This is a genomic window from Pseudomonas sp. CHM02 (assembly GCF_000612585.1).
In the GTDB taxonomy this organism is placed as follows: domain Bacteria; phylum Pseudomonadota; class Gammaproteobacteria; order Pseudomonadales; family Pseudomonadaceae; genus Aquipseudomonas.
Genome location: NZ_JFCA01000025.1, coordinates 1 through 57,292, shown reverse-complemented (window position 1 = coordinate 57,292; position 57,292 = coordinate 1). Strand labels below are relative to the sequence as shown.

The following is a 57,292-nucleotide window of genomic DNA, read 5'->3' as shown; positions in this document are numbered from 1 at the left end:
ATGGCCGGCGAAAGCTTGCTCTGCGCCCATGCCACACACGACGGGCTGGCCGGAAACGGCCGGCTCAACTGCAGTGCCACCAGTTCACCGCGTTCGATCCACGGCAGTACCTGATGCGCCGGCGCCATGCCGACGCACAGGCCGTCGCGCAAGCAATCGATGGCCGAGGCCCAGTTCGGCACCACCAGGCGCCTTTGGTTATCCAGGGTCCAGGTGTCGCGCTTGGGCAGGTTGCGCGAGGTGTCGGTCATGCACAGCGAGGCAAAGGGGCGCAGTTGATCGTCACTCAGTAACCCTTCGACGCTCGCCAGCGGGTGTCGCGCGCTGACCACGCACAGCCAGTTCAACAAGCCCATGTCGCGAAAGGTAAAACGGCTGGCCACCGGCACCGCGCTGGTGGCGCCGATCACAATGTCGGTGCGTTCATCTGCCAGGGCATCCCACACCCCGTTGTACACCTCGTACTCCAGCAGCAGTTCGACCTCGGGAAACTGCCGATAGAAATCCAATACCAACTGTCGGCAGCGCTGGGGTTTGACGATGGAGTCCACTGCGACCTTCAACTGGCCACTCCAGCCATTGGCAACCTGTTGGCACAGGCGCCGCGTGCCGAGCATTTTTTTCATCACGCCACGGGCTTCGTCGATAAACAGGCGACCGGCGGGGGTGAGCTCGACGTCGCGGTGGCGTCGCACGAACAGCGGCACCGCCAGCCACTCTTCAAGCTGACGCACCGTATAGCTGATGGCCGACGGTACCCGATGCAGTTCCTGGGCGGCGGCACTGAAACTGCCATGCCGCGCCACGGCATCGACCACATCCAGGGAATATTCGGACCACATGGCGGATGCCTTCAAATTTATTGATGATAGTGTCCAATTATTATCGCTTCACACACAAATTGTCAGCTTCATAATGGGCGACAGTCAGCAAATAGTTTGATGGCAGGATTAGCAAGGCTTCGATGAAAAATTCTTTTGGTTTCACCGCGTATCTGGCGGGGCTGAGCATGCTCGGTTACCTCGCCATGGACATGTACTTGCCGGCGTTCGGCGCCATGGGCGAGCAGTTGCAGATTGGCGCTGGTGCGGTGGGCGCCAGCTTGAGTATCTTCCTCGCCGGTTTTGCGGTGGGGCAGTTGTTGTGGGGGCCGTTGTCCGATCGCCTGGGGCGCAAGCCCATCTTGCTGGTCGGCCTGAGTCTGTTTGTGCTGGGCTGCGCGGGCATGTTCTGGGTCGAGACTGCGCCGCAACTGCTGGCGTTGCGCTTTATCCAGGCGATCGGCGTGTGTTCCGCCGCCGTAAGCTGGCAGGCCCTGGTGATCGACCGCTACCCGGCCGACAAGGCCCATCGTGTGTTCGCCAGCATCATGCCGCTGATGTCGTTGTCGCCTGCGCTCGCACCGCTGTTGGGCGCGATGATGCTCAATCACTTCGGTTGGCAGGCGATCTTCGGCGTCTTGCTGGGAGTGTCGGTGCTGTTGCTGCTGCCCACTGTATTCCTGCGCGGCATGCCGAAACGCCAGGCAGAGGAGCGCGAACCAGTGCGCCTCGGTTACGGGCAGTTGCTTGTGTCTCGCGTGTTTACCGGCAATGTGATGATTTTCGCCGCTTGCTCGGCCAGTTTCTTCGCCTGGCTGACCGCGTCGCCGTTCATCCTCGGCGGCATGGGCTACAGCCCCAATGACATCGGCCTGAGCTACGTGCTGCCGACCCTGGCTTTTCTGGTCGGAGGCTACAGTTGCCGCAGTGCCTTGCAGCACTTGCCGGGCAAGACGCTGCTGCCTTGGCTGTTGCTGGCTTACTGCATCAGCATGGTGGCGTTGTACCTGGTCGCCACCTTGACCGTGCCAACCCTCACCACCTTGTTGATTCCGTTCTGCCTGATGGCGCTGTGCAACGGTGCCAGTTACCCCATCGTGGTGGCGAATGCGCTGATGCCCTTTTCGGAAAATTCCGGCAAGGCAGCGGCCCTGCAAAACACCCTGCAACTGGGCCTGTGTTTTCTCAGCAGCCTGCTGGTGTCGTCGATGCTCGACCAGCCACTGCTGATTACCGTGATCGTGATGCTGGCGACCGCGCCACTGGCGGTGTTGGGTTACTGGCTGGCGCGGCCGAAAACCGATCGCTCCGAACTGGCTCGAATCTGAAGTGACAACGCGGTCAAAACTGTGGGAGCTGGCTTGCCTGCGATAGCATCGGCTCGGTGTACCTGATGCACCGAGTCGCTCGCATCGCAGGCAAGCCAGCTCCCACAGGTTGATTGGGTTTCTTCAGTCAGAAGGTGATTTCCATATTCACCGTCGGCGTCGATGTGCGGCTACCCCGGCCGCCATCTACGCCGAACTTGTTATGCCAATACTCGTAACCCACCCCAAGGTAAAGGTTTGGCTTGACGCTTTTGCCCGGTCGCACCGCCACCATCAGCGCGGTGCGCATCAGGGTTTCCGGCGCAGTGTCGCGGCCGTGGTAGTCCTCGCCTTTCTCCCCGACGTAATTGATGAACCCCTGGAATTTTGCCGCGTGGTTGGCGATCTCGAACGGCCGCATCCAGGTCAGGTTGAGCATGTAGGTGTCATCGAAGGTGTGGTTCGATTCCTGCGCGCCGGGGATACCGGTGTGGTTCCTTTCCTTGTAGTACATCAGGCTCAGGTCCAGCACGCCGACCGTGTTGAACTTCAAGGTCGGGCCGATCACCAGCGCGCGTTTTTTCGCTGAGGCAACGTTGTTGTTGCGGTTGGCGTCGAAACCCAGGGTCAGCGCGTAATCCTTGATCAGGCCGGTGCCCAGCGGCACATCGAATACCCGCGATGCATACAACTGGTGGCGATACACCGCATACACCTCACTCCCGCCATGATCGGTGCCCTTGCGCGGGTCGCGGTTGTCGGACAGGAATACATCAAGGTTGAGGAAATTGCTGCCGTACCGGTAGCCGCTGGCGTGGGTGAAACTGTAGATGCGCTTGCTGAATGCGTCGGGGTTGTTCGGATTGGTGAACTGTTGGCCGTAGCGAAATCCTACGCTGTTGTTCATCCATTCCACCGCGACGGCCTCCCCGCCGCCGAGGAGGGTGAGTGCAACGGTCGCTCCCTGTAATGCCTTTTTCATTGTTCTGGTCCTTTGGCGTTCTGGCTCATCACGGCCGGATTGTTTTTGTAACGCCGATGGAGGGTATCTTGTTAGATTGATTGTATACAACTATATGGACATGCAGTCCAAACATTGCATACAGTGGCCGCACAACAAAAACAGAGAACCCCTCACCATGACTATCCCGAAGGCGTCACCGCAGCGGCCAGAAGATGAGAATCTCGGCGTCGCCGCCAACATGGCTTACGGCCTGCAACATGTGCTCACCATGTACGGCGGCATCGTCGCGGTACCGTTGATCGTCGGCCAGGCGGCGGGTTTGTCGCCGGCGGATATCGGTCTGTTGATCGCCGCGTCGTTGTTTGCCGGTGGCCTGGCCACGCTGTTGCAGACCCTCGGCCTGCCATTTTTCGGCTGTCAGTTGCCGCTGGTGCAGGGCGTCTCGTTTGCCGGTGTGGCAACCATGGTGGCGATTGTCGGCAGCGATGGCGCCGGCGGTGTGCCGGCGATTCTCGGGGCGGTGATGGCTGCGTCGTTAATCGGGCTGTTGATCACGCCGGTGTTCTCGCGGATCACCAAGTTTTTCCCGCCGTTGGTGACGGGCATTGTGATCACCACCATCGGCCTGACCCTGATGCCCGTCGCGGCACGCTGGGCCATGGGCGGCAACAGTCGCGCCGCAGATTTCGGCAGCATGTCCAACATTGGTCTGGCGGCATTGACCCTGGTGCTGGTGTTGCTGCTAAGCAAGATCGGCAGTGCGACCATTTCGCGCCTGTCGATCCTGCTGGCGATGGTGATCGGCACCGTGATCGCGGTGTTCCTCGGCATGGCCGACTTCTCCGGCGTGACCCAGGGGCCGATGTTCGGTTTCCCCACTCCCTTCCATTTCGGCATGCCGACCTTCCATATCGCAGCGATCATTTCCATGTGCATCGTGGTGATGGTGACGTTGGTCGAGACCTCGGCGGACATCCTGGCCGTGGGTGAAATCATCGACACCAAGGTCGACTCCAAACGCCTGGGTGACGGCCTTCGCGCCGACATGTTGTCGAGCATGTTTGCGCCGATCTTCGGTTCGTTCACCCAGAGCGCGTTCGCCCAGAACGTCGGCCTGGTGGCGGTGACCGGGGTGAAGAGCCGCTTCGTGGTGGCCACGGGCGGGCTGTTCCTGGTGATCCTCGGCTTGTTGCCGTTCATGGGGCGCGTGATCGCGGCGGTGCCCACCTCAGTGCTGGGCGGGGCCGGGATTGTGCTGTTCGGCACTGTGGCGGCCAGCGGCATCCGCACCTTGTCCAAGGTGGATTACCGTAACAACATGAACCTGATCATCGTGGCTACATCGATCGGTTTTGGCATGATCCCGATTGCTGCACCGAGCTTCTACGATCACTTCCCGTCCTGGTTTGCGACCATCTTTCACTCGGGGATCAGCTCGTCGGCGATCATGGCGATCCTGCTGAACCTGGCGTTCAACCATTTCACTGCCGGCAACTCGGACCAGCAGTCGGTGTTTGTGGCGGGGACCGAGCGCAGCCTGTGCTTCCGAGATGTGTCGGAACTGCGTGATGGGGATTACTTCAGCGGCGGCAAATTGTTTGATGCCGAAGGCAGGGAGATCCCTTTGGTGGCGGATGCGCCGAGGAAAGCATCCAAGCCGGAAATCACTGAGGTCTGACGCCAACCCCTGTAGGGGCCGGCTTGCCGGCGATAGCGGTGTATCCGTCAACGTTGCGTCAGACAGATTGCTATCGCCGGCAAGCCGGCTCCTACGGGGCGCAGCATTACTGCGCGTCGAACGCCTGGCCGTTGATGCCGGTACTGTCCGGCCCCATCAGGTACAGGTACACCGGCATGATCTCTTCCGGTGCCGGCCGTTCCAACGGGTTTTCCCCTGGATACGCCTGGGCGCGCATGCTGGTGCGCGTACCGCCGGGGTTGATGCTGTTCGAGCGCACCGCCGCCACATCGTCGAGCTCGTCCGCCAGGGTCTGCATCAGGCCCTCGGTAGCAAACTTCGACACGCCATAAGCGCCCCAGTACGCCCGGCCCTTGCGCCCGACGCTGCTGGAGGTGAACACCACCGACGCATCCTGGGACAGTTTGAGCAGCGGCAGCAAGGTGCTGGTCAGCATGAACATCGCGTTGACGTTCACGTGCATGACCCGCATGAAATTCTCACCGGACAACTGCTCGAGCGGTGTGCGCGGGCCGATGATCGACGCGTTGTGCAACAGGCCGTCGAGGTGGCCGAATTCCTTCTCGATCATCGCCGCCAGCTCATCGTACTGATGGGGCAGGGCGGTCTCCAGGTTGAAGGGGATCACCACCGGTTGTGGCTGGCCTGCGGCTTCGATCTCGTCATACACCTGGGCCAGGTTGGCTTCGGTCTTGCCCAGCAGCAATACGGTAGCGCCATGGGCGGCGTAGGTTTTCGCCGCTGCCGCGCCAATCCCGCGACCGGCGCCGGTCACCAGGATCACCCGGCCTTTGAGCAGGTCTGGACGTGCGGAATAATCAAACATAAGCATCCTCGGCAAAAGTTCAGCAGGTTGCAGACAGCAAACTTGAAAGCAACGTTGATCCCCTGTGGGAGCGGGCTTGCTCGCGAATGCGGAGTATCAGGCAGCAAATTTGGTCCTGATAGACCGCCTTCGCGAGCAAGCCCGCTCCCACATTTGGATCTTCATTGGTCAGTAGATTCGGTGAACAATCAGCAACTGCACAGTGCGTTATCCAGCACCTTGCGCAGTTCCAACGGGTGATCCACCACCACATCGGCACCCCAATGACGCGGGTTGTCGTCCGGGTGGATATAGCCGTAGGTGACGGCGGCGGTGCGGGTGCCGGCGTCGCGGCCGGACTCGATATCGCGCAGGTCATCGCCCACGAACAGCACGCTGGCCGGGTCCAGGTCGAGCATCTTGCACGCCAGGATCATCGGCTCCGGGTCCGGCTTGCTGTTCTTCACATGGTCGGGGCAGATCAGCAGCGCCGAGCGCTCGGCCAGGCCCAGTTGCTGCATGATCGGTTCGGCAAAGCGCAGTGGCTTGTTGGTGACCACGCCCCAGATCAGCTTGGCCTTCTCGATGTCTTCCAGCAGCTCGGCCATGCCGTCGAACAGTTTGCTGTGGACCGCGCAGCCTGTGAGGTAGCGCTCGAGGAATTCCTGGCGCAATTCTTCAAAGCCTGGGGATTCCGGGTCCATCGAGAAGGTCACGGCGACCATCGCCCGCGCGCCGCCGGAGATTTCATCGCGGATGTGCTGGGGGTTGACCGGCGTCAGGCCGCGGTCGGCGCGCATGGCCTGGCAGATGGCGATAAAGTCCGGCGCGGTGTCCAGCAGGGTACCGTCCATGTCGAAGAGAACCGCTCGCAACTTCACAGGCTCACTCCTCGCGCAGGGTCTGGATCATGTAGTTGACGTCGACGTCGTTGGCCAGCTTGTAGTGCTTGGTCAGCGGGTTGTAGGTCAGGCCGATGATGTCCTTGACGGTCAGCCCGGCCTGGCGGCTCCAGGCGCCCAGCTCGGAGGGGCGGATGAATTTCTTGAAGTCATGGGTGCCGCGCGGCAGCAGCTTCATGATGTATTCGGCGCCGATGATCGCGAACAGGTAGGCCTTGGGGTTGCGGTTGATGGTGGAGAAGAACACCTGGCCGCCCGGCTTGACCATGCGGAAGCACGCGCGGATGACCGAGGACGGGTCCGGCACGTGTTCGAGCATTTCCAGGCAGGTGACCACGTCGAACTGCTCGGGCAGCTCTTCGGCCAGGGCTTCAGCGGTGATCTGGCGGTACTCGACGTTCACGCCGGATTCCAGCTGGTGCAGTTGGGCCACGGCCAGCGGCGCTTCGCCCATGTCGATACCCATTACGGTCGCGCCGCGCTGGGCCATGGCTTCGCTGAGGATGCCGCCGCCGCAACCGACGTCCAGCACCTTCTTGCCGGCCAGGTTGACGCGTTCGTCGATCCAGTTGACCCGCAGCGGGTTGATGTCGTGCAGGGGCTTGAACTCGCTTTCGCGGTCCCACCAGCGGTGAGCCAGGGCTTCGAATTTGGCGATTTCGGCGTGGTCGACGTTGCTCATGGTGAATCCTCTAAATCTGATAAATCGGTTTGTCAGTCCTGAACACCCGGGTTCAAGATCGGCGTTATTCGCTGTGCCCGCTGATGCGTTGGCCCCAGGCAATGGCCGTGGCGGTCAACTGTTGTTCATCCATGCGGGTCAATTGCCGGTCGTCGAGCAATGGCTTGCCGGCGACCCAAAGGTGTTTCACGCAATCGCGTCCGGTGGCATATATAAGCTGTGAGACCGGATCGTAGATCGGTTGTTGCGCCAGCCCCGACAGATCGAAGGCAACGATATCCGCCGCCTTGCCGACTTCCAGCGAGCCAATCTCGCTTTCCAGGCCCATGGCCCGCGCGCCATTGAGCGTCGCCATGCGCAGGGCGCGATGGGCATCCAGCGCGGTGGCAGAGCCGGCGACGGCCTTGGCCAGCATGGCCGCGGTGCGGGTTTCGCCCAGCAGGTCGAGGTCGTTGTTACTGGCGGCGCCATCGGTGCCGATGGCCACATTCACGCCAGCCTGCCACAGACGCTCCACCGGGCAAAAGCCGCTGGCCAGTTTCAGGTTCGATTCCGGGCAATGGATCACGCTGGTGTTGCTTTCTACCAGCAAAGCCAGGTCGTCCTCGCTGATTTGGGTCATATGAACGGCCTGGAAGCGCGGCCCCAACAGCCCGAGGCGGCCCAGGCGCGCCAGTGGGCGCTCGCCGGTCTGCTCGACCGCTTGCTGCACTTCGAAGGCGGTTTCGTGAACATGCATATGGATCGCCGCGTCCAGCTCTTCGGCGATCACCCGGATTTTTTCCAGGTTGTCATCGCACACCGTATAGGGCGCATGGGGGCCGAAGGTGATCTTGATGCGCGGGTGGTGCTTGAGGTCGCCGAACAGCTCGATGCCCTGGCGCAGGGCCTCGTCGGGCGTGCTGGCGCCGGGAATCGGGAAGTCGAGGATCGGAATCGCGATCTGCGCGCGCATGCCGCTGTTGTGCACGCAATCGCTGGCGACCTTGGGGTAGAAGTACATGTCGGAGAAGCAGGTGATGCCGCCCTTGAGTTGCTCGGCGATGGCCAGGTCGGTGCCGTCGCGTACAAACGCTTCATCGACCCACTTGGCCTCGGCGGGCCAGATGTGCTTTTCCAGCCAGGTCATCAGCGGCAGGTCGTCGGCCAGGCCGCGGAACAAGCTCATCGCCGCGTGCCCGTGGGCGTTGATCAGGCCGGGGCTGAGCAGCATGCCCGGCAGCTCGCGCACTTCGGTGGCCGCGAGCTTGAGCGCCGCCGCCCGTGGCCCGATAAAGGCGATGCGCCCATCACGAATGCCCAGGCCATGTTCCTTGAGCACCACACCAGCGGGTTCGACAGGCACCAGCCATGTTGGCAGCAACAATAAGTCGAGCGGGGCGGCAGTGGCGGTCATCGCAGGCTTCTTCCCAGGCAGCTATAAAAGAAGGGCGAAGTATACCCGAGCGTCCTGGCTGGCGGATCGCTATAATCGGCGGCTTTGTTCATGAGTGCGGAGTAAGGGATGCGCGATCGACTGTTGGCAGCGGAGAAGGTGAAGGCCATCGATTGGCGTGATGGCGCGCTGTACCTGCTCGATCAGCGTGCCTTGCCGTCCCGGGAAAGCTGGGTGGCCTGCGTCACGGTCGATGACGTGGCGGCGGCCATCCGTTCGATGGTGGTGCGCGGCGCACCGGCCATTGGCATCAGCGCTGCGTATGGCCTGGTGCTGGCCGCCCGAGAGCGGATCGCCGAGGGCGGTGACTGGCAAGCCGCCTGGGAAGAAGACTACGCACTTTTAGCCGACGCCCGCCCCACCGCGTCGAACCTGTTCTGGGCGTTGAAGCGCATGCGCGACCGCCTGGACCGCGTCAAAAAACACGCCGATCCGCTGGCGGTGCTGGAAGCCGAGGCGATTGCGATCCACGAAAGTGATCGCGAAGCCAACCTGACCATGGCCCAACTGGGCGTCGAGCTGATCCGCAAGCACCAGGGCAATGCCCAGGCCATCCTCACCCATGGCAATGCAGGCGCCCTGGCGACGGGTGGCGTGGGGACGGCGCTTGGAGTGATTCGCGCAGCTTACCTGGAGGGTATGGTCGAGCAGGTCTACGCCAATGAAACCCGGCCCTGGCTGCAAGGTTCGCGGCTGACCGCCTGGGAACTGGCGGGCGAGGGCATCCCGGTGACGGTGAATGCCGATTCGGCGGGGGCGCATATCCTCAAGACCAAAGGCGTGACCTGGGTGATCGTCGGCGCCGATTGCATCGCCGCCAATGGCGACTTGATCAGCAAGATCGGTACCTACCAGTTGGCGGTGTGCGCCATGCACCACGGCGTGCGGTTCATGGTGGTGGCGCCGAGTTCGACCCTGGACATGATGATGGCGACTGGCGATGACGTAGCGCTGGAAGAGCGCGACGCCGGTGAGTTGCTGGAAGTCGCCGGCCAGCGCTTCGCGGCGGATGTAGCCGCCTTCAATCCGGTGTTTGACGTGACCCCGGCCGACCTGATCGACGTGATCGTGACCGAAAAAGGCATCGTTGAACGGCCGGACACCGCCAGGCTGGCCAAGTTGATGTGCCGTAAACGCCTGCATTAAGCCAATTTTCCCCCGAAATCGGGCTTGGATCCAGCTCTGAGCCCCTCTCGTCGCCCTCAAGCCTGTCATCCGTCAACTTACTATGCTCCATGCGCATCAGGGGGATAGGTGCGTGGCGGCGATTGTGATAACATCCGGCGGTTTCCAGGGTTGCCCCGAGGGGTGGCCTATAACGTGCAGATCCGTGTCATAACTCGTTGATTTGTCGTAAGTCGTTGTCAGGCACTTTGCCGGCGGCGGCGAGCTTCGTTCGTCCCATATGGATGTGACGAGGTTTCACCCGAAAAAGGAATCAGGCTTCTCATGGGCGAACTGGCCAAAGAAATCCTCCCGGTCAATATCGAAGACGAGCTGAAACAGTCCTACCTCGACTACGCGATGAGCGTAATTGTCGGTCGGGCACTGCCTGATGCGCGCGATGGCTTGAAGCCCGTGCACCGGCGTGTGCTGTTCGCGATGAGCGAGCTGGGTAACGACTGGAACAAGCCGTACAAGAAATCTGCCCGTGTTGTCGGTGACGTGATCGGTAAGTATCACCCTCACGGCGACACTGCGGTGTACGACACCATCGTTCGGATGGCCCAGCCGTTTTCCCTGCGCTACCTGCTGGTAGACGGCCAGGGCAACTTCGGTTCGGTCGACGGCGACAACGCCGCGGCCATGCGATACACCGAAGTGCGCATGACCAAGCTGGCGCACGAACTGCTGGCCGACCTGCATAAAGAAACCGTGGACTGGGTGCCGAACTACGACGGCACCGAAATGATCCCGGCCGTCATGCCCACCAAGATCCCCAACCTGCTGGTCAACGGTTCCAGCGGTATCGCCGTGGGCATGGCGACCAACATCCCGCCGCACAACCTCGGTGAAGTCATCGACGGTTGCCTGGCGCTCATCGACAACCCCGAGCTGACCGTCGATGAACTGATGCAATACATTCCCGGCCCGGACTTCCCGACCGCCGCGATCATCAACGGTCGCGCCGGCATCATCGAAGCCTACCGCACCGGCCGCGGCCGCATTTACATGCGTGCCCGCTCGATCATCGAAGACATCGACAAGGTCGGTGGTCGCCAGCAGATCGTCATCACCGAACTCCCGTACCAGCTGAACAAGGCGCGTCTGATCGAGAAGATCGCCGAGCTGGTCAAGGAGAAGAAGCTCGAAGGCATCACCGAGCTGCGCGACGAGTCCGACAAAGACGGTATGCGCGTAGTGATCGAGCTGCGTCGTGGTGAAGTGCCTGAGGTGATCCTCAACAACCTCTACGCCCAGACCCAGCTGCAAAGCGTGTTTGGTATCAACGTGGTTGCCCTGATCGATGGCCGTCCGCGCATCCTGAACCTCAAGGATCTGCTGGAAGCCTTCGTGCGTCACCGCCGCGAAGTGGTCACCCGCCGTACCGTGTTCGAACTGCGCAAGGCCCGCGAACGCGGCCACATCCTGGAAGGCCAGGCTGTTGCGCTGTCGAACATCGACCCGGTGATCGCCTTGATCAAGGCTTCGCCAACCCCGTCGGAAGCCAAAGAGGCGCTGATCAGCACCCCTTGGGAATCCAGCGCCGTGGTGGCCATGGTTGAACGTGCCGGCGCCGACTCGTGCCGTCCGGAGACCCTGGACCCGCAATACGGCCTGCGCGAAGGCAAGTACTTCCTGTCGCCAGAGCAAGCCCAGGCCATCCTGGAACTGCGCCTGCACCGCCTGACCGGCCTGGAGCACGAGAAGCTGCTGGCCGAGTACCAGGAGATCCTCAACCAGATCGGCGAGTTGATCCGCATCCTCAGCAGCGCCGTGCGCCTGATGGAAGTGATCCGCGAAGAACTGGAAGTGATCCGCGCCGAATACGGCGACGTGCGCCGCACCGAAATCCTCGATGCGCGCCTCGACCTGACCCTGGGCGACATGATCCCGGAAGAAGAACGTGTGGTGACCATCTCCCACGGTGGCTATGCCAAGACCCAGCCGCTGGCTGCGTACCAGGCCCAGCGTCGTGGCGGTAAAGGTAAATCGGCTACCGGCGTGAAGGATGAGGACTACATCGCTCATCTGCTGGTCGCCAACAGCCACACCACGCTGCTGCTGTTCTCCAGCAAAGGCAAGGTGTACTGGCTGAAAACCTACGAAATCCCGGAAGCCTCCCGTGCCGCCCGTGGTCGCCCACTGGTCAACCTGCTGCCGCTGGACAGTGATGAGTACATCACCACCATGCTGCCGGTCGAGGAATACACCGAAGGTCACTTCATCTTCATGGCGACCGCCAAAGGCACCGTGAAGAAGACCCCGCTGGAGTCCTTCAGCCGTCAACGCAGCGTGGGCCTGATCGCCCTCGAGCTGGACGAAGGCGACGTACTGATCTCCGCTGCCATTACCGATGGCGAGCGTGAAGTGATGCTGTTCTCCGATGGCGGCAAGGTGACGCGCTTCAAGGAGTCCGACGTTCGCGCCATGGGCCGTACCGCCCGCGGTGTGCGCGGCATGCGCCTGCCGGAAGGGCAGAAGCTGATCTCGATGCTGATCCCGGAAGAAGGCAGCCAGATCCTCACCGCTTCCGAGCGTGGTTATGGCAAGCGTACGGCCATCAGCGAGTTCCCGGAGTACAAGCGTGGCGGCCAGGGCGTGATCGCCATGGTCAGCAACGACCGCAACGGCCGTCTGGTCGGCGCGGTCCAGGTGCTCGACGGCGAGGAAATCATGCTGATTTCCGACCAGGGCACACTGGTACGTACCCGTGTGGCTGAAGTGTCGAGCCTGGGCCGTAACACCCAGGGCGTGACCCTGATCAAGCTGGCCAAGGATGAAAAACTGGTCGGCCTGGAGCGTGTCCAGGAGCCGTCGGAAGTCGAAGGCGAAGAGCTGGAAGGCGAGGAATTCGAAGGCGAGGTGATCGCAGCAGGCGATGACAACGTCGACGAGCCAACCCTCGATGCTGCCGCAGACGAAGAAGAACCGCAGGAATAAGCGGACACACAGGGGGCGGATGAAGATTCGCCCCCTTGTTGTTTGTCCCTTATGAAATAACACGTCCTTTGGCTGGACGCGGTCAATGTGGGAGCTGGCTTGCCTGCGATGGCAGCGCCGCGGTATCACTGCGCTACCGAGGTGCCCTTATCGCAGGCAAGCCAGCTCCCACAAGGGTTCGCTCCAGAGAAAAGGTTGTTACCGAACATGATTGCAGCCCCACCAGATCAGAGTGAGATTGGATGTGAGCAAGAGAGCCTATAACTTCTGTGCCGGTCCCGCGGCGCTTCCTGAAGCAGTCCTGCAGCGTGCGCAGGGTGAACTCCTCGACTGGCATGGAAAAGGCCTCTCCGTGATGGAAATGAGCCATCGCAGCGATGAGTTCGTGTCCATCGCCACCAAGGCCGAGCAGGATCTGCGCGACTTGCTGGACATCCCATCCAACTACAAAGTGCTGTTCCTGCAGGGCGGCGCCAGCCAGCAGTTCGCCCAGATCCCGCTGAACCTGCTGCCGGAAGACGGCACGGCTGACTACATCGACACCGGCATCTGGGGGCAGAAGGCCATTGAAGAGGCTTCGCGTTACGGTCACGTCAACATTGCCGGTACCGCCAAGCCCTACGACTACTTCGCCATTCCCGGTCAGAACGAATGGAAGCTGTCGAAGGACGCTGCCTACGTACACTATGTCGCGAACGAAACCATCGGCGGCCTGGAATTCGACTGGGTGCCGGAAGTCGGCGACGTCCCGCTGGTGTGCGACATGTCCTCGGACATCCTTTCGCGCCCGATCGACGTGTCCAGGTACGGCATGATCTACGCCGGCGCCCAGAAGAACATCGGCCCGAGCGGCATCCTGGTCAACATCATCCGCGAAGACCTGCTGGGTCGTGCCCGTTCGGTGTGCCCGACCATGCTCAACTACAAGGTCGCGGCCGATAACGGCTCGATGTACAACACCCCGCCGGCGTTCGCCTGGTACCTGTCCGGCCTGGTCTTCGAGTGGCTGAAAGAGCAGGGCGGCGTGGCTGCCATGGGCAAGCTGAACGAAGAGAAGAAGCGCGTCCTGTACGACTTCATCGACGCCAGTGGCCTGTACAGCAACCCGATCAACCTGACCGACCGCTCGTGGATGAACGTGCCGTTCCGCTTGGCGGATGACCGTCTGGACAAGCCATTCCTGGCCGGTGCCGACGAGCGCGGCCTGCTGAACCTCAAGGGCCACCGCTCGGTCGGTGGCATGCGCGCCTCCATCTACAACGCTGTCGACATCAACGCCATCAAGGCGCTGGTGGCCTACATGGCAGAGTTCGAAAAGGAACACGGCTAATGTCTGAGCAAGAACTCAAGGCCCTGCGCGTACGCATTGACAGCCTGGACGAGAAAGTCCTGGAGCTGATCAGTGAGCGCGCGCGGTGCGCCCAGGAAGTAGCACGGGTGAAGATGGCGTCCCTGGCCGAAGGCGAAGTGCCGGTGTTCTACCGCCCCGAGCGTGAAGCCCAGGTACTCAAGCGCGTCATGGAGCGCAACAAGGGCCCGTTGGGCAACGAAGAGATGGCGCGGTTGTTCCGTGAAATCATGTCCTCGTGCCTGGCACTTGAGCAGCCACTGAAAGTGGCTTACCTCGGCCCGGAAGGCACGTTCACCCAAGCGGCGGCCATGAAGCACTTCGGCCACGCGGTGATCAGCAAGCCAATGGCGGCCATCGACGAAGTGTTCCGTGAAGTCGCCGCCGGTGCGGTGAATTTTGGCGTGGTGCCGGTGGAAAACTCCACCGAAGGCGCGGTCAACCACACGCTGGACAGCTTCCTCGAGCACGACATGGTGATCTGTGGCGAAGTCGAGCTGCGTATCCACCACCACCTGCTGGTGGGCGAGAACACCAAGACCGACAGCATCAGTCGCATCTACTCCCACGCCCAGTCCCTGGCCCAGTGCCGCAAGTGGCTGGACGCGCACTACCCGAATGTCGAGCGCGTGGCGGTCTCCAGCAACGCCGAAGCCGCCAAGCGGGTCAAGGGCGAGTGGAATTCGGCGGCCATCGCCGGTGATATGGCCGCGGGCCTGTACGGCCTGACGCGCCTGGCCGAGAAAATCGAGGACCGCCCGGACAACTCCACGCGCTTCCTGATGATCGGCAGCCAGGAAGTGCCACCGACTGGCGACGACAAGACCTCGATCATTGTCTCCATGAGCAACAAGCCCGGCGCGCTGCATGAGCTGCTGGTGCCGTTCCACGACAACGGGATTGACCTGACGCGCATCGAAACTCGTCCTTCGCGCAGCGGTAAATGGACTTATGTGTTCTTTATCGACTTCATCGGCCATCACCGCGACCCACTGGTCAAGGGCGTGCTCGAGAAAATCAGTCAGGAAGCCGTGGCACTCAAGGTGCTGGGCTCTTACCCGAAAGCGGTTCTGTGAGGCTTTAACATGAGTGGCAACTTCCTCGCCCTGGCTCAGCCGGGCGTGCAACAACTGTCGCCTTACGTTCCGGGCAAGCCTGTGGACGAGCTGGCGCGTGAGTTGAACCTGGATCCTTCCAGGATCGTCAAGCTGGCGAGCAACGAGAATCCGCTGGGTCCTAGCCCCAAAGTCCTGGCGGCGATCCGTGAAGAGCTGGCCGAGCTGACCCGCTACCCCGATGGCAACGGCTTCGCGCTCAAGTCCCTGCTGGCGGAAAAATGCCAGGTCGAGCTGAACCAGGTGACCCTGGGTAACGGTTCCAACGACATTCTTGAGCTGGTCGGCCGTGCCTACCTGGCGCCAGGCTTGAACGCGGTGTTCAGCGAGCACGCGTTTGCGGTCTATCCGATCGTGACCCAGGCGGTCGGTGCCGATGCGCGCGTCATTCCAGCGAAGGATTGGGGCCACGACCTGCCGGCCATGCTGGCAGCCATCGACGCACAGACCCGCGTGGTGTTCATCGCCAACCCGAACAACCCGACCGGCACCTGGTTCGACGCCCAGGCGTTGGACGACTTCCTGCAAGACGTGCCGGAGCACGTGCTGGTGGTGCTGGACGAGGCCTACATCGAGTATGCCGAAGGCAGCGACCTGCCGGACGGCCTCGATTTCCTGGCGGCGTACCCGAACCTGCTGGTTTCGCGCACCTTCTCCAAGGCTTACGGCCTGGCGTCGTTGCGTGTGGGTTATGGCCTGTCCACCGCGGTGGTCGCCGATGTGCTGAACCGCGTGCGCCAGCCGTTCAACGTCAACAGCCTCGCCCTGGCGGCGGCCTGTGCGGCGGTGAAGGATGAGGAGTACCTGGAAGAAGGCCGTCGCCTCAACGAAGCCGGCATGCTGCAATTGCAGGAAGGTTTCCGTGAGCTCGGCCTGGGCTGGATTCCGTCCAAGGGCAATTTCATCTGTGTCGACCTCGGCCAGGTGGCTGCCCCGGTGTTCCAGGGCCTGCTGCGCGAAGGCGTGATCGTGCGTCCGGTGGCCAACTACGGCATGCCGAACCACCTGCGGATCACCATCGGTTTGCCGGCGGAAAACAGCCGCTTCCTGGAGGCGTTGGCCAAGGTTCTGGCTCGTGGTTGATGTCACTGCATTGCAACCTGCTGTGCCTATGATCGGTCGCCTGGTGGTGGTCGGTCTGGGGTTGATTGGTGGCTCCTTCGCCAAAGGCCTGCGTGAGAGCGGCGTGTGTGGCGAAGTGGTCGGTGTCGACCTGGACCCGCAATCGCGCAAGTTGGCGGTTGAGTTGGGGGTGGTGGATCGTTGTGAGGCGGACTTGGCGCTTGCGTGCCAGGGCGCTGACGTCATCCAGCTTGCCGTGCCGATCCTGGCCATGGAGAAATTGTTGGCGGTGTTGGCGGGCATGGACCTGGGCCAGGCGATCCTGACGGATGTCGGCAGCGCCAAAGGCAATGTGGTGCGCGCGGCGCAGCAGGCGTTTGGTGGCATGCCGGCGCGCTTCGTACCGGGCCATCCGATTGCCGGCTCCGAGCAGAGCGGGGTGGAGGCGTCGAATGCGCAGCTGTTCCGTCGCCATAAAGTCATCCTGACGCCGCTGGAGCAAACCGACCCGGCTGCGCTGGCAGTGGTGGATCGCCTGTGGCGCGAGCTGGGGGCGGATGTCGAGCATATGCAGGTCGAGCGCCACGACGAAGTGTTGGCGGCGACCAGTCATCTGCCGCATTTGCTCGCATTTGGCCTGGTGGACTCGCTGGCCAAGCGCAACGAGAACCTCGAGATTTTCCGTTACGCCGCCGGTGGCTTCCGCGACTTCACGCGGATTGCCGGCAGCGACCCGGTGATGTGGCACGACATCTTCCTCGCCAATCGCGAAGCGGTGTTGCGCACCCTGGACACCTTCCGCAGTGACCTCGACGCCTTGCGCGACGCGGTGGATGCCGGAGATGGCCATCAATTATTGGGCGTGTTCACCCGTGCGCGGGTGGCGCGTGAGCATTTCAGCAAGATCCTGGCGCGCCGGGCCTACATGGAAACCGCTGTGAACGCCGATGACCTGACTTTCCTCGCCAACCCGGGCGGCCGCTTGAGCGGACGCATTCGGGTGCCGGGCGACAAGTCGATCTCCCATCGGTCGATCATGCTGGGTTCGTTGGCCGAAGGTGTGACCGAGGTCGAAGGTTTCCTTGAGGGCGAAGATGCCCTGGCGACCTTGCAGGCATTTCGCGACATGGGCGTGGTGATCGAAGGTCCGCACCATGGGCGCGTGACCATCCATGGCGTGGGTTTGCATGGTTTGAAGCCGGCGCCGGGTCCGATCTATCTCGGTAACTCGGGCACCTCCATGCGCCTGCTGTCCGGTTTACTGGCGGCGCAACGCTTCGACAGCGTGCTGACGGGCGACGCTTCGCTGTCCAAGCGCCCGATGAATCGCGTGGCCAAGCCACTGCGGGAAATGGGGGCGGTGATCGAGACGGGGCCGGAAGGGCGTCCGCCGCTGACGATCCGTGGTGGCCAATCCTTGAAAGGCCTGGCCTACGCCATGCCGATGGCCAGTGCCCAGGTCAAATCCTGCCTGTTGTTGGCGGGGTTGTACGCCGAGGGCAAGACTGCGGTGATCGAGCCTGCACCGACCCGTGACCATACCGAGCGCATGTTGCGCGGTTTTGGTTGCCCGGTAGCGGTGGAGGGCGCAACGGTCTCCCTGGAGTCGGGTCATGCGTTGACGGCGACCCATATAGAAGTGCCGGGGGATATTTCCTCTTCAGCGTTCTTCCTGGTGGCCGCTTCGATCGCCGAGGGCTCCGAGTTGCTGTTGGAGCATGTCGGCGTCAATCCGACGCGTACCGGCGTGATCGATATCCTGCGGCTGATGGGCGCGGATATCACCCTGGAGAACCAACGTGAAGTCGGTGGCGAACCGGTTGCCGACCTTCGGGTACGTGCGGCGTCGTTGAAGGGGATCGAGATTCCCGAAGCGCTGGTGCCGTTGGCTATCGATGAGTTCCCGGTGCTGTTTGTCGCGGCAGCCTGTGCCGAGGGGCGAACCGTGTTGCGTGGGGCTCAGGAGTTGCGCGTGAAGGAGTCCGATCGCATCCAGGTCATGGCCGACGGTCTGCTGGCACTGGGGGTGAAGTGTGAACCGACCCCCGATGGGATTATCATTGACGGTGGCCTGATGGGCGGTGGTGAAGTCCATGCCCATGGCGATCATCGGATTGCCATGGCGTTCAGCGTAGCTTCCCTGCGGGCGGCGGCGCCGATTCGTATCCGTGACTGCGCCAATGTTGCTACGTCTTTTCCGAATTTTCTTACACTGTGTGCCCAAGTCGGCATCCGTGTTGCCCAAGAGGCTCAATTGTGAATATCAAAGCACCGGTGATTACCATCGACGGGCCAAGCGGCTCGGGCAAAGGCACGATCGCCGGCATCCTGGCCAAGCGCCTGGGCTGGTGCCTGCTGGATTCCGGCGCGCTGTACCGCTTGCTGGCATTCGCCGCACGCAACCATGGCGTCGACCTGACCAACGAAGAATCCCTGAAGCTGCTGGCGGCGCACCTTGATGTGCAGTTCGTCGGCGCGACGGAAGGTCATCCCCAGCGCATCATCCTCGAAGGGGACGATGTGACGGATGACCTGCGTAACGAACAAGTCGGCTCCTGGGCTTCCCAGGTTGCCGCGCTGCCGGCGGTGCGGGATGCATTGCTGCAGCGCCAGCGGGCTTTCCAGGAACCGCCGGGCCTGGTGGCCGATGGCCGTGATATGGGAACCGTGGTGTTTCCCGAGGCGCCGTTGAAGATTTTCCTGACCGCCAGCGCCGAGGAGCGGGCTCGCCGCCGCTACTTGCAGTTGAAGGGCAAAGTCGATGGTGTTAGTCTGTCGAGTCTGCTAGATGAGATCCGTGCACGCGATGAGCGTGATACCCAGCGCGCAGTAGCCCCGCTCAAGCCGGCGGCTGATGCCATACAGCTGGATTCCACGGAGCTTTCCATCGAGCAGGTGCTGGAACGCATCTTGAGCGAAATCGCCATTCGCGATATCGCCGGGTGACCAAGAACGCTGCAGGGGACCAGTCATAGTCCTGCGGTGCTTCTTTTAATTGAAACTGACCCACGCCGTCTGGGGTGTGGAGATGGGCGTATTCTTCGCCCTTATCAACAGGAATTAAAATGAGCGAAAGCTTTGCGGAACTCTTTGAAGAAAGCCTAAAAACCCTGAACCTTCAGGCAGGCTCCATCATCACCGGTGTTATCGTTGATATCGATTACCAAGCTCGCTGGGTAACCGTTCACGCTGGTCTGAAGTCTGAAGCTCTGATCCCGCTGGAACAGTTCTACAACGATGCTGGCGACCTGACTATCAATGTCGGTGACGAAGTTCACGTTGCTCTGGACTCGGTTGAAGACGGTTTCGGTGAAACCAAGCTGTCCCGTGAAAAAGCCAAGCGCGCTGAATGCTGGATTGTTCTCGAAGCAGCCTTCGCAGCTGAAGAAGTGGTCAAGGGCGTTATCAACGGTAAGGTTAAAGGCGGCTTCACTGTCGACGTTAACGGCATCCGTGCGTTCCTGCCAGGTTCTTTGGTCGACGTTCGTCCAGTGCGCGACACCACGCACCTGGAAGGCAAAGAACTCGAATTCAAGGTCATCAAGCTCGACCAGAAGCGCAACAACGTTGTCGTTTCCCGTCGCAGCGTCCTGGAAGCAGAGAACTCCGCCGAGCGTGAAGCTCTGCTGGAATCCCTGCAGGAAGGCCAACAAGTCAAAGGTATCGTCAAAAACCTCACCGACTACGGCGCATTCGTCGACCTGGGTGGCGTGGATGGCCTGCTGCACATTACCGACATGGCTTGGAAGCGTATCAAGCATCCTTCCGAAATCGTCAACGTTGGCGACGAGATCGATGTCAAGGTTCTGAAATACGATCGCGAGCGCAACCGTGTTTCCCTGGGCCTGAAGCAACTGGGTGAAGATCCATGGGTTGCTATCAAAGCCCGTTACCCAGAAAGCACTCGCGTTACCGCGCGTGTTACCAACCTGACCGACTACGGCTGCTTCGCTGAGCTGGAAGAAGGCGTGGAAGGCCTGGTACACGTTTCCGAAATGGACTGGACCAACAAAAACATCCACCCTTCGAAAGTCGTACAAGTCGGCGACGAAGTGGAAGTTATGGTTCTGGACATCGACGAAGAGCGTCGTCGTATCTCCCTGGGCATCAAGCAGTGCAAATCTAACCCATGGGAAGATTTCTCTGGCCAGTTCAACAAGGGCGATAAAATCTCCGGCACCATCAAGTCGATCACCGATTTCGGTATCTTCATTGGTCTGGACGGCGGCATCGACGGCCTGGTTCACCTGTCCGACATCTCCTGGAACGAAGTGGGCGAAGAAGCTGTTCGTCGTTTCAAGAAGGGCGACGAGCTGGACACCGTTATCCTGTCGGTTGACCCAGAGCGCGAGCGTATCTCCCTGGGCATCAAGCAACTGGAAAGCGATCCGTTCTCTGAATACGTTCAGGACAACGACAAAGGCGCAATCGTTAAGGGCACTGTGAAAGAAGTTGACGCTAAAGGCGCCATCATCACTCTGGCCGACGATATCGAAGCGACTCTGAAAGCCTCCGAAATCAGCCGTGACCGCGTTGAAGACGCTCGCAACGTGCTGAAAGAAGGCCAGGAAGTAGAAGCCAAGATCATCAGCGTTGACCGCAAGAGCCGCGTAATCCAGCTCTCCATCAAGTCGAAAGACGACGCTGAAGAGAAAGAAGCCATCCAGAGCTTGAAAGACAAGCCTTCGGATAGCATCGCTGCTGGTCCTACCACTCTGGGCGACCTGTTGCGTGCACAAATGGAAAAACAGAACTAAGTTCTGTCAGACCATAGAAAAAGGGCGACTTCGGTCGCCCTTTTTTGTGCCTGAAATTCGTTGAATCAACAACCGAGAACCAAGACGTGTAGCTCAGTGTCAGAACTGACTATAGTCTTACCAAAAGCGCGTGCAGCGTAGTTGTTTCAATAAGGATTTGAATGAACAGGCTTATCGTAGTATTCGCAATGGTAATGCTCGCAGGCTGCTCTGCTACCAGCGCCAAGACCCACGCCAAGCGCGGCGTCAGCGGTATCGAGGTCGATTGCTCGGGGCTGGGCAATAACTGGGAGAAATGCGAGAAACGAGCGGCCCGTGAATGCAAGATGCAGGGCTACAAGGTCATCACCCGCTCCAGCGACGCCAAGGACGAAGAGGGCGATTACCTGTTTGGCTGGAACCCCGCGGGCGCGGTGACTCGCACCATGCTGGTGATCTGTAATTGATGGCGGAAAGAGCCTATAGCGGGTTGCCATCTATCCTGCAGATAAGTTGCCGGACGGGCTGTTCAAATTCACCAAGTCATGCTAAAACCTTCGAAGCGCTTTTCCTAGCTGCTTGAAAAAGAAGGGAAAAATATGACGAAGTCGGAGTTGATCGAACGAATTGTCACCCATCAAGGGCTGCTCTCATCCAAGGATGTGGAGCTGGCCATCAAGACCATGCTTGAGCAAATGTCCCAGTGCCTGGCGACGGGTGATCGGATTGAGATCCGTGGTTTTGGGAGTTTTTCGCTGCACTATCGCGCACCGAGGGTGGGGCGGAATCCTAAGACTGGGCAGTCGGTGAGTCTGGATGGGAAGTTTGTGCCTCATTTCAAGCCGGGGAAGGAATTGCGAGATCGGGTGAATGAGGATGAGGAAGAAAACGCCTGAGTGTTTTGAATGGGAGAAAGTTATGCGTAGGGCTAAGCGTGTTGTTTTGTTTTTGGCAGCTTCGTTCATCGCTATTTTGGTGTTGGCCTTTGTGCTGGAAAACCAGCAGGGCGCTTCACTAACGTTTTTCGGCTGGTCTACAGTCGAGCTTCCGGTTTCGGTTTTTTTGACATTGGCATTGATTTTGGGGCTGCTTGTTGGTCCTGTGCTCGCGTTGTTGGTGCGCGGCAGTGCGCGTCGCTAAAAAGTTTTAGCTGGTTTGCATGCCATGGTCTTCTCTGAAAAGGATTGGCTGAGGTGCGCAATTATTGGAATTCCGGCAGCCGTCTGTGATCATTCCGCCAAGGCCGGTTCCATCCTGATGTGACAGTTAATGTGTGCTTCTGCACGTCAATTATCTGCGTTCGCTTTTGACATTGAGAATGCAGCGCTTAAAATGGACTCCATTTTTAAAAAACCTCATCTCTAACTGCACCACATAAAGCTGATTTTTCAGGCCGTAGGCAAGTAAACTCCGACGTTTTCCTTGAGTAACTTCACCGCTGGGCACGCCTTAGGGGTAGTCGATTGAAGGGGGGGCAGGTTTGAGCTGATTGGCCAGCTAGAAGCTTGTTTTGCAGTGCGCGTTGCTTTAGGACTCATTATGTTTAGCGGAAAAACACTTCTTATTACCGGTGGCACTGGCTCATTCGGCAACGCAGTTCTCAGACGTTTCCTGGACAGCGATATCGCAGAAATCCGAATCTTCAGTCGAGACGAGAAGAAGCAGGATGACATGCGTAAGCGTTACGCTAACGCCAAGCTGAAATTCTATATCGGCGATGTGCGTGATTATCAGAGCGTACTCAACGCCACCCGTGGTGTGGATTATATCTTTCATGCCGCCGCGCTCAAGCAGGTACCCTCCTGCGAATTCCATCCCATGGAAGCGGTTAAAACGAACGTTATAGGTACCGAAAACGTTCTTGAAGCTGCGATCCAGAACGCAGTCAAGCGGGTAGTCTGCTTGAGCACCGACAAGGCCGTCTACCCGATCAATGCCATGGGTATTTCCAAGGCAATGATGGAGAAAGTGATGGTGGCCAAATCCCGCAATGTGGATGACCAGAAAACCGTCATCTGCGGTACCCGCTATGGCAATGTCATGGCTTCGCGGGGCTCTGTGATTCCGCTATTCATCGAGCAGATTCGTGCAGGGCATGCATTGACTCTGACTGATCCAAACATGAGTCGGTTCATGATGACGCTCGCGGATGCTGTCGATCTGGTGCTTTATGCCTTCGAAAATGGTCGCAACGGTGACTTGTTCGTGCAAAAGGCGCCAGCGGCCACGGTCGAGACCCTTGCCAAAGCGTTGACCGCCATGGTTGGCAAGCCTGAACATCCCATTCAAGTGATCGGTACGCGGCACGGCGAGAAGCTTTTCGAGGCGCTGTTGAGCCGCGAGGAGATGGCGTGTGCCGAAGACAAGGGCGACTACTATCGAGTGCCGCCCGATCTGCGCGACTTGAACTACACCAAGTTTGTGGAGCAAGGTGAAGAGAAAATTTCTCGTACCGAAGATTATAACTCGCACAATACCGAACGACTGGATGTGGCTGGCATGCAACGCCTCTTGCTCAAGCTTGAGTTCATGCAGGCGATCCAGCGCGGCGAACACGCTACGCCCGAGGAGTGAGTGATGAAGGTATTGATCACCGGCGCCAATGGCTTTGTCGGAAAGAACTTGATTGCGCACCTGAAGGAGCGCAGGAATGTGGAGGTCGTCTCCTTCACTCGGGAAAACAGTATTACCGAGTTGGCAGCGCTAGTAGTCGATTGTGATTTTGTGTTTCACCTTGCAGGGGTCAATCGGCCGCAATCACCAGAAGAATTCAAAGTCGGGAATACCGATCTGACGCTTGCACTTTGCCAAGCAATCGAGGTAAGCGGTAGGCCCGTACCCGTGCTTTATACCTCGTCGACCCAGGCGGATCGTGATAATCCCTACGGTGTCAGCAAGTTGGCCGCCGAGCAGGCGTTGCATGACCTGTGTTCCAACCACGGTTCCAGGGTAGAGATTTTGCGCTTACCCAATGTGTTTGGTAAATGGGCGCGTCCTGATTACAACTCGGCCGTTGCCACTTTTTGCCACAACATCACCCGTGACTTGCCTATTCAAGTCAATGATCGGGAAGCTGTGATTAGCCTGGTCTATATAGATGATGTTATCGATTGTTTCATCAAGGCCATGGATGCTGGTACGTTCAGCGACTTCGTTACGGAGGTACAGCCGGTATACAGCATCACTGTCGGTGGGCTGGCGGACCAGTTGTATGCATTCCGTGAAAGTCGTGACACGTTGATAAGTGAAGCTGTTGGCACAGGCTTGGTGCGTGCGCTCTATTCCACCTACGTCAGTTATTTGCCTGTCGAACGGTTTACTTATGAGGTGCAGAAGCACGGTGATCCGCGTGGTGTTTTTGTCGAGATGCTAAAGACCAAGGACAGTGGCCAGTTCTCTTACTTCACGGCCCATCCAGGCATCACTCGTGGCGGACATTACCACCACAGCAAAACTGAAAAGTTCCTGGTCATCAAAGGTAAGGCCTGTTTCCGCTTTCGCCATATCGTTTCTAACGAGTTCTACGAACTGCACACCGAGGGTGAGCGGCCACAGGTTGTGGAGACGGTGCCTGGTTGGACGCACGATATTACAAACGTCGGCAACGACGAGATGGTGGTCATGTTGTGGGCTAATGAGATCTTTGATCGCGAGCGGCCGGATACTTTTGCAATGTCGGTTGGAACTCGTGCCTGATCTTTGAGGGCCTGAAGCGGCGATCTTGGTCGATAATTCCGATATTAATGATTCTGGAAAGAGTATTTAGATGAAGAAGCTGAAAGTTGTCACGGTTGTGGGCACTCGTCCGGAAATCATCCGCTTGTCGCGGGTCATGGCCAAGCTGGACGAACATTGTGAACACATCCTAGTGCACACCGGGCAAAACTATGATTACGAATTGAACGAGATTTTTTTCCAAGATCTCGGTATTCGCAAACCGGACTACTTTCTCAACGCGGCCGGTTCCAGCGGTGCGCAGACCATCGGCAACGTGATCATTGCTGTTGACCGCGTGCTGGAAGAAACAAAGCCCGAGGCTTTGTTGGTGCTTGGTGACACCAACAGCTGCATGGCGGTCATTCCGGCAAAGCGTCGCAAAATCCCTACATTTCATATGGAGGCTGGCAATCGCTGTTTCGATATGCGCGTTCCAGAAGAGATCAATCGGCGCATCGTTGACCACACAGCAGATATCAATCTGACCTACAGCAGTATCGCGCGCGATTACTTGCTGCGCGAAGGCCTGCCACCTGACATGGTGATCAAGACTGGCAGCCCGATGTATGAGGTCCTCAACTACTACCGTGAAGGTATTGAGGTTTCGGACATTTTGGGTCGACTGGGGCTTGAGGCCGGCAAATTTTTTGTTGTGAGTGCCCACCGTGAGGAAAATATCGATTCCGATAAGAACTTCCTCAAATTGGTGGAGGTACTTAATACGGTTGCCGCTCATTATGAGCTTCCAGTAATTGTGAGTACGCACCCACGTACCCAAAAGCGTGTAGAAGCGATGGGGGTGGTCTTTCACAAAAATGTGCAACTGCTTAAACCTCTCGGCTTCAAGGATTACAACAAGCTGCAACTGACGTCCAAGGCTGCTCTTTCGGACAGCGGTACTATCAATGAAGAATCTTCAATCCTCAATTTCTCCGCGTTGAACATGCGTGAAGCCCATGAACGTCCGGAAGGGATGGAAGAGGCGGCAGTCATGATGGTCGGCCTGGAAACTGAGCGTGTCATGCAGGGGTTGCAGTTGCTGGAAAGCCAGGCCTGTGGCCAGGAGCGCACGCTACGTTTGGTAGCAGACTACAGCATGCCGAACGTCTCCGAGAAGGTCGCGAGGATCATCCACAGCTATCGCGATTACGTTATGCGTACCGTATGGAAGCAATACTGATTGGATAGGCACGCCCAGGAACACCCGCTCAAGGTTTTGGTGGTCACTCAGTATTTTTGGCCTGAGAACATGCGCATCAACAATATGGTCGAGGGTTTTGTCGCTAAAGGCCATGAAGTAACGGTGCTCACGGGGCAACCCAACTATCCGGAAGGGCAGGTCTATACCGATTACCTGCGTAATCCTGCACAGTTCTCTCGATATCAGGGCGCGAGCATTGTTCGCGTTCCGATGTTAGCGCGGGGCAAGCGTAGCATTACACTCGCCTTGAACTACCTTTCGTTTTTTACCAGTGCTTCAAGCTTCGGGTGCTACAAGTTGCGGGGGGCGTCGTTCGACGCCATCTTTGTGTATGGCGTATCACCTATAATGGCGGCTATTCCTGCATTAGTACTGGGACGTTTGAAAGCTGCACCGGTATTTGTCTGGATTCTGGATTTGTGGCCGGAAACCTTGAATGCCGTGGGGGTAGTCAAGAACCCGAAGTTGCTTGGTTTGGTCGGGAAAATGGTGTCCTGGATCTACGACCGTACCGATTATCTGTTGTTACAGTCGCGGTCCTTTGATGAGGATGTCAGGAAGTATTGCACTCGCTCGATCTCTCCTGATCGGTTGGTGTATTTTCCAAGCTGGGCCGAGGACGACTTCTCTGGCGATGTACAGGTGGCTTCTGACTTGCTCGCCCGCGACGAGTCGGTCTTCACTATCCTTTTCGCTGGGAACATCGGTGATGCTCAGGACTTTCCAGCCATTATGGAAGCCGCTAAAGCGATCAAGACTGAATTGCCCGTGCGCTGGGTAATTGTCGGGAATGGGCGGGCCGGCGAGTGGTTGACCAAACATGTAGCAGAGCAACAGTTGGATAACGTTCTATTACTGGGACGGCATCCGCTGGAAAAAATGCCGGCACTTTTCGCGACGGCAGACGCGCTGTTGGTGTCATTGAAGACAAATGAAGTCTTCGAAAAAACTATTCCGGGCAAGGTTCAGGCGTACCTCGCGTCAGGGAAGCCTGTTATAGCCATGATCGACGGTGAGGCCGCCCGGGTTGTTGTCGAAGCGTCTGCCGGTATGGCGTGCGCCTCCGGAGATGCAATGGGACTGGCGGCGATCGTACGTACCATGAGCGCATTGCCTGCGTCCGAGCTTGTTGCGATGGGGGAGTCTGGTAGACGTTACTACCTTGAGCACTTCTCAAAGACTACGTTGTTTGAACGCCTCGAGATGCTTTTCAGGAAAGGCACCTTGAGGCGAAATGACAAGTCATGACCAACATCCAGCCGGGGCTTCGGCATTTCTTCACGTACTAAAGTGACAAGTCATTAGAAATAGCAAGACAGTCTTCGAAAAATCTTTTCGGTTGGTTGGGCGCTGTGATGGATGCAGAGTCTTTCTTGCCCGCATTTCGTTTCAGGAACCTAATCTTACATGACCCTATGGTTAGTATTCGGGGCGGTGCTAACAGCGTCGCTTCTGTTGACTTGGGTGCTACGTCGATATGCCTTGGCGCGTAGCATTATGGATATACCCAACGGACGCAGCTCCCACACCGTACCCACGCCACGAGGTGGCGGTGTTGCTATTGTTCTGACGTATTTGGCAGCAATAGGCCTGATGGCTTGCGCTGGGTCGATCAGTTGGGAGACTGCTTGGCCATTACTGGGGAGCGGAGCGCTGATTGCTGTCGTCGGTTTCCTCGATGACCACGGCCACATCGCTGCGCGTTGGCGATTAATGGCGCATTTTATAGCAGCAGGTTGGGCGCTTTTCTGGATGGGGGGGCTGCCCGTTATCGAAGTACTGGGCTTTGATCTGGATCTTGGCGGAGTTGGACATTTGCTGGCCGCGATGTATCTGGTCTGGATGCTCAATTTGTACAACTTCATGGATGGGATCGATGGAATTGCGAGTGTCGAGGCAGTCTGCGCCTGCCTGGGAGTAAGCTTTGTATACTGGCTTACTGGTCATGAGGCGCTCATGCTGGGACCATTATTGCTCGCGGTCTCCGTGCTCGGTTTCCTATACTGGAATTTTCCGCCTGCGCGCATTTTCATGGGGGATGCAGGCAGCGGGTTTCTTGGCATCGTAATTGGTGTGCTCTCATTGCAGGCAGCTTGGGTAGCGAGTGAGTTGCTTTGGGTCTGGCTGATTTTGTTGGGTGTATTTATTGTTGATGCAACCTTTACCCTGGCCCGGCGTTTGCTCCGTGGGGACAAGGTGTACGAGGCACATCGCAGTCATGCCTATCAATATGCATCACGTCAGGCAGGACGGCATTTGCCTATAACCCTGGCAGTGACGGCTATCAACTTATTTTGGCTGCTACCCCTTGGTATCTGCGTCGGATTAGGCTTCGACGGTGTCTTGGGGCTGGTGCTGGCTTATGTTCCGCTGATATTGCTGGCTATAAAGTTTCATGCCGGTGAGCTGGAAAAAAACGGATAATTTGTTGAGAACACCGTTTGAGATCACACGAAGCACAACATGGAACTGCCGTTTTTTCTGGTGGTACTAAGGACTGAGGTATAAAAGGGTTTATGGATAATCTACGCACGCGCCTGGTGGGCTTGCCACGCAGGCAAAAACGTATTTTGCAGGTCGCCACCGATATCGTGCTCGTCTGGGTGGCGCTATGGCTGGCGTTTGTCGTTCGTCTGGGATTTGATGATCTGAACAACCCATTTGTCGTCCATTTGTGGCTATTCCTCAGTGCGCCCGTTATCGCTATTCCACTTTTTATCAACTTCGGCATGTACCGTGCCGTCATGCGCTATTTCGGCAATGATGCGTTAATCGCTATTATCAAGGCGGTCAGCTTGTCAGCTTTGTTGCTGGCGCTCGTTGTGTACCTTTACAGCAATCACCAGACAGTTGTACCTCGTTCAATCGTATTCAACTATTGGTGGCTGAGCATGGTAATCATTGGCGGCTTGCGCCTTGGTATGCGTCAGTACTTCCTTGGTGACTGGTTTGCTGCGGCTCAGCACGTTCCTTTCACAAATCGTGATGATGGCCTGCCCAAGGTGGCTATTTATGGCGCCGGGGCGGCGGGCAACCAACTGGTTGCCGCATTGCGCATGGGCAAAATGATGCGTCCGGTCGCCTTCATTGATGACGATAGTAGTATTGCCGATCGCGTGATTTCTGGGCTTCAGGTGTATAAGCCGAAGCATATCCAACGAATGATCAACGACACCGGTGCTGAGGAACTGTTGCTGGCGATTCCCTCATCTACCAGGGCGCGGCGTCGAGAAATACTGGGGTACCTTGAAGGCTACCCACTTCACGTTCGCAGTGTCCCGGGTTTCATGGACCTGGCGAGTGGTCGAGTCAAGGTCGATGACATTCAGGAAGTGGATATCGCTGATCTTCTGGGCCGCGATCCTGTACCGGCTCAGGATGAGCTGTTGGAACGATGCATCAAGCAGCGCGTGGTTATGGTCACGGGGGCTGGTGGCTCCATAGGTTCGGAGCTCTGCCGCCAGATATTGACGCTTGGGCCAACGACGTTGCTGTTGTTTGATCACGGTGAATACAACTTGTACTGCATCCTTTCCGAGCTTGAGGCGCGTGTTCAGTCGGAGGCTCTCGATGTGAAGGTATTGCCTATTCTTGGCTCAGTGCGGTATCAGGAAAAACTGCTTGAAGTCATGAAGACCTGGTCCGTTGATACGGTCTACCACGCAGCTGCCTATAAGCATGTGCCGATGGTGGAGCATAATATTGCGGAGGGTATTCTCAACAATGTCATTGGCACACTTAATACTGCTCAAGCTGCTTTACAGGCGGGCGTCGAAAATTTCGTGCTCATCTCAACCGACAAGGCTGTGCGGCCGACTAATGTCATGGGCAGTACTAAGCGTCTTGCGGAACTGGTGCTGCAGGCATTGAGCAAGGAACTGGCCCCGGTTCTGTTTGGCGACACATCGAAAATCTCGTGCGTCAATAAAACACGCTTCACTATGGTTCGATTTGGTAACGTACTAGGCTCGTCGGGCTCGGTTATTCCTTTGTTCCACAAGCAGATCCAGGCGGGGGGGCCATTGACAGTTACCCACCCCAAGATCACGCGTTACTTCATGACCATACCCGAGGCCGCGCAGCTGGTAATACAGGCGGGTTCCCTAGGGCTAGGCGGTGATGTATTCGTGCTCGATATGGGCGAGCCTGTGAAGATCGTGGAGCTTGCTGAAAAGATGGTTCATCTCTCGGGCTTGAGCATTCGTTCGGATAAGAATCCCCACGGAGATATCGTGATCAATTTCAGCGGGTTGCGGCCGGGTGAAAAGCTCTATGAGGAATTGTTGATAGGTGACAACGTGGCGGCGACAAGCCACCCCATGATTATGCGGGCAAGTGAGGAGTTCCTAACCTGGGATGTTCTCAAAGTCAGGTTGCACGAGTTGTTGGCCGGTGTTGGAGAAAATGATTACGTGCTCGTCAGGCAGATTTTAAAAAGCACTGTGAGCGGCTATAGCCCGGAAGGTGAGATTGTTGACTGGATGCACACTCAGCGGCACTGTGATGCCGAATTGTCCGCCCGCTCTCCGTCAGGTTGACTACTGGCCTTCAGCAGAGTTGCTCGCGATCAATCCTTCCCCATCGCGCTAGCCATTGGCGCGCACCATTTCTTACCGACTGAGCAAGGCCTCCTGAGGCTTTCCCCTTTGAGGCCAGCGCTCGCTTCAGGCGCAAAGCGTGATACCAGGCACGCTTTGGCGGCAGTTTATAGTTCCTAAGTATTCTTAACTTCTGCGTGGCCGCTGACGCGAACGTTTTTGGACAAGAAAAAAAGTGCCGTCAGTATCCAAAAAGAAGTCATCGACTCGAGAAAACCGAAGACCTGATTGTTTGCCGGGATATACAAAAAGAGAATGCCGAACAGGGGCAGCAGCATTTTTGCATAAAAATTATCATGGAGTGTGGCTGAAAGGTAAACGTACGAGAAGTAAGCACCCAGTATCAGCATGATGAGGGCCACGCCCCAGAAGCTCACGTCATTGGCTATATAGGTGTAAAAAGAATGCCAGTAAACAAACTCATCCCACTTTTTAGTAATCTTATGTGGAAACGTTCTGTCTCTTACGTCAAGGTCTAAGTACTGGGCAAATGATTTTTGTAAAAATACTGAGTGCCCAATGCCGTATGAAGATTGGAAATCTTCATCAAGCGAAATCGACATTCCATAATACCCTTGAACCATATAGCTGGTCAGCTTTTCATAAAAGTCCACAAGGTTGGATCGTTCGGCGCCAGGGTCCTCACTTCTAAATGCTATTCCTTTTTGTTTAAGGTAGTCAAAAGGCTGGGGTTTACTGTTTTCAACGATAACTTGGTAAGATGAGTGTGCAGACTTCACACTGTAAAACTGCCAGAAAGAAAATAGAAACATAAAAGCAAGAAATGCTAGAAAAAACTTTCTCTGCTTCAACGTTGAAATAATTCCGCTGGATTTATTTGAGAAAACCAGCACCCCTAGGCAGGTCGAGATTATAAATACATAAGAAAAGTTGATTACGCTCAAACTGGCAATAATGCCTGTCAGCAAGGGGGTACTCAGGACAAGCATTCCAGCCGTTCTACGGACATTGCTTAATTCATGCCAATAAAATACAAGTCCCGGTAATAGTATGTACTTGAATGGCCCTGTAAATAGCGTTATTGCAGTGATATATGGGTTTTTTACAAACCCAATCGAGGAAGCCTCTGAGGCGTAGAAAGCCCTCGATTCCCAAGGTATTACGAGGCCTCGATAAAGGCTGGCGAAAAAGTTATCTGGGATGTATGAGTTTGAAAGTGTCGTATTCCTGTGTACGACTACATTCGCGGCGAATGCCATGAGCAGTATGATCCAGAAGTACTTGATGAATATGTTGCTGTCTACCGACGCCCGTTGTACGGTTGATTCGATGCATGAGTGTTTAACAAAGAATTGACTTTGCAGAATATAACCGGATATGAAAAATGCGTGATATAAAAAAATGAAGCCAAGAAACTCTCCCTCATTTTTTAATGGCCAATAAATAGGCCCAAAAAAGAACAGCCATAACCCAAATAATAGATAGGCTTCTACTAGTAGTAACGGCGCATAGACCTTTGCGGTACTCATTCTTCAACTCCTTAAAGATAGTGTTGCTCTGCCTTACAGTGCAATAACGGTGTTTCTTCTGCATTTTTACAGTGGTAATGAAATTGTTTGACTATGTGGTTTTTTTATTTTGCACGCTGTCCAAGAAGGTGTTTGCGTTTTTTGCAATAAGATCGTAATGCGCTTGGTGTGCCTGCGTCGCCGAGGGTGATTCCGAACAGGCCTTCGCGATTGTGAACGCATTTGCCGTTAACTTTAATAGGTACGAGTAGTATCCAATGTTCAGCAGTTTTTTTAGAAGTGTATTGTCAAGTTTGTAGCAGTAAATTCTATTCTTCAGGATAATTCGGTCTAGCCAGTTTTTTTCGTTTGAAAGCATGTATTCAAATGCTTTCAATTTGTCTTTTTCGAAGTCAGAGCCGCGAATTAGGTAAGTCGAACCTGAGGTGCGCCTGTAGTAAACATATACTTCTTTAGTTTGTACGAAATTAATGTTGTCGTAGGAGTGTGCGATTTTTACCATCATAGGAAAATCTTCAGTCACACTGTAGCTGTTTATAAAATCGAACAGATTTTTGTCTTGCAGGAATTTTTTGTTGCAGAATAAATTTGGCGTGTTGATACTGCTGATCCCTTTTAGGCGCTCTATTAGCTTTTTCCCTTTATAGATCACGTCTGTCGCTAAAATGTGGAAAATAGTAGAGCGTGAATTGCCGAGGTTTCCGTCGATTAACAGTAGCGGTAAACCTGAGAAAAAGTCGTTGTGTTTTAAGCGTTCAACTTCTTCAAAGATATTGACGCACGAGTAGACATCGTCGCCAGCCGTTATTTTAAAGCGGTCGCCTTCGATCAGCGCCCATAGACGTGTGTAGTTAAAGCAGGTACCGCGATTCGAGCCGTCAGCCAAGACCGTGATGTCGGAAAACACTGCTCCGTGCACCAATAGCCATTGATTTGCCAATTCAATAGTTCGGTCTCGAGAACCGTCATCTGCCAGAATCAAGTTAACTTTATACCTAGACCCATAATTTTTTATCAAATACCTTATGCTTTCAAGGTGTTCAATTATGTACGATTCGTGGTTGTACGTTAGAATCGCAAAAGTGAAATTTTCCTTGATCATGCAATATACCTTTGAAAGCGTTTGAACAGCTTTTTGACTAAGACTCTGTAGAGAAAAATGAAGGCGGCGAATCCAATCACCTTGAAACCCAATAAGAAGAAATCCACTTTCCACTTTAAGCTATATTTACCGTCCGATAACGATTCGCTGGCGATCCCCCTCAGCGTAAGATCAAGGCTGAGATTGTATTTCTTCAGGGCGGGAGTTATGACACTCGAAACCCACTTGCCCCTGCGTATCGCACCGCCCATTTTATAGTTGTAGACGAAGGTATCTTCCTTGGCTATTTGGGCACAATAAAATTCGTTGTCGCCGCTGTAGGTCCGCGCACTGCCAAAAAACTCCCAAGCCCAGGGCGAGTCTAGCTCTCCCGTAAAATTTAAAAGTTCCCGGGTCTGCCATACGGCTGGCGCTGAATTTAATCGGTAGTCGTTTCTCTTACCGATTAATTCAAATCCGTCATATTTTGGTTCGACGCTATTGTTGCCTGGAATATTATTAAAATAAAAAACACTTATTTTGTTGTTGTTCTTCATTTCCTGAATGCAGCGGAATAGTTTTTTCTTATTGACCGGTGCTTCTAAGATAAAGTCGTCGAATAGTGCAATCACGAATTCGGTATCCACTAAGGATAACGCTCTACGAAGCCGCCATCCCCATGGCTTTTTCCCTTCAGCTGGGCTGAGGTTTAACGTGACTATTTGCAGCCCTTCAAAGCTGAAGTTTTTGTGCTCGGTGTTCAAGATAATCTTGCAGTCGCAATCCGGCCACATATCCTTGAATGCACTAAAAAACGGCAGCCATACATCTTCATAGTTGTCACATGAATTTATAATTATAGTGCAATCTTTTTTATTTGTCGGGGGAGCATTGTGACTCATAAAATTAAAGGCCTATCATCGAGGAGTCAGTGCTCACACAGACTGTTTCAATTTATCGCTGCACAGGGACTCGTAGGATCCGCTCTTCACGATCACGCCGTTCTCTATTTCGACAACCATGTCACAGCCCCTGAGGGTGTTGAGTCGATGAGCAATAACAACCAATGTTATTTCGTCTCCCAACCCCTCCACCGCTCGCATGACCTCAAGCTCGGTTTTACTGTCAAGCGCGCTTGTCGCTTCATCTAGGACGATAACTTTTGCTTCTTTATAAAAGGCTCTGGCAATTGCGATACGTTGACGCTGTCCGCCGGATAGAAAAACGCCTCTTTCCCCTACCGGTGTGTCATAGCCATTAGCCCAAGCTTCAATAACTTCCGCCATTTGAGCTTTCTCGGCCGCCCTTCGAACACGTTCAAAATCAATATCTTGGCGCGGTATTCCAAAAGCGATGTTCTCGGCTACAGAGGCGTCGGAAAGAAATATAAGTTGAGGTACATGTGCTATGTTGGCCTGCCAGTTGCGGCAATTGGCGGTTGTAATCTGCTCGTTATCGACCAAGAAAGTACCTTCGGTCGGAGTCAGCAAACCCATCAGCATGTCGAGTAGTGTGCTTTTACCACTTCCTGTTGCGCCGACCAATCCGATGCGTCCACCTTTAGGGATGTTGAGATTGATGTCCTTCAGCACCCACGGTCCATTATCGCCATAACGGAAAGACACAGTGTTGAGTGACAGCGATTCATTGAATGGTTGATGGGTCCTGGGCGTGTCTGTATCGAGTTGAACATCTGTCTCTGGAAGAAGGTTGAGTACATCCAGCAACGAATCATGTGCGCCTCTAATGCAGGCCCACGCTGCATAGGACTGCTGCAATACTGGCAATAAACGTTGCGCTGCAAGGGCCAATGCTCCCAGCATTGGTATAGAGGCTAGTAAACCTCCCGGTTGCTGCGCCAGCCAATAAGCAAAGACCGCAACCATTAACATGCCAAACGATTCGATCGTATAGCGTGGCGCGTTCGCGATAATTTGGATGTTGGCTTTGGCCCTGCGCAATTTTGAATCGGCAGCTTCGAAGTCCTTGCGATAGGTCAACTGAGAAGAGTCAATGATGACATCACGAATCCCTTCGAGACTTTCGTTCAGCAACTTCAAAAGCTTATCCGAGCTCAAGCTCACCTCTAGGCTGTCTTTGCCTAGCTGTTTTTTTGTGGCAAAAATGACTGAGAGGTAAACGCTGCCAAAGCTGGCAAAAGCAAGGAACGCAACAATTGGGTCAATGGCCAGAACGATGATAAGTATCGCAACCATCATGAAAGCCGAGCTGGCAATCGTCAACGTGGGGATGAGGAACTCGCGGACAACAATATCAACTTTGTTGAAGATAGCGGTGACAACCTCACTGCTATTTCGCGACAGGTGCATGCTATAAGGTTGATGGATGACGGCCTTGTATATGCCTCCAGCCAAATCGCTACCCACGGCGGAGCTGAAGCGATTCTGTGCCCACATCAAAACAAATCTACTGACTCCGGACACAATAGCTGCCAGCGCGAAAATGACCGTGAGGGGCAGAAGCAGTCCGTCAGCTTGCGTGATACCAAGCGTGGCGAGCATGCTACTTGCAAGAGGTTGATCCATTAGCTTTGCTGGATTGATCAGAACCGCCAGAAATGGCACTATCGCGCCAATACTAAGCACTTCGGCGAACGACGCAATGATCATGAGCATAAGGATGATAGATAGTTGTACCTTCCTCTTGAGTGACAGGCGCTTCCAGAGTCGTATTAACGATGTAATCATCAGTTCACACTTCGCACGCGAAATTATTGACGGCTGTAATGATACGTTCAACTTCTGACGCGGTCATGACAGGGCTTATCGGCAGGCTCAGTACTTGTTTATGTATCGCCTCGGTCAGAGGGTAGCTACGGGAGTCCCACTGCTTGTAGGCCAGTTGTTGGTGTGCTGGAATAGGGTAATGGATGATCGTTTGAATCTGTTGTTCGAGTAGATATTGCTGCAACTCGTCACGTCGATCGCATCGAACCACAAATATATGCCATACATGACTTTCAAGGGATGGCACGGGCGTGCCTGCAGCCAACGGCAGTGTTATCCAAGGGTTGTGGATACCTTCCATATATTGCTGGGCGACATCTCTGCGAGCTTTTGTTTGATCATCTAAGTATTTGAGTTTGACACTCAGCATAGCAGCCTGGATTTCGTCGAGGCGGCTGTTTACGCCTTGATAGAGATTCTTATATTTCTCGTGCGAGCCATAATTCCGCAGTGCTCTCAGAGTATTGGCAAGTTCATCATCGTCAGTAGTGATCGCTCCTGCATCGCCCAAGGCCCCGAGGTTTTTACCAGGGTAAAAGCTGAATCCGGAAGCATCCCCCAAGCTCCCTGCGCAGCGTCCACCCTGACGGGCGCCGTGTGCCTGGGCTGAGTCTTCCAATACAAGGAGGTTGTTTCGTTTCGCCAACGACGTCAACGCTGGCATATCGCAGAGCTGCCCATACAGGTGCACCGCCATGATTACCCGTGTTCTGGGTGTGATAGCGGCTTCAACAAGCTGTGGGTTCAAATTGTACGTCGCTGCATCCGGCTCTACCAAAACCGGGATCAACCGATTTTCTGTAATGGCAAGAATACTTGCAATATAGGTGTTGGCTGGGACGATAACCTCATCCCCTTCCTTGAGCTTGCCGAGCTCCTTCCACGCGCGCAGTGTCAGGCTTAGTGCGTCGAGACCATTCGCAACACCGATGCAGTGGCGGCTTTGTGTATAAGTAGAAAATTGTGCTTCAAACTTGGACAGCTCATTGCCGCCAATAAACCAACCTGAATCAATAACTCGAGTGCAAGATTCAATTAATTCTTCACGCATCATGGCGTTGATTTTCTTTAAGTCGAGAAAGCTAATCATTGTTCGATATACCTGATGACTTTCGCGGGGTTGCCAATGACGACCGCCCGAATTGGAACGTTTTTTGTTACAACAGCGCCCGCACCCACCATTGCGTAGGCTCCTATCGTGACACCTGGCAGTAGTGTGGCATTGGCACCAATGCTCGCCCCCTTCATAATTGTAATGCCTGTAAAAGTTTTGGGGTAAATCTTAGATCTCGGCATGGGGTCATTTGTGAAGGTAGCATTTGGACCAATAAAGACGTCGTCCTCAATGCGAGTGCCGTCCCACAAAAAAACACCTGATTTTATGGTGACGTTATTACCAATCACCACATCACTTTCGATTAAGGTATGCGCGCAGATATTGCAGTTACTGCCGATGGTTGCACCTTCAAAAACAATACTGAATTGCCAAATTCGGGTGTCAACTCCGATATTTTTACTTTTGACGTCCGCTAGCGAGTGAATCTTAGCCATTTTTCGCAGCCTCTATAAAATATTCATAGTTGCGAATATAGTCCGACTCATCATAGTGCTCGCTAGCCAGAACTAAAAGAATGCAGTCGTCACTAAAATCGTGCATTTCTCGCCATACCATGCTCTCAATCAATATGCCTTTGGTAGGGTTTTCCATCCACAACTCTTCGCGTACTAGTCCATTGTCAAGGACCATTCTAAGTTTTCCCATGACGCAAATAGCAACTTGCTTTAAGTTGCGGTGCGCGTGAAATCCACGGCTAACATCTTTTGCAGTGTGGTAAATGTAGTAGACACGTTTTATATCAAAAGGGATTGCTTTTTCCATGCCGATCTCGAGAGCTACCAATCCTCCTCTTTCATCACCTAAACTAGGAAAGTCAATCCATTTAATTAAGCTCATCTTCCTCATCCACCATCTGCAATAAATTTAACTAAAAATAAATAAGAATCGCGTTTAGGGCATTCAGTGTTTTCTCAAGCAGATCTCGAAATTTCCACATTACGCGAAGCGGTCCCGAGGTACACGTAAAGTTTAGCCATTTGTCCCGCTTTGGAATGGAATCGGCGGCGGCCCTCCAGCTAGCGATCAGGCTCGCGTGACAGTGAACTGCTGGGGCCTCCTGCGGGTTGACACCTTTCATGAGTCGCTTGCGCAGTCGATACTCATCATGAAGGGCGATAAAAGACGTTAACGGCGACATCATTCGGGACCACTAATTCGACGATCCTGCAAGGCGCCTATGGCCGGGGCAATCAACCGCGAGGTTATCCCTAGCGCTCAAAATTCGTTTTGCCAGCTTTGGCCTGCGTGCATTCAAGTCGCGCAATATACCAGATGCCACTATCCCCAGTGAACGGTTCAATCGGACCAGATGTCCTGCGTAGTTCCGTTTCTGCCACTGCGCGTAGGCCAAGCCTTCGTGGCTCGACGGTATCGAGTGCCATACCACGCTGCTATCCCACCTTGATAGCATAAAGCCCTCACTCTCCGGGGGGGCTATGAGTCGCTCGGAAATGAGTAGGAGCACGTAGGGTGGTAGGCACAAGGCTTTCGTAAGATAGGCGGAGTAGCCTTTTCGCTGCTTCACATATAAAGCGCATCGTTAAGTAATCAGGGCCTTTCCAAACGCTCGCTTATCCATCAAGTGGTGGCCGTGCAGATGCGGTAGGCACATGCGGCTGCTTCGATACACATCGGGTTTGATAATTATATATTTGGTCAAATTAAGCGAAGTGTCTCGCTCGCTTGAAAGTTTTGTTCAAAACGGAATTATCTACGAGTTCATGCTTTGTGACATGAGGTTTTTTGACTTGGTTGAAGTTTCATCTAACGTGGAAAAGCAGCTTCGGAAAAGCTGCTTTTCTCTTACCAATGTCATGGAGCGTCACCAATGCAAAACACCTACCTCACCTCCCTAATCTTCGCCTTCCTCACCACCCTCTCAGTCACCGCCACCGCAGCCCCTTCCATCAAGCCCGAAGCCCCAGCCCCGATCACCGCCCAGATGACCAAGGCCGAGCAATCCGCCAAGGTCAACCTGAACGCTGCCGACGCCGAAACCCTGCGCCGCGACCTGTTCGGCATCGGTGCTGCCAAAGCCAAGGCGATCGTTGCCTACCGCGAAAGCAATGGACCGTTCACGGCGGTGGATGAGTTGTTGGAGGTGAAGGGGATCGGTAAGGCGTTGCTGGAGAAGAACCGCGATCGGCTTGTAATAAACTAAGCCAACCAGGGGAGGCCGGTCACTGACCGGCTTTTTCATCTTCTGAAACCTGGGTTTTCAAGCTGTCTCGCACCACCTCCATGATTCGCATGGCGAGTGCCTTGTCCTCGACACTTCGGGCGAGTACCAAGGCCCCTACCAGGGTCGACATCATCACCAAGCCCTGTGCGTCACCCCGGCCATCTGCCAAAGCCGTTTCAATCTGTTGGACCCGAGCGTCGAGTACCGCATCCGTCGTCTTGCTGTGCTGGCCTCTGAGCCCGAGTTCGGAGGACATGGTCGGCAATGGGCAGCCTTCACCCGGCGAGCTCAGGTGCCATTCCGACAGATAACTATCGATGAATGCTTCCAGCGGCCGTTCCTGGCTGAACAACATTTTGCAATGTGCATCCAGCTCGGTGGCTGCGGTCTGCAGGGATTTTTCGACCAGTTCATCTTTGGATTTGAAATGCGCGTAGAAGCCGCCGTGCGTCAGGTTCAGCGCTTTCATCAACGGCTGCAAGCCGGTGGCGCCGATGCCGTCGCGGCGAAAGCGTACGGAGGCTTCCTTGATGATGCGTTGGTGGGTCTGGGCTTTGTGGTCGGATGAGTAACGCATAGGTCGGCCTCGGTGACAGGCTGGCATTTTAACCAACTTGAATAGTTTTACACGCGTGGTCTACGCGCTGGCGTTTGGCATGAAAAGTGATTACCTCTACGCATGGGATTGTTCAACAATCGTGAGGTAGACATGACACTCAGTTTGTCTTTAGCCGACCAGATTGCCCTGGAGCTTCGCACTGACATCATCGGCGGGCGGCTGTTGCCAGGAATGCCGTTGGTCGAAGTGGAGTTGGTGAAAGCCTATAACGCCTCGCGCAATACGATTCGCGAGGCGTTGCATCGGCTGGGCCAGGAAGGGTTGACCCGTTACGTACGCAACAAAGGGGTAATGGTTCGGCGGTTGGCGCGGGACGAAGTGCGTGATTTGTTTGTCGTCCGTCGCACCCTGGAGTTGCAGGCTATCGCCCAGAGTGGCGCTCTGACGGAGGAGCAATCCGAGCGCATGCAGAACGCCATCGACGCCACCACCCTGGCCCGTGAGCGCGAAGACTGGCGTGCGGTCGCGACTCACAGCCTGGTGTTTCACCAACACATCGTCAGCTTGATGCGCAGTCCCTTGTTCGATGAGTTTTTTGCCCAGGTGATCGCCCAGTTACGCCTGGTGTTTTGCGCCGCGCCCGATGAGCAACGCTTCCAGTCGCCTTGGTTGGAGCGTGATCGCGAGATTTATAGGTTACTGGTCCAGCAGGATAGACCGGCGGCAGGGGAGGCGATGAGTCTGTACCTGGCTGATTCGGAACACCTGTCGTTGGCCTTGTTCAATCACCCCTGATCGAGGATCCGCATCATGTACAAAGACTATCCGGCCGCTTATCAGGTCAGTAAAGGTTCGGCGTTGCAGGTCGATACGGCGTTTTACGAGCGTGTGCGTGATCGAAAACAGCAACGCACACTGATCGAGCAGTTTGAAGTGCCGATTCGTACGGGCAGGGCGTGGAAGGTACCGGCCGGGCATGTGTTCCGCGTGACTACGCCGGTCGGTCCGCAGGTGGGTGATTTCAACGTGTGGAACGCCAACGACCCACGCGAGCGTTTGTGGGCGGCGCGTACGCGTCAGTTGCAGGGCGCGCATGTCAGCACCCATGACCGCTTGTGGTCGAACCTGCCGTTTCTGCGCCCTTTGGTGACGATCACCGACGACAGCCTGGCCGGTTACGGTATCGATGAGCACGGCGGTCGCCTGCACGATTTACTCGGTACCCGTTGCGATCCCTATGTGAACCGCATGCTCACCGGTGAAGACTTCCATCACCATTGCCATTCGAACCTGACCCGCGCGGTTTTACCCCACGGCCTGACGGAATTCGACGTGCATGACGTGCTGAATATTTTCCAGTGCACAGGCCTGAATCATGACGACATGTATTTCATGAAGGCCTGCCCGGCGCAGAAGGGCGATTACCTGGAATTTTTTGCCGAGATTGATTTGCTGTGTGCGTTGTCGACGTGCCCCGGTGGAGATTTGTCGCTGCCGATGTGGGGGCCGGATGCACAGGACCCGCTGACGGTGTGTCGTCCGTTGGGGGTGGAGATTTATAGGTTGGAGGATGCGCTACTGGGCGGCTGGAGTCAGCCGGAACGTGCTGCCTACAAGGGGCAGCACGGGTTGCAGATTGCCAAGGCGGATTGGGAGTAGGGCCGATAAGGGGGCTGCTTCGCAGCCCAGCGCAGGCAAGCCCGCTCACTACAATAAGTACGTCAATGCGGATTAGCGATCCTGCGCATCCTTGGCATCCGCCTGCGCATTGCGCTCGGCCACGCGCTTGCGTTGTTCGTCGGTGAGTTCCACTTTGTTGGCGCTGTCACGCAGCATCATCAGTCCACCGACGATCGACCCGATGGCGACCACTAATATCAACCATGCATACCACGGCATAACGCTCTCCTTGAGGCAGATTGCCGTGGGAGAGTTTTCCCACGGTAATAACTGCTTTGAGTGACGGGCTTTCTTACTAGTTCAGTGTAGGCCCGTTCTGCCTCTTAGTAGATCAGAGCCCGGTCAACATCGCATCCGCTGGCGCATCGGCACGGTCTTGCGCGGTCATCTGGAAGTAGGCGAACCCCACCACCATGAAGCCCAGGAAGATCAACCCGATCAGCGCGTTGAACCAGGCCATGGCCACCAGGCACACCACCGCCAGCACCAGCGCAATGCCCGGCACGATGGGGTAACCCGGTGCGCGGAAGGTGCGTTCCAGCAGGGGTTCGGTCTTACGCAGTTTGAACAGGCTGAGCATGCTCATGATGTACATCACGATGGCGCCGAATACCGCCATGGTGATCATCGCGGCGGTCAGCGTCATGCCGCCCAGGTTGATCAGGCCATCGCTGTAGATCGCCGCGATACCCACCACGCCGCCGGCAATGATTGCTCGGTGGGGAGTCTGAAAGCGCGACAATTTGGCGAGGAAAGATGGCAGGTAACCGGCGCGGGCCAGGGCGAAGAATTGGCGCGAGTAGCCGAGGATGATGCCGTGGAAACTCGCCACCAGGCCAAACAGGCCGATCCATACCAGCATGTGCAGCCAGCCGGAGCTATCGCCGACCACCGTTTTCATGGCTTGTGGCAACGGGTCGTTGATGTTCGACAGGGTGCGCCAATCGCCCACGCCGCCGGCAAAGAACATCACGCCCATGGCCAGGATCACCAGGGTCAGGATGCCGCTGATGTAGGCTTTTGGAATGGTGCGCTTCGGGTCTTTGGCTTCTTCGGCGGCCATGGCCGCGCCTTCGATGGCGAGGAAGAACCAGATGGCGAACGGGATCGCGGCAAACATCCCGGCAATCGCTGGCGCGCCGAATGTGTCGGAACCGGCCCAGCCATTAAGAGCGAAGTTGCTGAAGCTGAAGGCGGGCGCCACCACGCCCATGAACACCAGCAATTCAGCGACGGCAAGCACGCACACCACCAGTTCGAAGGTGGCGGCGAGTTTCACGCCGAGGATATTCAGGCCCATGAACACGATATAGGCACCGACGGCGGCGTGTTTCGGGTCCAGCGCTGGAAACTGCACATTCAGGTAAGCGCCGATGGCCAAGGCGATCGCGGGGGGCGCGAAGACGAATTCGATCAATGTCGCGAGCCCGGCGATCAAGCCGCCTTTCTCTCCGAAGGCACGCCGGCTGTAGGCAAACGGCCCGCCGGCGTGAGGAATCGCAGTCGTCAGTTCGGTGAAACTGAAGATGAAGCAGGTGTACATCGCGGCCACCATCAGGGAGGTCACCAGGAAGCCCAGCGTCCCGGCGACGCCCCAGCCATAGCTCCAGCCGAAGTATTCACCGGAAATGACCAGGCCGACGGCGATACCCCATAAGTGCAGGGTGCCCAAGGTGGGTTTGAGTTGTGTGTTCATTGTGTTGCTCTCCCTGAACCGGTTGGAATGATTCAAGGTGTTGCAGCGGACATGCCAGGATGGGAATCATTGTCGTAAAGCGGTGCAAGTGTCGCCACGGGAACGGTTTGGCGTTTGAATTTCCCCTGTGTTGCACCAGATAAGTGCTGTGTTGATTCAGCCGGCGCCTTCGCGGGCAAGCCCGCTCCCACAGTGGACCGCGCATATCCTGCCCAAACACGGTCCAGTGTGGGAGCCGGGCTTGCCCGCGATGAGGGCCTCAAACTCACCAAAAATCCCCCTGTAAACCCCGCATAAACCCACTCTTTACGCCGTCTTTACGCCCCACCCACTCCCTCGCTCTCGTTCCTTTACGCCACTCCTGCCGACAATTGCCCCACACGCGGCACTCGCCGCTAAACGGAGAAACTTCCATGAGCGTTCTGGACGGGGTGTCACTGCTATTGGCTGTGGCGCTGTTCATTTATCTGCTGGTTGCGCTGTTACGCGCGGATCGGAACTAGGAGCGGGCCATGCACAGTTATGACTATTGGCTGATCATTGCCTTTTTTGCGGTGGTGCTGGTGCCGGCACCGTTCCTGGGGCGGTTCTATTACAAGGTGATGGAAGGGCAGCGCACCTGGCTCACGCCGGTCTTCGGCCCTGTCGAACGCGCCTGTTATCGCCTGTCGGGCGTGGACGAGCATCAGGAACAGAGCTGGCAGAAATACATGCTGGCCTTGCTCGCTTTCAACCTCGCGGGCTTTTTGCTGTTGTTCGCGATCCTGTTGTTCCAGGACTATCTCCCACTGAACCCACAGAAATTGCCAGGTCAGGAATGGACCCTGGCCTTCAACACCGCGGTCAGTTTCATGACCAACACTAACTGGCAGTCCTACAGTGGTGAGGCGTCCCTGAGCTACCTCAGCCAGATGGCCGGCCTGACCGTGCAGAACTTCGTCAGCGCGGCGACCGGTCTGGCAGTGCTTGTTGCTCTTTGTCGTGGGATCGGACGCAAATCCACCAAGACATTGGGCAACTTCTGGGTCGATATGACCCGCGCCACCCTCTACGGCCTGCTGCCGTTGTGCCTGGTGCTGGCGTTGTTCCTGGTGTGGCAGGGCGTGCCGCAAACCTTCGCCCATTACGTGGATGCCGTGACCATGCAGGGTGTTGATCAAGTGATCCCCCTGGGCCCGGCCGCCAGCCAGATTGCGATCAAGCAATTGGGCACCAACGGCGGCGGCTTCTTCGGTGTCAACTCGGCGCACCCGTTTGAAGACCCGACTGCCTGGGCCAACCTGTTCGAGTTGGCGGCGATCATCCTGATCCCGGTAGCGCTGGTGTTCACCTTCGGCCACTACGTGAAAGACCTGCGCCAGAGCCGCGCGATTCTCGGCTGCATGCTGGCGTTGTTCATCATCGGCGGCGCGACCTCGCTGTGGGCCGAATACCAGCCCAACCCGACCCTGAGCAATCCGGCCGTGGAGCAAACCGCGCCGCTGGAAGGTAAGGAAGCACGCTTCGGCACTGCCGGTACGGTGCTGTGGTCGGTGACAACGACGGCGGCTTCCAACGGTTCGGTCAACGGCATGCAGGACAGCCTCAACCCCCTCAGCGGCATGGTCGCGCTGGTCAACATGATGGTCGGCGAAGTGATCTTCGGCGGCGTCGGCGCCGGCATGTACGGCATGTTGCTCAACGTGCTGATTGCGGTGTTCCTCGCCGGCCTGATGATCGGCCGCACCCCGGAATACCTGGGCAAGAAGCTGCAGGCCAAGGAAGTGCAATTGTTGGTGGTGACTCTGCTGGTGATGCCGGTTGGCGTGTTGGTCCTCGGCGCTATCGCCGCGAGCCTGCCGGGCCCGGCCGGCGCCATCAGTAACCCCGGCCCTCACGGCTTCAGCCAATTGCTGTACGCCTACACCTCGGCGAGTGCCAACAACGGTTCGGCGTTCGGCGGCTTCAGCGCCAACACCCCGTTCCACAACCTGATGCTGGGCCTGGGCATGTTGATCGGCCGCTTCGGCTACATCCTTCCGGTACTGGCCCTGGCCGGCAGCCTGGCAATGAAGAAGACCGCACCGATTGGCCAGAACAGCTTCCCGACTCATGGCCCGCTGTTCGTGACCCTGTTGACCGTGACCATTTTGCTGGTGGGCGGCCTGACCTTCCTGCCGACGCTGGCGTTAGGTCCCATTGCTGAACACTTGAGCATGGGCTTCTAGTAAAGGGATATGAAAATGAATATGCCTGCAAAAAACGCGGCTCCGGCACAAACCCAGGAGCCCGCCAAAACCGCCATCTCTGCCCTATGGCGCCCGGCGCTGGTCCAGGCGTTCGTCAAGCTCGACCCACGCCAGTTGCAACGCTCGCCGGTGATGCTGGTGGTCGAGTTGACCGCCATCCTCACCACTGTGTTGTGCTTCGTGCCCGACACCAGCGTGCCGACCTATGTCGCCGTGCAAATCGCCGTCTGGCTGTGGTTCACCGTCCTGTTCGCCAACTTCGCCGAAGCCTTGGCCGAAGGGCGTGGCAAGGCGCGTGCCGACAGCCTCAAGGCCGGCAGCGAAGGCTTGAGTGCACGCCGCAAGGAGGCGGATGGCAGCTTCAAGGTCGTGCCGGCAACCAGTCTGCGCAAAGGTGATGTGGTGCGCGTCGCCGCCGGGGAAATGATCCCCGGTGACGGCGAAGTCATCGAAGGGATTGCGGCGGTCAACGAAGCGGCCATTACCGGTGAATCCGCACCGGTGATCCGCGAGTCCGGCGGCGACCGTTCGGCCGTCACTGGTAACACCCGCCTGGTATCGGACTGGCTGCTGATCCGCATCACCGCCAACCCCGGTGAGTCCACCCTCGACCGCATGATCGCACTGGTGGAAGGCGCCAAACGTCAGAAAACCCCCAACGAAGTCGCGCTGGATATCCTGCTGATCGGCCTGACCCTGATCTTCCTGTTAGTGGTGGTGACCCTGCAGCCGTTCGCCCACTTCGCCAGTGGCAGCTTGCCGCTGGTGTTCCTAGTCGCACTGCTGGTGACGCTGATTCCTACCACGATCGGCGGATTGCTGTCGGCCATCGGTATCGCTGGCATGGACCGCCTGGTGCGCCTCAATGTCATCGCCAAGTCCGGGCGTGCCGTGGAAGCGGCGGGGGACGTGCATGTGTTGCTGCTGGACAAGACCGGCACCATCACCTTCGGCAACCGTCGGTGTGCGGCAGTGGTCGCGGCGCCTGGCGTCAGCGGCAAGGAAGTGGCCGAAGGCGCGTTGTTTGCTTCCCTGGCGGACGACACGGCGGAAGGTAAATCCATCGTTGAATACCTGCGCGCCTTGCACCCGCAGGCCGAGCCAACCGCGGACGAGCTGACGGCCGTGCCGTTCAGTGCCGAAACCCGTTTGTCCGGTGTGGATTATCAGGGCCGCGTATTCCGCAAAGGCGCGGTGGATTCGCTGCTCGCGTTCATCGGTCAGCAGCGTCGCGACTTGCAGCCTGCACTGTCGCGGGAAATCGACAAGATTGCCCAAAGCGGTGGCACGCCGTTGCTGGTGTGTGCCGACGGCAAGTTGCTCGGCGCGATTCACCTTAAGGACGTGGTCAAGCCCGGCATCCGCGAGCGTTTCGCCGAGCTGCGCAAACTGGGCATCCGCACCGTGATGGTCACCGGCGACAACCCGCTGACTGCTGCCGCGATTGCCGCCGAAGCCGGTGTGGACGATGTGCTGGCCGAAGCCACGCCGGAGAAAAAACTCGCCCGCATTCGTCATGAGCAGAACGACGGTCGCCTGGTGGCGATGTGCGGCGACGGCGCCAACGACGCCCCGGCGCTGGCCCAGGCGGACGTCGGCATGGCGATGAACGATGGCACCCAGGCCGCTCGCGAAGCCGCCAACATGGTCGACCTCGACAGCGACCCGACCAAGCTGCTGGACGTGGTGCAGATCGGCAAAGAGTTGCTGGTGACCCGTGGTGCGCTGACCACCTTTTCCATCGCCAACGACGTGGCCAAGTACTTCGCGATCCTGCCGGCACTGTTCGCCTCGATCTACCCGCAACTGGGCGTGCTCAACGTGATGCACTTGCAGAGCCCGCAGAGCGCGATCCTCTCGGCCATCGTGTTCAACGCGCTGATCATCGTGGTGCTGATTCCGCTGGCGCTGCGCGGTGTGCGCGTCCAAGCGGCGAGTGCGGCGGCATTGCTGCGACGCAACCTGCTGATCTACGGGCTGGGCGGGATCCTGGTGCCGTTCGTGGGCATCAAGGCGATCGACATGCTGCTGACTGCGCTGCACCTGGTTTGACCCTATTCCTGTGGGCGCCCGGTGGGTGCCCACAGGTCGCAATGACCGAATTGAGGAATCCGATATGTCCAACATGATCCGCCCGGCCCTGAGCCTGCTGGTGCTCATGACCCTGATCACCGGCGTCGCTTACCCGCTGGTAGTGACCGGCGTCGCCCAAGTGACGTTCTCGGACCAGGCCAATGGCAGCCTGGTGCGCGACGACAGCGGCAAAGTGCGCGGCTCCAGCCTGATCGCCCAGGACTTTACCGGCGACAACTGGTTCCACCCACGCCCATCGGCCGGCGCTTTTGCCACGGTTTCCAGCAGCGCCAGTAACCTGGGCCCAAGCAACCCGGCGCTGGCGACGCGTATCTTCGAGGATGCGAACAAACAGCTGGTGCCCAGCCAGGGACCTGTGCCTTTGGCGTCGCTGACTACCTCTGGCAGCGGTCTTGATCCACACTTGCCGCCAGAGGCGATTGCCTATCAACTGGCGCGAGTGGCCACGGCGCGGAATGTGCCGGTGGCAACCTTGCAACGGTTGCTGGATGAACACATCGAAAGCCCGTGGGTGGGCCCGCCTGTCGTGAACGTGCTGGCGCTGAACATGGCCCTGGAAAAGTTGTAGGCAGTAGCGCCGTCATCGCGGGCAAGCCAGCTCCCACAGTTGGAATGCATTCCCCTGTGGGAGCTGGCTTGCCCGCGATGGCGGCCTGAAGTACACCCGATAAATACCTGAAGGAACCCCAGCGCATGAGCGACTCCGGCCGCGCCGACGCCCTGTTAGCCGATCTGCCCCGGCACGGCCGTGGCCGGCTCAAAGTTTTCCTTGGCGCCGCACCCGGTGTGGGCAAGACCTACGCCATGCTCCAGGCCGCGCACACGCAGTTGCGCCAGGGTGTGCGCCTGATCGCCGGCGTGGTCGAAACCCACGGCCGTGCCGAAACCGAAGCCTTGCTCAGCGGCCTGCCGCAACAGCCTCTGCTGCGCAGTGAATACCGCGGCGTGATGCTCGAAGAAATGGACCTCGACGGCCTGCTCGTCGCCAAGCCCAAGCTGGTGCTGGTGGACGAGCTGGCCCACAGCAACGCCCCCGGCAGCCGCCACGAAAAGCGCTGGCAAGACATCCAGGAACTGCTCGCCGCGGGCATCAACGTGTTTACCACGGTCAACGTCCAGCACTTGGAAAGCCTCAACGACCAGGTGCGCGGCATCACCGGCGTGCAGGTGCGCGAAACCCTGCCGGACTGGGTGCTGCAAGAGGCCGACGAACTGCTGCTGATCGACCTGCCCTCCCGCGAGTTGCTGGAGCGCCTGCGCGACGGCAAGGTCTATGTGCCAGAACAGGCCCGCGCGGCCATCGATGCGTTTTTCACCCAGACCAACCTCATGGCCCTGCGCGAGTTGGCGATGCAAACCGCCGCTGCCCACGTCGATGATGATTTGGCCCAGGGCTATCGCCAACTCGGCCAGGCCGCGCCGGCGGTGCGTGGTCGCTTGCTGGTGGGTGTGGATGGCGATGCGCAGGCCGAGCGCCTGGTACGCCATGCCAGCCGGGTTGCCCAGCGTCGTCATTTGCCGTGGAGCCTGGTGCATATCGACAACGGCCGGGCGCGGGATGAGCAGTCGCGGCTACGCCTGCAAAATGCCCAGCAACTGGCCGAACGCCTGGGCGGCGAGGTAGTGTTGTTGCGGGCGGGGGAGGTGGCCAAGACGCTGATCCAGCACGCCGCCGAACGCCGTGCCAGCCTGTTGCTGGTGGGGCAATCGCGGATGCGTTGGCGGCGTCGGTTGTTCGGCGGTGGCCTGGCCGCGCGTTTGCTGCGCAATGCGCGCGGCTTGGAAATCAACGTCCTCGACAGCGACGACATCCCTGCACCGCCACGTTTGCCGAATGTGCGTGGGCTGGTGTGGTTCGACTACGCCCTCGCGGTCGTGGCGACGGTGGTGGCGGCGGCGGTGGCGTGGGCGGTGTCCAGCGTCTTGCCGCTGCCGAACATCTCGCTGGTGTTCCTGGCCGCGGTATTGCTGGTGGCGGTGCGCAGCAGCCTGGGGCCCTCGCTGGTGTGTGCGGCGTTGTCGTTCATGACGTACGACTTTCTGTTTATCCCACCGAATTTTTCCTTCGCCATCCAGCGCGAAGAAGACGTGCTGACCCTGTTGTTCTTCCTGTTGATGGCGGCGCTGACCGGCAACCTGGCTGCGCGCCAGCGTCGCCAGTTGCAGGCGTTGCGCGACACCCAGGAAGAGACCAGCGAACTGCTCGACCTGTCACGCAAACTCACCGCGGCCACCGATCGCCAGGCGGTGATCAGTGCCGCGGCGCATCACTTGGAAGGTTGGAGCGACCTCGACCTGTGCCTGGTCAATCGCGACGGTCAGGGTGGTTGGACGATCGAGACCGGCGGCCCGCTGACCCTTAGCGAAGCCGAGCGTGCCGCCGCCGATTGGGCCTGGCAGCATGACCAGCCGGCGGGCATGGGCACCGGCACGTTGCCATTTGGGCGTTGGTGGTGGTGGCCGTTGTCGGGCGAGGAAGGCCCGCTGGGTTTGCTGGGCGTCAGCCCCAAACCGGGCCTGGAGTTGAGCGGCCAACGCCGTCGCTTGCTCACGGCCTTGAGCCAGCCGCTGGCCCAGGCGCTGGCGCGGGCGCAATTGGCTCAGGAGCTGGAGTCCGCGCGGCTGCACGGCGAAACCGAGCAACTGCGCAGCGCCTTGCTGGCTTCAGTGTCCCACGATCTGCGTACACCGCTGACCTCCATGCGCGGCAGCATCGATAGCCTGCTGGCACTCGGTGAAGCGATCCCTCTGGAGGATCGCCGCGAGTTGCTCGAAGGCACCCGCGATGAGGCCGAGCGCCTCGACCGCTATATCCAGAACTTGCTGGACATGACGCGTCTCGGCCACGGTGCGTTGAAACTGGCACGGGACTGGGTGTCGCCAGGCGACATCGTCGGCAGCGCCCTCGGCCGTCTGCGTGCGGTGCTGGCGCCGCTGCAGGTGAGTACCGATGTGCCGCCCGAGTTGCCCTTGTTGTATGTGCACGCCGCGTTGATCGAACAGGCACTGGTCAATGTGCTGGAGAACGCCGCACGCTTTTCGCCGGCTCAAGGTCGCTTGCAACTGAGCGCCGGCGTGTCGGACAACCAGCTGTTTTTTGCCGTGGCCGATGAGGGGCCAGGAATTCCCGAGGACGAGCGCGCGAAAATTTTCGACATGTTCTACACCGCTGCACGCGGTGACCGCGGCGGGCAGGGCACGGGCCTGGGCCTGGCGATCTGCCAGGGCATGGTCGGTGCCCACGGTGGGCATATCAGCGTGGCCGACGGTATTGAAGGGCGTGGCACCTGCATCACCTTGTTCCTACCCTTGCCGACACAGCCTGGCCTGGAGCGCGAGGCATGAGCTACCCTGTTTTCTTCACGGATTTTGATTGGACACCATGAGCCAGACCTCGACGATTTTGGTCATTGATGACGAACCCCAGATCCGCAAATTCCTGCGCATCAGCCTGGCCTCCCAAGGTTACAAAGTGATTGAGGCCGGCACCGGCAACGAAGGCCTGGCCCAGGCGGCCCTGAGCAAGCCGGATTTGCTGGTGCTCGACCTTGGCTTGCCGGACATGGACGGCCAGCAAGTACTGCGTGAATTCCGCGAGTGGTCGACGGTGCCGGTGCTGGTGCTGTCGGTGCGGGCCAGTGAAGGGCAGAAGGTCGAGGCCCTGGACGGTGGTGCCAATGACTATGTGACCAAACCCTTCGGTATCCAGGAGTTTCTCGCCAGGGTGCGGGCGTTGTTGCGCCAGGCGCCGGCGGGTGAAGCCCAGGAAGCAGCCTTGCGCTTTGGCCCCTTGACGGTGGACCTGGCCTATCGCCGGGTGCTGCTGGACGGCGCTGAAGTGGCGCTGACCCGCAAGGAATACGCGGTGCTGGCACAACTGGCTCGGCACCCGGGGCGGGTGATTACCCAGCAACAATTGCTCAAGGATATCTGGGGCCCGACCCATACCGAGGACAGCCACTACCTGCGCATCGTGGTGGGGCATCTGCGGCAGAAACTGGCGGATGATCCGACCCAGCCACGGTTTATCGTGACGGAGGCGGGGGTGGGGTATCGGTTGTTGGGCGGATAGATTTTCGGTGCTTGCTCTGGCGTCATCGCAGGCAAGCCAGCTCCCACATCCAGAATGCATTCCCCTGTGGGAGCTGGCTTGCCTGCGATGGCGCCATCAGCGACACCACGCATTTCAGCGCTGCTCACTCTCATACCGATCCAGCGTATCACTGGCAATCTCCCGCCCCAGGGCGATCAATTCCGGCGCCTTGTAGAACTCGAAAAACCGGCACACCCGCTTCGGCACGTTGATCAGCACATCCGGTGGGTAGCCGGCAATCTTGTACTGCGCCAGCGAGGTCTGCATCACCTCGAAGCTCTGGTTGATCAGGTCGAGCAACGACGCAGGGCCGACGTTATCGATGATGAACGACCCGGTCGCGGACTTCGGTGCGCCGGGCTTTTCCGGTGCGGCGGCCGGTTGCTGGGATTCGGGCTCGGCGGACTCCAGCCACGGGTTGATCTCCGCTGCCTGGGCCTCCAATGCCTCCTGCTCCAGCTTCAGCAATTGTTCGGCCTGCTTGCGGCGAAACGGCAGGTGCGAACCGAGTGAATTCGCCAGGTTGTTGAAGCGACTCTTGAAGGCGGGCGGGCGCTGGATCACGGGCAACTGGTAGTGCTTCTGATTGGTGGCGTTGAGATTGACCGCGATGATCAAGTCACAGTGGCTCGACACCACCGGCACGATGGGCAGCGGGTTGAGCAACCCGCCGTCCACCAGCATGCGGTTGCCTTGCATAACTGGGGTGAACAGGCTGGGAATCGCCGCCGAGGCGCGCATGGCCTGGTGCAGGCAGCCTTCCTGGAACCAGATTTCCTGCTGGTTGGTGAGGTCGGTGGCGACAGCGGTGTAGGGGATGCGCAGCTCTTCGATATTGATCTCGCCAACGATCTTGCGGATCTGCCCGAAGACCTTCTCGCCTCGAATCGCCCCCAGGCGAAAACTGACGTCGACCAGGCGCAGCACGTCGAGGTAGTCGAGGCTTTCAATCCAGTTGCGATATTCATCCAGTTTGCCGGCGGCGTAGATCCCCCCCACCACCGCCCCCATGGAGCATCCAGCGATACAGGCGATGTCATAGCCGCGCCGTTCGATTTCCTCGATCACTCCGATATGGGCGTAGCCCCGGGCCCCACCGGAGCCCAGCACCAAGGCAACACGCTTTTTCATGGTCCATGTCCTCCCCAAGGCAGGCACCCACAATGCACCCATTGAGGGGCTGGCTTCAATCTTCGCGGGAGCCTGCAATATTTTTCCAGGATAGCGCTGCTGCTCGGGTATGCTCTGGTAAACAGGTACTATCGATTTCAGGCTAAGGACAGGCACTTTTCCATGTAGGCAACGTCTACAGCGTACGACTGTTTTTTCTTATTTTGAGGTGTCATTGATGAAAGCCTGGATGTGTGTGCCTGTGATCGTGCTGGCCTTGGCCGGTTGTGCCGGGAAAACCGCGTACCGCGACAGCTGCGGCACCCAATTGGACGCCGCCTGGAAAGAACTGGACCTGGCCAAGGCTGAAGGGTTTGCTGGTACGGTGAGCTACTCCAAGGCCTTGTCTCTGTTGACCGGTGCCAAGACCCAGCAACAATTTGAAGCGTTTGAAGGCTGCTCTAACAAGGCCGAGAAAGCGCGGTTCTACATTCGTGAGTCTCGCGCCGGGCGTTGACCTGTTGCGGGTAGGATATTTCATCAGGTAGTGAGGGCAGGATGTCAGCTTTGGTCGATCAGTTAGTCGCTCAGGTCATTGGCCTGGAAGTAGGGTTACTGAGCTGCCAGGCTCGACTCGCCGCCGTCACCGACGATGAAGCCCTGCATGACCTGCGTACCACCGTACGCCGCTTGCGCAGCTTGTTGCGCCCCTTGCGCGGGCTGCCTGGGGTTGAGCAGCTTGAATTGGCCGCCAGCACCGTCGGCCAATTGACCACGCCGCTACGTGACCGCGAGGTGCTGGCGGCGTATTTGCACCAGCACGGTCATCACGAGGCTGCTGACCGGCGCCTGCGCCTGCAACCCGATGCCTATCGCCACGTGGCGCAAAGCCCGGAGCTCGCGCATTTGCTGCTGATCCTCGACGCTTTCCCGCGTTTTATCCGTGCTTCTGAGCATCAGAAGTTGCTCAAAGGCCTGCGCCCACGCATCGAAAAACGTCTGGCCAAACAATGGCAGAAACTTGATGAAGGCTTGAAAGATCCCGACCATGATCGCCATCGACTGCGGTTGTTGATCAAGCGTGTGCGCTATGCGGCTGAAGCCTATCCCGAATTGGACAAGTTGCCCGCCAACGCGATGTCGCGCCTGAAAAAAGCCCAGGGCGCGCTGGGGGATTGGCACGACTGCTGGCAGTGGTTGGCCCAGGCAGAACACCAGCCGGATTTGCAGCCCTGCGTCGCGACGTGGCATCGCACCATGGCCAAGGCAGAAGGGCAGGCGGATCGGGTGCTGGATAAACTCAGCGCCGATTGTTTCTGAGTCGGTCCGGCTTTTGGCCGGAATAGGCGCTGTACCTGGCCGGATCGATAGTTAAGATCCCCCCATCTGTTCCCTTTGATGTGAGATCGCCATGCGCTTTAGTGACTTGCTCGACGCCGCCCGCAGCAACCCGCTGGATGTCACCATCCCTGCCGAATGGGCCCAGGGCCGCGCGACTTTTGGTGGCCTGGTCGCTGCCTTGCAATACGAAGCCCTGCGTGCACAGGTTCCGGCTGATCGCCCATTACGGTCGCTGGCAATCACCTTCGTTGGCCCGGTAGCGCCGGACGTTCCTGCCAGTTATCAAGTCGAAGTGCTACGCGAAGGTAAAGCCGTCAGCCAGTTGCTCGGCCGCGTGGTGCAGAACGGGGAAGTGGCGACACTGGTGCAAGCCAGTTTCGGCGGCGCCCGCGAGTCGGAAATCGCTGTCGACAGCGAAGCGCCGCCGGTGTTCAAGCATTGGGAGGAGTGCCAGGAACTGCCCTATATCAAAGGCGTCACCCCCGAGTTCATGCGCCATTTGGCGATGCGCTGGAGTGTCGGCGGCTTGCCGTTTACCGGTAATAAATCCCGCGACATGGGCGGCTGGGTGCGCTTGCGCGGCGATGTGAAGGAAGAGCCGCTGACCGAAGCGCATATCCTCGCCCTGGTCGATGCCTGGCCCCCGGCATTGCTGCCCCACCTGAAAAAGCCGGCACCGGGCAGCACCCTGACCTGGACCATCGAATTCATCCAGCCCCTGCAAGACCTCACGACCCTGGACTGGTGCCAGTACCATGTCACCATCGAACACGCCCGCGACGGTTACGGCCATGCCGCCGCCGCCCTCTGGAGCCCGACCGGCGAACTCATCGCCATCAGCCGCCAGACCGTGGTGGTCTTCGCCTGACCTCAATGCCTGTGGCGCTGCCGCCAGGCACGCCACCAGCCACCGCTCAACACGAAGCGCGGAAAGGTTACGAACTGTTCGACCACCAGGCGTTGAATCGCATCTTTACGATCACTGAACGGCTCACTGGCCTGGGCTTCCAGGCTATGACCATGACGCTGCAACGCCAGGCCGGCGAGGATACCCACAACACCCACGGCAAAACTGGCCAGGCTCAGGCTGAAGACCCCGGACACAATCAACAGAAACCCGATGATGAACAGCGGCACGGCAATCAGGTGCAACGCCAGGTTGGTCGGGTGCTGATGGTTCTGCGGGTAATTACGCCATTGCCAGGCGGGGAGATTGGGATGACGTTTGCCCATGATGGTGAATCCTCTGTCCGTTGAAACAACATGGGGAGAGTTTAGGTGGGGTTGGGTGGGTGGGCGAATTGGGGCTGACTATGGAGGGCATAGGATGTATATATTCATGCACTTATAGTGCTCTAAAAAAAATAATCATCAGGTCCATTTATGTACACGTTTGGATCGCAAAGTGAAATATATTTAGCCTTGAATTCAATTGAGGCGTTTTTGTTGGTTGCTTGGAAATGAAACTGATCATTGTTGCGTGTGATATTCACGAAAAATACTTCTCTAATGGGAAGGTTTTGAATTTTTAGGTCGCGAATGCCATGACAATCAATCCCCATTCTGCAAGTGTTATAGCCTTTGTCTTGCCATTTGGTCGGTAATGTGTCTGGGAATTCAGGGATGTCGAACCCTAACCCCAATGACGGTTGATCGTTTTCTATCTGCAACGAAAATAATGCAATTTTTCCAATCTTTACGGGGTTGCTAAATAGCTTCTCGAAAAATATATTGCGATCTAGTTCGTTCCAGTATTTCATTTTTTAATCCTGAAATTGTAATGTTCTTTCGTTCCGGAAACATGCCCGTTTCGGGGCTTGTTTATTGGTCGTAAGTTGAAGTGTGCTGTTTGATCTCCTACTCCATCCGCTCTGCCGAATTTATGCCCGGCAGAATGGTCCTGGATAAGAACTCTAGAACCATCTGCTCTGGTGAATTGATACACCCTTGTATTAATAGTCCTGCCATTGTCATCCAATACATTGTCATCATTCAAATCAGTCATTTTTTCTTTTTTGGATTGTGTTGGCCTGCCTGACTTCGGATGCGTCATCACATCTGGGTGTTGAGTCATCGGTATTTTGGCGTCTCTTTTGGCTTCCCGAAACGCCCCTTTACGAGATACGTCAGGCTGTTTCGGCTCAGCAGGTAAGGCGCAGGTTGGTTTTTTCTCTACCGAACCAGGACAGTTGGCGCTCAGCCCTAACGGATCTATCCATCCCGTAGGATTAGGCACGTACTGGTAGGCATTCATCCCACCCGCCAGCTTCACCGGATCCGGCGTCAGGTAGCGACCAATATCCGGATTGTAGTAGCGATGGCGGTTGTAGTGCAGTCCGCTTTCCGGGTCGAAGTATTGGCCTTGGAAGCGCAGTGGATTGTCGATTTTTCCTATGTCTAGTCGGGTGATTTCGCCGTAGGCGCGGTAATGCGCGGACCAGACAATTTCGCCGTCTTGGGCAGTGAGTTCCTGCGGCGTGCCCAGGTGGTCGAGTTGGTAGTGGTAGGGCTTGGTTTCCTTTGGACCGAAACCGTCCAGTAAGGCCAGCGGGCGGAAGCTGTCGGGTTCGTAGAGGTAGCTGCGGTGGCGGTTCTCGTGGTGTTCGGCGATGAGTGTGTCGCCTTGCCAGAAGAACTCGGTGGTTATGCCATCGACGGTTTTACTGATACGCCGCCCAAACGGGTCGTAGCGGTAGCTGGCGGTCTGGCCGTTGGGTTTTTTAATACCAATCAGGCGATGCTGGCAGTCGTAGCGGTATTCGGTGACGAGTTGATGGCCTTTGCCGCGACGTTCGCGGATCAGGTTGCCGAAGGCGTCGTAGTCGTAGTGGTGGTCGCCCTGGATCATCAGGCGATTGCCGGCGACGATGTCGGGGCCGGGGCGGTCTTGCATGAGCAGGTTGCCGGCCGGGTCGTGGCCGAAGCGTTCTTGCTCGTCTTGGGTGTGGTCGGCGCGGGTGAGGCGGCTTAGGGGGTCGTAGTGGTAGCGGTGGTCGCCTTTGCGGGTGTCGAGCAGGCGGGTGAGGTTGCCGGATTTGTCGTAGTCGTAGTGGCGGCGGTACACCGGGCCTTCGGCGTCGTTGATGCTTTGGTTGAACAGGCGTCCCTGGTGGTCGTGTTGGTAAGTGCTGAGCAGTTGGCCTTGTTGGCGTTGCTGTTCGCGGCCGGCGGTGAAGAGGTGTGAGGTGAGTACTGCGCCGTTCAGTTCGACGGTGGCGAGGTGACCGCCTTTGTCGTGATTGAAGGTGAGGCGGTTGTTGTCCGGCAGGCGCAGGTTTTGCAGTTGGCCGCAGGCGTCGTAGCCGTAGCGCAGGGTGCCCCAGCCTTGGTGTTCAGCCGTTAAACGGTTTTGGGCGTCGTATTCGTAGGCCAGGGACC

At 57.4% G+C, this 57,292-nt stretch carries 51 protein-coding genes (1 of these 51 cut by a window edge); 31 read left to right on the top strand and 20 right to left on the bottom strand.

Annotation, left to right across the window (positions count from 1 at the left end; all coding sequences use genetic code 11):
* On the bottom strand, positions 1 to 842 hold the 5' portion of the coding sequence (punR, locus tag BM70_RS0116020) for a DNA-binding transcriptional activator PunR (protein ID WP_025856951.1). The gene continues 73 nt to the left of window position 1, outside the view; only the first 842 of its 915 coding nucleotides appear in the window; its start codon is at positions 840 to 842; its stop codon lies beyond the left edge, outside the window.
* Positions 843 to 964: 122 nt separating this feature from the next.
* Here punR and punC point away from each other — a divergent pair, with 122 nt between their 5' ends.
* A complete protein-coding gene (punC, locus tag BM70_RS0116015) occupies positions 965 to 2,149 on the top strand; it encodes a purine nucleoside transporter PunC (protein ID WP_025856950.1) in 1,185 nt (394 codons plus the stop codon).
* Positions 2,150 to 2,276: 127 nt separating this feature from the next.
* On the opposite strand, the gene BM70_RS0116010 is transcribed toward punC, so the two are convergent.
* On the bottom strand, positions 2,277 to 3,110 hold the full coding sequence (locus BM70_RS0116010) for a hypothetical protein (protein WP_025856949.1): 834 nt from the start codon (positions 3,108 to 3,110) through the stop codon (positions 2,277 to 2,279).
* A 157-nt stretch (positions 3,111 to 3,267) separates the two neighbouring features.
* On the opposite strand from BM70_RS0116010, the gene BM70_RS0116005 reads away from it, so the two are divergent.
* A complete protein-coding gene (locus BM70_RS0116005; RefSeq protein WP_025856948.1) occupies positions 3,268 to 4,770 on the top strand; it encodes a nucleobase:cation symporter-2 family protein in 1,503 nt (500 codons plus the stop codon).
* Between the two features lie 106 nt (positions 4,771 to 4,876).
* On the opposite strand, the gene BM70_RS0116000 is transcribed toward BM70_RS0116005, so the two are convergent.
* From BM70_RS0116000 to BM70_RS0115985, 4 genes are all read right to left on the bottom strand, one after another.
* The gene (locus tag BM70_RS0116000; RefSeq protein ID WP_025856947.1) at positions 4,877 to 5,617 is read right to left on the bottom strand and encodes a YciK family oxidoreductase; all 741 of its coding nucleotides are present in this window, start codon (positions 5,615 to 5,617) and stop codon (positions 4,877 to 4,879) included.
* A 188-nt stretch (positions 5,618 to 5,805) separates the two neighbouring features.
* Positions 5,806 to 6,477: an N-acetylmuramic acid 6-phosphate phosphatase MupP gene (gene mupP, locus BM70_RS0115995; protein WP_025856945.1), complete on the bottom strand. Its 672-nt coding sequence runs from the start codon at positions 6,475 to 6,477 to the stop codon at positions 5,806 to 5,808.
* Between the two features lie 4 nt (positions 6,478 to 6,481).
* A complete protein-coding gene (gene ubiG / locus BM70_RS0115990) occupies positions 6,482 to 7,180 on the bottom strand; it encodes a bifunctional 2-polyprenyl-6-hydroxyphenol methylase/3-demethylubiquinol 3-O-methyltransferase UbiG (RefSeq protein WP_025856944.1) in 699 nt (232 codons plus the stop codon).
* Positions 7,181 to 7,244: 64 nt separating this feature from the next.
* The gene (locus BM70_RS0115985; protein ID WP_025856943.1) at positions 7,245 to 8,576 is read right to left on the bottom strand and encodes a TRZ/ATZ family hydrolase; all 1,332 of its coding nucleotides are present in this window, start codon (positions 8,574 to 8,576) and stop codon (positions 7,245 to 7,247) included.
* A 108-nt stretch (positions 8,577 to 8,684) separates the two neighbouring features.
* Between BM70_RS0115985 and mtnA the strand changes: the two genes are divergently transcribed.
* The 17 genes from mtnA to BM70_RS0115900 all read left to right on the top strand — a co-directional run bounded on the left by mtnA (position 8,685) and on the right by BM70_RS0115900 (position 30,436).
* Entirely contained in the window at positions 8,685 to 9,761 is a 1,077-nt protein-coding gene (gene mtnA / locus BM70_RS0115980; RefSeq protein WP_025856942.1) for an S-methyl-5-thioribose-1-phosphate isomerase, read from the top strand.
* A gap of 303 nt (positions 9,762 to 10,064) precedes the next feature.
* Positions 10,065 to 12,719, top strand: coding sequence for a DNA gyrase subunit A (gene gyrA, locus BM70_RS0115975; RefSeq protein WP_010211963.1), 2,655 nt, complete (start codon positions 10,065 to 10,067; stop codon positions 12,717 to 12,719).
* Positions 12,720 to 12,963: 244 nt separating this feature from the next.
* Positions 12,964 to 14,049: a 3-phosphoserine/phosphohydroxythreonine transaminase gene (gene serC, locus BM70_RS0115970; protein ID WP_025856941.1), complete on the top strand. Its 1,086-nt coding sequence runs from the start codon at positions 12,964 to 12,966 to the stop codon at positions 14,047 to 14,049.
* Positions 14,049 to 15,143 carry a prephenate dehydratase gene (pheA, locus tag BM70_RS0115965; protein ID WP_003172650.1) on the top strand — a complete coding sequence of 365 codons (1,095 nt, stop codon included), beginning with the start codon at positions 14,049 to 14,051 and terminating at the stop codon, positions 15,141 to 15,143. The genes serC and pheA overlap by 1 nt, the downstream gene beginning before the upstream one ends.
* Before the next feature lie 9 nt (positions 15,144 to 15,152).
* Positions 15,153 to 16,265 (top strand): histidinol-phosphate transaminase, encoded by a 1,113-nt coding sequence (hisC, locus tag BM70_RS0115960; protein ID WP_025856940.1) that lies wholly within the window; start codon positions 15,153 to 15,155, stop codon positions 16,263 to 16,265.
* 28 nt (positions 16,266 to 16,293) lie between these two features.
* Positions 16,294 to 18,504, top strand: coding sequence for a bifunctional prephenate dehydrogenase/3-phosphoshikimate 1-carboxyvinyltransferase (locus BM70_RS0115955; protein ID WP_025856939.1), 2,211 nt, complete (start codon positions 16,294 to 16,296; stop codon positions 18,502 to 18,504).
* Positions 18,501 to 19,190 (top strand): (d)CMP kinase, encoded by a 690-nt coding sequence (gene cmk / locus BM70_RS0115950; protein ID WP_003172653.1) that lies wholly within the window; start codon positions 18,501 to 18,503, stop codon positions 19,188 to 19,190. Before BM70_RS0115955 ends, cmk begins: the two co-directional genes overlap by 4 nt.
* A 119-nt stretch (positions 19,191 to 19,309) precedes the next feature.
* Entirely contained in the window at positions 19,310 to 21,001 is a 1,692-nt protein-coding gene (gene rpsA, locus BM70_RS0115945) for a 30S ribosomal protein S1 (RefSeq protein ID WP_025856938.1), read from the top strand.
* Between the two features lie 161 nt (positions 21,002 to 21,162).
* Positions 21,163 to 21,447 (top strand): hypothetical protein, encoded by a 285-nt coding sequence (locus tag BM70_RS0115940; RefSeq protein WP_025856936.1) that lies wholly within the window; start codon positions 21,163 to 21,165, stop codon positions 21,445 to 21,447.
* Positions 21,448 to 21,579: 132 nt separating this feature from the next.
* Positions 21,580 to 21,876, top strand: coding sequence for an integration host factor subunit beta (ihfB, locus tag BM70_RS0115935; protein ID WP_025856935.1), 297 nt, complete (start codon positions 21,580 to 21,582; stop codon positions 21,874 to 21,876).
* A 22-nt stretch (positions 21,877 to 21,898) separates the two neighbouring features.
* Positions 21,899 to 22,120, top strand: coding sequence for a lipopolysaccharide assembly protein LapA domain-containing protein (locus BM70_RS31365; RefSeq protein WP_043274283.1), 222 nt, complete (start codon positions 21,899 to 21,901; stop codon positions 22,118 to 22,120).
* 399 nt (positions 22,121 to 22,519) lie between these two features.
* Complete coding sequence (locus BM70_RS0115925) at positions 22,520 to 23,554, top strand: polysaccharide biosynthesis protein (RefSeq protein WP_025856934.1); 1,035 nt, start codon at positions 22,520 to 22,522, stop codon at positions 23,552 to 23,554.
* 3 nt (positions 23,555 to 23,557) lie between these two features.
* On the top strand, positions 23,558 to 24,676 hold the full coding sequence (locus tag BM70_RS0115920) for an NAD-dependent epimerase/dehydratase family protein (protein ID WP_025856932.1): 1,119 nt from the start codon (positions 23,558 to 23,560) through the stop codon (positions 24,674 to 24,676).
* 70 nt (positions 24,677 to 24,746) lie between these two features.
* Complete coding sequence (gene wecB, locus BM70_RS0115915; RefSeq protein ID WP_025856931.1) at positions 24,747 to 25,877, top strand: non-hydrolyzing UDP-N-acetylglucosamine 2-epimerase; 1,131 nt, start codon at positions 24,747 to 24,749, stop codon at positions 25,875 to 25,877.
* A 69-nt stretch (positions 25,878 to 25,946) separates the two neighbouring features.
* Positions 25,947 to 27,146: a glycosyltransferase family 4 protein gene (locus BM70_RS0115910; protein ID WP_081782082.1), complete on the top strand. Its 1,200-nt coding sequence runs from the start codon at positions 25,947 to 25,949 to the stop codon at positions 27,144 to 27,146.
* A 159-nt stretch (positions 27,147 to 27,305) separates the two neighbouring features.
* The gene (locus tag BM70_RS0115905; protein ID WP_025856929.1) at positions 27,306 to 28,322 is read left to right on the top strand and encodes a glycosyltransferase family 4 protein; all 1,017 of its coding nucleotides are present in this window, start codon (positions 27,306 to 27,308) and stop codon (positions 28,320 to 28,322) included.
* 92 nt (positions 28,323 to 28,414) lie between these two features.
* The gene (locus BM70_RS0115900) at positions 28,415 to 30,436 is read left to right on the top strand and encodes a nucleoside-diphosphate sugar epimerase/dehydratase (RefSeq protein WP_025856928.1); all 2,022 of its coding nucleotides are present in this window, start codon (positions 28,415 to 28,417) and stop codon (positions 30,434 to 30,436) included.
* Between the two features lie 176 nt (positions 30,437 to 30,612).
* Here BM70_RS0115900 and BM70_RS0115895 read toward each other — a convergent pair whose 3' ends face one another.
* The 7 genes from BM70_RS0115895 to BM70_RS0115865 all read right to left on the bottom strand — a co-directional run bounded on the left by BM70_RS0115895 (position 30,613) and on the right by BM70_RS0115865 (position 37,768).
* Entirely contained in the window at positions 30,613 to 31,986 is a 1,374-nt protein-coding gene (locus tag BM70_RS0115895; protein ID WP_025856927.1) for a hypothetical protein, read from the bottom strand.
* 91 nt (positions 31,987 to 32,077) lie between these two features.
* Positions 32,078 to 33,088: a glycosyltransferase family 2 protein gene (locus BM70_RS0115890; RefSeq protein ID WP_025856926.1), complete on the bottom strand. Its 1,011-nt coding sequence runs from the start codon at positions 33,086 to 33,088 to the stop codon at positions 32,078 to 32,080.
* A complete protein-coding gene (locus BM70_RS0115885; protein WP_155952166.1) occupies positions 33,085 to 33,831 on the bottom strand; it encodes a hypothetical protein in 747 nt (248 codons plus the stop codon). Before BM70_RS0115885 ends, BM70_RS0115890 begins: the two co-directional genes overlap by 4 nt.
* 171 nt (positions 33,832 to 34,002) lie before the next feature.
* Positions 34,003 to 35,775, bottom strand: a complete 1,773-nt coding sequence (locus BM70_RS0115880) for an ABC transporter ATP-binding protein (protein WP_025856924.1) — start codon at positions 35,773 to 35,775, stop codon at positions 34,003 to 34,005.
* Positions 35,776 to 35,779: 4 nt separating this feature from the next.
* A complete protein-coding gene (locus BM70_RS0115875) occupies positions 35,780 to 36,904 on the bottom strand; it encodes a DegT/DnrJ/EryC1/StrS aminotransferase family protein (RefSeq protein WP_025856923.1) in 1,125 nt (374 codons plus the stop codon).
* On the bottom strand, positions 36,901 to 37,365 hold the full coding sequence (locus tag BM70_RS0115870; RefSeq protein WP_025856922.1) for an acyltransferase: 465 nt from the start codon (positions 37,363 to 37,365) through the stop codon (positions 36,901 to 36,903). The genes BM70_RS0115875 and BM70_RS0115870 overlap by 4 nt, the downstream gene beginning before the upstream one ends.
* Entirely contained in the window at positions 37,358 to 37,768 is a 411-nt protein-coding gene (locus tag BM70_RS0115865) for an FdtA/QdtA family cupin domain-containing protein (RefSeq protein WP_025856921.1), read from the bottom strand. The genes BM70_RS0115870 and BM70_RS0115865 overlap by 8 nt, the downstream gene beginning before the upstream one ends.
* A gap of 991 nt (positions 37,769 to 38,759) precedes the next feature.
* On the opposite strand from BM70_RS0115865, the gene BM70_RS0115855 reads away from it, so the two are divergent.
* Entirely contained in the window at positions 38,760 to 39,092 is a 333-nt protein-coding gene (locus BM70_RS0115855) for a ComEA family DNA-binding protein (RefSeq protein ID WP_025856919.1), read from the top strand.
* Between the two features lie 19 nt (positions 39,093 to 39,111).
* Here the strand turns inward: BM70_RS0115855 and BM70_RS0115850 are convergent, their stop codons facing one another.
* A complete protein-coding gene (locus BM70_RS0115850; RefSeq protein WP_025856918.1) occupies positions 39,112 to 39,690 on the bottom strand; it encodes a TetR/AcrR family transcriptional regulator in 579 nt (192 codons plus the stop codon).
* Between the two features lie 132 nt (positions 39,691 to 39,822).
* Here BM70_RS0115850 and BM70_RS0115845 point away from each other — a divergent pair, with 132 nt between their 5' ends.
* Together BM70_RS0115845 and BM70_RS0115840 are read left to right on the top strand one after the other, a co-directional pair.
* The gene (locus BM70_RS0115845) at positions 39,823 to 40,467 is read left to right on the top strand and encodes a GntR family transcriptional regulator (RefSeq protein WP_025856917.1); all 645 of its coding nucleotides are present in this window, start codon (positions 39,823 to 39,825) and stop codon (positions 40,465 to 40,467) included.
* 15 nt (positions 40,468 to 40,482) lie between these two features.
* A complete protein-coding gene (locus BM70_RS0115840) occupies positions 40,483 to 41,331 on the top strand; it encodes a DUF1989 domain-containing protein (RefSeq protein WP_025856916.1) in 849 nt (282 codons plus the stop codon).
* A gap of 72 nt (positions 41,332 to 41,403) precedes the next feature.
* Here BM70_RS0115840 and BM70_RS32435 read toward each other — a convergent pair whose 3' ends face one another.
* Together BM70_RS32435 and eat are read right to left on the bottom strand one after the other, a co-directional pair.
* Positions 41,404 to 41,571, bottom strand: coding sequence for a DUF2897 family protein (locus BM70_RS32435; protein WP_012722955.1), 168 nt, complete (start codon positions 41,569 to 41,571; stop codon positions 41,404 to 41,406).
* 112 nt (positions 41,572 to 41,683) lie between these two features.
* Positions 41,684 to 43,048 carry an ethanolamine permease gene (eat, locus tag BM70_RS0115830; RefSeq protein WP_010211919.1) on the bottom strand — a complete coding sequence of 455 codons (1,365 nt, stop codon included), beginning with the start codon at positions 43,046 to 43,048 and terminating at the stop codon, positions 41,684 to 41,686.
* A gap of 413 nt (positions 43,049 to 43,461) precedes the next feature.
* Between eat and kdpF the strand changes: the two genes are divergently transcribed.
* From kdpF to BM70_RS0115800, 6 genes are all read left to right on the top strand, one after another.
* Positions 43,462 to 43,551, top strand: a complete 90-nt coding sequence (gene kdpF / locus BM70_RS31360) for a K(+)-transporting ATPase subunit F (protein ID WP_003218754.1) — start codon at positions 43,462 to 43,464, stop codon at positions 43,549 to 43,551.
* 9 nt (positions 43,552 to 43,560) lie between these two features.
* The gene (gene kdpA / locus BM70_RS0115820) at positions 43,561 to 45,255 is read left to right on the top strand and encodes a potassium-transporting ATPase subunit KdpA (RefSeq protein ID WP_025856915.1); all 1,695 of its coding nucleotides are present in this window, start codon (positions 43,561 to 43,563) and stop codon (positions 45,253 to 45,255) included.
* A 15-nt stretch (positions 45,256 to 45,270) separates the two neighbouring features.
* A complete protein-coding gene (gene kdpB / locus BM70_RS0115815) occupies positions 45,271 to 47,328 on the top strand; it encodes a potassium-transporting ATPase subunit KdpB (protein WP_025856914.1) in 2,058 nt (685 codons plus the stop codon).
* Positions 47,329 to 47,392: 64 nt separating this feature from the next.
* Positions 47,393 to 47,938: a potassium-transporting ATPase subunit KdpC gene (gene kdpC / locus BM70_RS0115810; RefSeq protein ID WP_025856913.1), complete on the top strand. Its 546-nt coding sequence runs from the start codon at positions 47,393 to 47,395 to the stop codon at positions 47,936 to 47,938.
* Between the two features lie 125 nt (positions 47,939 to 48,063).
* On the top strand, positions 48,064 to 50,715 hold the full coding sequence (locus BM70_RS0115805; RefSeq protein WP_025856912.1) for a sensor histidine kinase KdpD: 2,652 nt from the start codon (positions 48,064 to 48,066) through the stop codon (positions 50,713 to 50,715).
* A gap of 37 nt (positions 50,716 to 50,752) precedes the next feature.
* Entirely contained in the window at positions 50,753 to 51,442 is a 690-nt protein-coding gene (locus BM70_RS0115800) for a response regulator (protein WP_025856911.1), read from the top strand.
* Between the two features lie 114 nt (positions 51,443 to 51,556).
* Here the strand turns inward: BM70_RS0115800 and BM70_RS0115795 are convergent, their stop codons facing one another.
* Positions 51,557 to 52,594, bottom strand: coding sequence for a patatin-like phospholipase family protein (locus BM70_RS0115795; RefSeq protein ID WP_025856910.1), 1,038 nt, complete (start codon positions 52,592 to 52,594; stop codon positions 51,557 to 51,559).
* A gap of 217 nt (positions 52,595 to 52,811) precedes the next feature.
* Between BM70_RS0115795 and BM70_RS0115790 the strand changes: the two genes are divergently transcribed.
* The 3 genes from BM70_RS0115790 to BM70_RS0115780 all read left to right on the top strand — a co-directional run bounded on the left by BM70_RS0115790 (position 52,812) and on the right by BM70_RS0115780 (position 54,782).
* Positions 52,812 to 53,090: a hypothetical protein gene (locus BM70_RS0115790; protein ID WP_025856909.1), complete on the top strand. Its 279-nt coding sequence runs from the start codon at positions 52,812 to 52,814 to the stop codon at positions 53,088 to 53,090.
* Between the two features lie 41 nt (positions 53,091 to 53,131).
* Complete coding sequence (locus BM70_RS0115785) at positions 53,132 to 53,893, top strand: CHAD domain-containing protein (protein WP_025856908.1); 762 nt, start codon at positions 53,132 to 53,134, stop codon at positions 53,891 to 53,893.
* Between the two features lie 91 nt (positions 53,894 to 53,984).
* Positions 53,985 to 54,782 (top strand): acyl-CoA thioesterase II, encoded by a 798-nt coding sequence (locus BM70_RS0115780; RefSeq protein WP_025856907.1) that lies wholly within the window; start codon positions 53,985 to 53,987, stop codon positions 54,780 to 54,782.
* A gap of 2 nt (positions 54,783 to 54,784) precedes the next feature.
* Here the strand turns inward: BM70_RS0115780 and BM70_RS0115775 are convergent, their stop codons facing one another.
* From BM70_RS0115775 to BM70_RS0115765, 3 genes are all read right to left on the bottom strand, one after another.
* The gene (locus BM70_RS0115775) at positions 54,785 to 55,147 is read right to left on the bottom strand and encodes an Mpo1-like protein (protein ID WP_025856906.1); all 363 of its coding nucleotides are present in this window, start codon (positions 55,145 to 55,147) and stop codon (positions 54,785 to 54,787) included.
* A gap of 122 nt (positions 55,148 to 55,269) precedes the next feature.
* Positions 55,270 to 55,674: an Imm50 family immunity protein gene (locus BM70_RS0115770; protein ID WP_025856905.1), complete on the bottom strand. Its 405-nt coding sequence runs from the start codon at positions 55,672 to 55,674 to the stop codon at positions 55,270 to 55,272.
* Positions 55,671 to 57,292, bottom strand: a 1,622-nt coding sequence (locus tag BM70_RS0115765; RefSeq protein ID WP_025856904.1) for an RHS repeat-associated core domain-containing protein, incomplete at its 5' end; no start/stop codon positions are given. The genes BM70_RS0115770 and BM70_RS0115765, both read right to left, overlap by 4 nt.

What these genes read in the sequence shown, in the direction of transcription:
- punC (WP_025856950.1), top strand. Translation starts at nt 965, where the DNA reads ATGAAAAATTCTTTTGGTTTCACCGCGTATCTGGCGGGGCTGAGCATG.
- BM70_RS0116010 (WP_025856949.1), bottom strand. Translation starts at nt 3,110, where the DNA reads ATGAAAAAGGCATTACAGGGAGCGACCGTTGCACTCACCCTCCTCGGC.
- BM70_RS0116005 (WP_025856948.1), top strand. Translation starts at nt 3,268, where the DNA reads ATGACTATCCCGAAGGCGTCACCGCAGCGGCCAGAAGATGAGAATCTC.
- BM70_RS0116000 (WP_025856947.1), bottom strand. Translation starts at nt 5,617, where the DNA reads ATGTTTGATTATTCCGCACGTCCAGACCTGCTCAAAGGCCGGGTGATC.
- ubiG (WP_025856944.1), bottom strand. Translation starts at nt 7,180, where the DNA reads ATGAGCAACGTCGACCACGCCGAAATCGCCAAATTCGAAGCCCTGGCT.
- BM70_RS0115985 (WP_025856943.1), bottom strand. Translation starts at nt 8,576, where the DNA reads ATGACCGCCACTGCCGCCCCGCTCGACTTATTGTTGCTGCCAACATGG.
- mtnA (WP_025856942.1), top strand. Translation starts at nt 8,685, where the DNA reads ATGCGCGATCGACTGTTGGCAGCGGAGAAGGTGAAGGCCATCGATTGG.
- gyrA (WP_010211963.1), top strand. Translation starts at nt 10,065, where the DNA reads ATGGGCGAACTGGCCAAAGAAATCCTCCCGGTCAATATCGAAGACGAG.
- pheA (WP_003172650.1), top strand. Translation starts at nt 14,049, where the DNA reads ATGTCTGAGCAAGAACTCAAGGCCCTGCGCGTACGCATTGACAGCCTG.
- hisC (WP_025856940.1), top strand. Translation starts at nt 15,153, where the DNA reads ATGAGTGGCAACTTCCTCGCCCTGGCTCAGCCGGGCGTGCAACAACTG.
- BM70_RS0115955 (WP_025856939.1), top strand. Translation starts at nt 16,294, where the DNA reads ATGATCGGTCGCCTGGTGGTGGTCGGTCTGGGGTTGATTGGTGGCTCC.
- rpsA (WP_025856938.1), top strand. Translation starts at nt 19,310, where the DNA reads ATGAGCGAAAGCTTTGCGGAACTCTTTGAAGAAAGCCTAAAAACCCTG.
- BM70_RS0115940 (WP_025856936.1), top strand. Translation starts at nt 21,163, where the DNA reads ATGAACAGGCTTATCGTAGTATTCGCAATGGTAATGCTCGCAGGCTGC.
- ihfB (WP_025856935.1), top strand. Translation starts at nt 21,580, where the DNA reads ATGACGAAGTCGGAGTTGATCGAACGAATTGTCACCCATCAAGGGCTG.
- BM70_RS31365 (WP_043274283.1), top strand. Translation starts at nt 21,899, where the DNA reads ATGCGTAGGGCTAAGCGTGTTGTTTTGTTTTTGGCAGCTTCGTTCATC.
- BM70_RS0115925 (WP_025856934.1), top strand. Translation starts at nt 22,520, where the DNA reads ATGTTTAGCGGAAAAACACTTCTTATTACCGGTGGCACTGGCTCATTC.
- BM70_RS0115920 (WP_025856932.1), top strand. Translation starts at nt 23,558, where the DNA reads ATGAAGGTATTGATCACCGGCGCCAATGGCTTTGTCGGAAAGAACTTG.
- wecB (WP_025856931.1), top strand. Translation starts at nt 24,747, where the DNA reads ATGAAGAAGCTGAAAGTTGTCACGGTTGTGGGCACTCGTCCGGAAATC.
- BM70_RS0115910 (WP_081782082.1), top strand. Translation starts at nt 25,947, where the DNA reads ATGCGCATCAACAATATGGTCGAGGGTTTTGTCGCTAAAGGCCATGAA.
- BM70_RS0115905 (WP_025856929.1), top strand. Translation starts at nt 27,306, where the DNA reads ATGACCCTATGGTTAGTATTCGGGGCGGTGCTAACAGCGTCGCTTCTG.
- BM70_RS0115900 (WP_025856928.1), top strand. Translation starts at nt 28,415, where the DNA reads ATGGATAATCTACGCACGCGCCTGGTGGGCTTGCCACGCAGGCAAAAA.
- BM70_RS0115895 (WP_025856927.1), bottom strand. Translation starts at nt 31,986, where the DNA reads ATGAGTACCGCAAAGGTCTATGCGCCGTTACTACTAGTAGAAGCCTAT.
- BM70_RS0115890 (WP_025856926.1), bottom strand. Translation starts at nt 33,088, where the DNA reads ATGATCAAGGAAAATTTCACTTTTGCGATTCTAACGTACAACCACGAA.
- BM70_RS0115880 (WP_025856924.1), bottom strand. Translation starts at nt 35,775, where the DNA reads ATGATTACATCGTTAATACGACTCTGGAAGCGCCTGTCACTCAAGAGG.
- BM70_RS0115875 (WP_025856923.1), bottom strand. Translation starts at nt 36,904, where the DNA reads ATGATTAGCTTTCTCGACTTAAAGAAAATCAACGCCATGATGCGTGAA.
- BM70_RS0115870 (WP_025856922.1), bottom strand. Translation starts at nt 37,365, where the DNA reads ATGGCTAAGATTCACTCGCTAGCGGACGTCAAAAGTAAAAATATCGGA.
- BM70_RS0115865 (WP_025856921.1), bottom strand. Translation starts at nt 37,768, where the DNA reads ATGAGCTTAATTAAATGGATTGACTTTCCTAGTTTAGGTGATGAAAGA.
- BM70_RS0115855 (WP_025856919.1), top strand. Translation starts at nt 38,760, where the DNA reads ATGCAAAACACCTACCTCACCTCCCTAATCTTCGCCTTCCTCACCACC.
- BM70_RS0115850 (WP_025856918.1), bottom strand. Translation starts at nt 39,690, where the DNA reads ATGCGTTACTCATCCGACCACAAAGCCCAGACCCACCAACGCATCATC.
- BM70_RS0115845 (WP_025856917.1), top strand. Translation starts at nt 39,823, where the DNA reads ATGACACTCAGTTTGTCTTTAGCCGACCAGATTGCCCTGGAGCTTCGC.
- BM70_RS0115840 (WP_025856916.1), top strand. Translation starts at nt 40,483, where the DNA reads ATGTACAAAGACTATCCGGCCGCTTATCAGGTCAGTAAAGGTTCGGCG.
- BM70_RS32435 (WP_012722955.1), bottom strand. Translation starts at nt 41,571, where the DNA reads ATGCCGTGGTATGCATGGTTGATATTAGTGGTCGCCATCGGGTCGATC.
- eat (WP_010211919.1), bottom strand. Translation starts at nt 43,048, where the DNA reads ATGAACACACAACTCAAACCCACCTTGGGCACCCTGCACTTATGGGGT.
- kdpF (WP_003218754.1), top strand. Translation starts at nt 43,462, where the DNA reads ATGAGCGTTCTGGACGGGGTGTCACTGCTATTGGCTGTGGCGCTGTTC.
- kdpA (WP_025856915.1), top strand. Translation starts at nt 43,561, where the DNA reads ATGCACAGTTATGACTATTGGCTGATCATTGCCTTTTTTGCGGTGGTG.
- kdpB (WP_025856914.1), top strand. Translation starts at nt 45,271, where the DNA reads ATGAATATGCCTGCAAAAAACGCGGCTCCGGCACAAACCCAGGAGCCC.
- kdpC (WP_025856913.1), top strand. Translation starts at nt 47,393, where the DNA reads ATGTCCAACATGATCCGCCCGGCCCTGAGCCTGCTGGTGCTCATGACC.
- BM70_RS0115805 (WP_025856912.1), top strand. Translation starts at nt 48,064, where the DNA reads ATGAGCGACTCCGGCCGCGCCGACGCCCTGTTAGCCGATCTGCCCCGG.
- BM70_RS0115800 (WP_025856911.1), top strand. Translation starts at nt 50,753, where the DNA reads ATGAGCCAGACCTCGACGATTTTGGTCATTGATGACGAACCCCAGATC.
- BM70_RS0115795 (WP_025856910.1), bottom strand. Translation starts at nt 52,594, where the DNA reads ATGAAAAAGCGTGTTGCCTTGGTGCTGGGCTCCGGTGGGGCCCGGGGC.
- BM70_RS0115790 (WP_025856909.1), top strand. Translation starts at nt 52,812, where the DNA reads ATGAAAGCCTGGATGTGTGTGCCTGTGATCGTGCTGGCCTTGGCCGGT.
- BM70_RS0115785 (WP_025856908.1), top strand. Translation starts at nt 53,132, where the DNA reads ATGTCAGCTTTGGTCGATCAGTTAGTCGCTCAGGTCATTGGCCTGGAA.
- BM70_RS0115780 (WP_025856907.1), top strand. Translation starts at nt 53,985, where the DNA reads ATGCGCTTTAGTGACTTGCTCGACGCCGCCCGCAGCAACCCGCTGGAT.
- BM70_RS0115775 (WP_025856906.1), bottom strand. Translation starts at nt 55,147, where the DNA reads ATGGGCAAACGTCATCCCAATCTCCCCGCCTGGCAATGGCGTAATTAC.
- BM70_RS0115770 (WP_025856905.1), bottom strand. Translation starts at nt 55,674, where the DNA reads ATGAAATACTGGAACGAACTAGATCGCAATATATTTTTCGAGAAGCTA.